This is a genomic window from Fodinicola feengrottensis (assembly GCF_039530045.1).
GTDB classification, from domain to species: Bacteria; Actinomycetota; Actinomycetes; order Mycobacteriales; family HKI-0501; genus Fodinicola; species Fodinicola feengrottensis.
Window position 1 is genome coordinate 57,672 of the sequence record NZ_BAAANY010000007.1, and the last position, 54,984, is coordinate 112,655.

67 protein-coding genes and 1 pseudogene (2 of these 68 running past the window's edge) are annotated in these 54,984 nt (G+C 67.8%); 59 read left to right on the forward strand and 9 right to left on the reverse strand.

The genetic code is table 11. The annotated features are described in order from the left end of the window. The 28 genes from rplV to ABD301_RS08650 form a co-directional block, all read left to right on the forward strand. Positions 1-257: the final stretch of a 50S ribosomal protein L22 gene (gene rplV / locus ABD301_RS08515; RefSeq protein ID WP_163567670.1), read on the forward strand. The gene continues 289 nt to the left of window position 1, outside the view; 257 of the gene's 546 nt are visible here — the last part of the coding sequence; its start codon lies off the left edge, out of view; it ends in the stop codon at positions 255-257. After that, entirely contained in the window at positions 257-1,207 is a 951-nt protein-coding gene (gene rpsC, locus ABD301_RS08520) for a 30S ribosomal protein S3 (protein ID WP_344308704.1), read from the forward strand. The genes rplV and rpsC overlap by 1 nt, the downstream gene beginning before the upstream one ends. A gap of 3 nt (positions 1,208-1,210) precedes the next feature. Then, complete coding sequence (gene rplP, locus ABD301_RS08525) at positions 1,211-1,630, forward strand: 50S ribosomal protein L16 (protein WP_344308706.1); 420 nt, start codon at positions 1,211-1,213, stop codon at positions 1,628-1,630. After that, positions 1,630-1,884, forward strand: a complete 255-nt coding sequence (rpmC, locus tag ABD301_RS08530) for a 50S ribosomal protein L29 (protein ID WP_163567672.1) — start codon at positions 1,630-1,632, stop codon at positions 1,882-1,884. The genes rplP and rpmC overlap by 1 nt, the downstream gene beginning before the upstream one ends. After that, the gene (gene rpsQ, locus ABD301_RS08535) at positions 1,881-2,189 is read left to right on the forward strand and encodes a 30S ribosomal protein S17 (protein WP_279579807.1); all 309 of its coding nucleotides are present in this window, start codon (positions 1,881-1,883) and stop codon (positions 2,187-2,189) included. The genes rpmC and rpsQ overlap by 4 nt, the downstream gene beginning before the upstream one ends. A gap of 57 nt (positions 2,190-2,246) precedes the next feature. After that, positions 2,247-2,615, forward strand: coding sequence for a 50S ribosomal protein L14 (gene rplN, locus ABD301_RS08540; protein WP_344308712.1), 369 nt, complete (start codon positions 2,247-2,249; stop codon positions 2,613-2,615). A gap of 11 nt (positions 2,616-2,626) precedes the next feature. Then, positions 2,627-2,941 (forward strand): 50S ribosomal protein L24, encoded by a 315-nt coding sequence (rplX, locus tag ABD301_RS08545; RefSeq protein WP_163567730.1) that lies wholly within the window; start codon positions 2,627-2,629, stop codon positions 2,939-2,941. Then, on the forward strand, positions 2,941-3,510 hold the full coding sequence (gene rplE / locus ABD301_RS08550; protein ID WP_344308714.1) for a 50S ribosomal protein L5: 570 nt from the start codon (positions 2,941-2,943) through the stop codon (positions 3,508-3,510). Before rplX ends, rplE begins: the two co-directional genes overlap by 1 nt. Before the next feature lie 2 nt (positions 3,511-3,512). Then, a complete protein-coding gene (locus ABD301_RS08555) occupies positions 3,513-3,698 on the forward strand; it encodes a type Z 30S ribosomal protein S14 (protein WP_163567675.1) in 186 nt (61 codons plus the stop codon). A 67-nt stretch (positions 3,699-3,765) separates the two neighbouring features. Then, complete coding sequence (rpsH, locus tag ABD301_RS08560) at positions 3,766-4,173, forward strand: 30S ribosomal protein S8 (RefSeq protein ID WP_344308717.1); 408 nt, start codon at positions 3,766-3,768, stop codon at positions 4,171-4,173. Positions 4,174-4,190: 17 nt separating this feature from the next. Continuing rightward, positions 4,191-4,730 (forward strand): 50S ribosomal protein L6, encoded by a 540-nt coding sequence (gene rplF, locus ABD301_RS08565; RefSeq protein ID WP_163567676.1) that lies wholly within the window; start codon positions 4,191-4,193, stop codon positions 4,728-4,730. Beyond that, entirely contained in the window at positions 4,730-5,125 is a 396-nt protein-coding gene (gene rplR / locus ABD301_RS08570) for a 50S ribosomal protein L18 (protein ID WP_344308720.1), read from the forward strand. The genes rplF and rplR overlap by 1 nt, the downstream gene beginning before the upstream one ends. Before the next feature lie 43 nt (positions 5,126-5,168). After that, positions 5,169-5,771, forward strand: a complete 603-nt coding sequence (gene rpsE, locus ABD301_RS08575) for a 30S ribosomal protein S5 (protein WP_344308722.1) — start codon at positions 5,169-5,171, stop codon at positions 5,769-5,771. Between the two features lies 1 nt (position 5,772). Then, positions 5,773-5,955 carry a 50S ribosomal protein L30 gene (rpmD, locus tag ABD301_RS08580; protein ID WP_163567678.1) on the forward strand — a complete coding sequence of 61 codons (183 nt, stop codon included), beginning with the start codon at positions 5,773-5,775 and terminating at the stop codon, positions 5,953-5,955. Between the two features lie 2 nt (positions 5,956-5,957). Continuing rightward, the gene (rplO, locus tag ABD301_RS08585; RefSeq protein WP_163567679.1) at positions 5,958-6,401 is read left to right on the forward strand and encodes a 50S ribosomal protein L15; all 444 of its coding nucleotides are present in this window, start codon (positions 5,958-5,960) and stop codon (positions 6,399-6,401) included. A 228-nt stretch (positions 6,402-6,629) separates the two neighbouring features. Continuing rightward, the gene (gene secY / locus ABD301_RS08590; protein WP_344308725.1) at positions 6,630-7,970 is read left to right on the forward strand and encodes a preprotein translocase subunit SecY; all 1,341 of its coding nucleotides are present in this window, start codon (positions 6,630-6,632) and stop codon (positions 7,968-7,970) included. Then, on the forward strand, positions 7,970-8,623 hold the full coding sequence (locus tag ABD301_RS08595) for an adenylate kinase (protein WP_163567680.1): 654 nt from the start codon (positions 7,970-7,972) through the stop codon (positions 8,621-8,623). Before secY ends, ABD301_RS08595 begins: the two co-directional genes overlap by 1 nt. Continuing rightward, the gene (gene map, locus ABD301_RS08600) at positions 8,620-9,441 is read left to right on the forward strand and encodes a type I methionyl aminopeptidase (protein WP_279579808.1); all 822 of its coding nucleotides are present in this window, start codon (positions 8,620-8,622) and stop codon (positions 9,439-9,441) included. The genes ABD301_RS08595 and map overlap by 4 nt, the downstream gene beginning before the upstream one ends. A 275-nt stretch (positions 9,442-9,716) precedes the next feature. Next, positions 9,717-9,929, forward strand: a complete 213-nt coding sequence (locus tag ABD301_RS08605) for an FmdB family zinc ribbon protein (protein WP_344308728.1) — start codon at positions 9,717-9,719, stop codon at positions 9,927-9,929. Continuing rightward, positions 9,926-10,378 (forward strand): NUDIX hydrolase, encoded by a 453-nt coding sequence (locus ABD301_RS08610; RefSeq protein ID WP_279579810.1) that lies wholly within the window; start codon positions 9,926-9,928, stop codon positions 10,376-10,378. Before ABD301_RS08605 ends, ABD301_RS08610 begins: the two co-directional genes overlap by 4 nt. 217 nt (positions 10,379-10,595) lie before the next feature. Continuing rightward, complete coding sequence (gene infA, locus ABD301_RS08615; RefSeq protein ID WP_163508549.1) at positions 10,596-10,817, forward strand: translation initiation factor IF-1; 222 nt, start codon at positions 10,596-10,598, stop codon at positions 10,815-10,817. Between the two features lie 66 nt (positions 10,818-10,883). Further along, a complete protein-coding gene (gene rpmJ / locus ABD301_RS08620) occupies positions 10,884-10,997 on the forward strand; it encodes a 50S ribosomal protein L36 (RefSeq protein ID WP_163508550.1) in 114 nt (37 codons plus the stop codon). A gap of 146 nt (positions 10,998-11,143) precedes the next feature. Further along, positions 11,144-11,524 carry a 30S ribosomal protein S13 gene (gene rpsM / locus ABD301_RS08625; RefSeq protein ID WP_344308731.1) on the forward strand — a complete coding sequence of 127 codons (381 nt, stop codon included), beginning with the start codon at positions 11,144-11,146 and terminating at the stop codon, positions 11,522-11,524. A 42-nt stretch (positions 11,525-11,566) separates the two neighbouring features. Next, positions 11,567-11,971, forward strand: a complete 405-nt coding sequence (rpsK, locus tag ABD301_RS08630; protein ID WP_163567682.1) for a 30S ribosomal protein S11 — start codon at positions 11,567-11,569, stop codon at positions 11,969-11,971. A 115-nt stretch (positions 11,972-12,086) separates the two neighbouring features. Then, positions 12,087-13,112, forward strand: a complete 1,026-nt coding sequence (locus tag ABD301_RS08635) for a DNA-directed RNA polymerase subunit alpha (RefSeq protein ID WP_163567683.1) — start codon at positions 12,087-12,089, stop codon at positions 13,110-13,112. 50 nt (positions 13,113-13,162) lie between these two features. After that, complete coding sequence (gene rplQ / locus ABD301_RS08640; RefSeq protein ID WP_344308734.1) at positions 13,163-13,912, forward strand: 50S ribosomal protein L17, sunset domain variant; 750 nt, start codon at positions 13,163-13,165, stop codon at positions 13,910-13,912. A gap of 5 nt (positions 13,913-13,917) precedes the next feature. Continuing rightward, positions 13,918-14,772, forward strand: a complete 855-nt coding sequence (gene truA / locus ABD301_RS08645; protein WP_344309100.1) for a tRNA pseudouridine(38-40) synthase TruA — start codon at positions 13,918-13,920, stop codon at positions 14,770-14,772. A gap of 35 nt (positions 14,773-14,807) precedes the next feature. Continuing rightward, complete coding sequence (locus ABD301_RS08650; protein WP_344308736.1) at positions 14,808-15,839, forward strand: hypothetical protein; 1,032 nt, start codon at positions 14,808-14,810, stop codon at positions 15,837-15,839. A 147-nt stretch (positions 15,840-15,986) separates the two neighbouring features. On the opposite strand, the gene ABD301_RS08655 is transcribed toward ABD301_RS08650, so the two are convergent. Beyond that, positions 15,987-17,228: a hypothetical protein gene (locus ABD301_RS08655; RefSeq protein ID WP_163567686.1), complete on the reverse strand. Its 1,242-nt coding sequence runs from the start codon at positions 17,226-17,228 to the stop codon at positions 15,987-15,989. Positions 17,229-17,404: 176 nt separating this feature from the next. Here ABD301_RS08655 and ABD301_RS08660 point away from each other — a divergent pair, with 176 nt between their 5' ends. The 8 genes and pseudogenes from ABD301_RS08660 to glmM all read left to right on the forward strand — a co-directional run bounded on the left by ABD301_RS08660 (position 17,405) and on the right by glmM (position 25,033). Further along, positions 17,405-19,060, forward strand: a complete 1,656-nt coding sequence (locus ABD301_RS08660) for an ABC-F family ATP-binding cassette domain-containing protein (RefSeq protein ID WP_344308738.1) — start codon at positions 17,405-17,407, stop codon at positions 19,058-19,060. A 465-nt stretch (positions 19,061-19,525) separates the two neighbouring features. Continuing rightward, positions 19,526-19,846 carry a PadR family transcriptional regulator gene (locus ABD301_RS08665; RefSeq protein WP_279579812.1) on the forward strand — a complete coding sequence of 107 codons (321 nt, stop codon included), beginning with the start codon at positions 19,526-19,528 and terminating at the stop codon, positions 19,844-19,846. Continuing rightward, a complete protein-coding gene (locus ABD301_RS08670; RefSeq protein WP_163567687.1) occupies positions 19,843-20,703 on the forward strand; it encodes a methyltransferase family protein in 861 nt (286 codons plus the stop codon). The genes ABD301_RS08665 and ABD301_RS08670 overlap by 4 nt, the downstream gene beginning before the upstream one ends. 36 nt (positions 20,704-20,739) lie before the next feature. Beyond that, a complete protein-coding gene (locus ABD301_RS08675; RefSeq protein WP_163567688.1) occupies positions 20,740-21,291 on the forward strand; it encodes a DUF1453 family protein in 552 nt (183 codons plus the stop codon). 126 nt (positions 21,292-21,417) lie between these two features. After that, positions 21,418-22,389, forward strand: coding sequence for a type I pantothenate kinase (gene coaA, locus ABD301_RS08680; RefSeq protein ID WP_344308741.1), 972 nt, complete (start codon positions 21,418-21,420; stop codon positions 22,387-22,389). Between the two features lie 196 nt (positions 22,390-22,585). Continuing rightward, complete coding sequence (rplM, locus tag ABD301_RS08685; protein WP_163567690.1) at positions 22,586-23,029, forward strand: 50S ribosomal protein L13; 444 nt, start codon at positions 22,586-22,588, stop codon at positions 23,027-23,029. A gap of 89 nt (positions 23,030-23,118) precedes the next feature. After that, a pseudogene (gene rpsI, locus ABD301_RS08690) lies at positions 23,119-23,499 on the forward strand (30S ribosomal protein S9); the annotation flags it as partial. 187 nt (positions 23,500-23,686) lie between these two features. After that, positions 23,687-25,033 (forward strand): phosphoglucosamine mutase, encoded by a 1,347-nt coding sequence (gene glmM, locus ABD301_RS08695; RefSeq protein ID WP_344308744.1) that lies wholly within the window; start codon positions 23,687-23,689, stop codon positions 25,031-25,033. Positions 25,034-25,803: 770 nt separating this feature from the next. Here the strand turns inward: glmM and ABD301_RS08700 are convergent. Then, complete coding sequence (locus ABD301_RS08700; RefSeq protein ID WP_344308745.1) at positions 25,804-26,373, reverse strand: TetR/AcrR family transcriptional regulator; 570 nt, start codon at positions 26,371-26,373, stop codon at positions 25,804-25,806. Between the two features lie 83 nt (positions 26,374-26,456). Here ABD301_RS08700 and ABD301_RS08705 point away from each other — a divergent pair, with 83 nt between their 5' ends. From ABD301_RS08705 to ABD301_RS08715, 3 genes are all read left to right on the forward strand, one after another. Further along, positions 26,457-27,317: an SAM-dependent methyltransferase gene (locus tag ABD301_RS08705; protein ID WP_344308746.1), complete on the forward strand. Its 861-nt coding sequence runs from the start codon at positions 26,457-26,459 to the stop codon at positions 27,315-27,317. A gap of 82 nt (positions 27,318-27,399) precedes the next feature. After that, the gene (locus tag ABD301_RS08710) at positions 27,400-28,173 is read left to right on the forward strand and encodes an ABC transporter ATP-binding protein (RefSeq protein WP_279579814.1); all 774 of its coding nucleotides are present in this window, start codon (positions 27,400-27,402) and stop codon (positions 28,171-28,173) included. Continuing rightward, positions 28,149-29,756: a hypothetical protein gene (locus ABD301_RS08715; protein ID WP_344308748.1), complete on the forward strand. Its 1,608-nt coding sequence runs from the start codon at positions 28,149-28,151 to the stop codon at positions 29,754-29,756. Before ABD301_RS08710 ends, ABD301_RS08715 begins: the two co-directional genes overlap by 25 nt. Positions 29,757-30,043: 287 nt before the next feature. On the opposite strand, the gene ABD301_RS08720 is transcribed toward ABD301_RS08715, so the two are convergent. Then, on the reverse strand, positions 30,044-30,805 hold the full coding sequence (locus ABD301_RS08720) for a DM13 domain-containing protein (protein WP_344308750.1): 762 nt from the start codon (positions 30,803-30,805) through the stop codon (positions 30,044-30,046). Between the two features lie 147 nt (positions 30,806-30,952). On the opposite strand from ABD301_RS08720, the gene glmS reads away from it, so the two are divergent. Continuing rightward, positions 30,953-32,848: a glutamine--fructose-6-phosphate transaminase (isomerizing) gene (gene glmS / locus ABD301_RS08725; RefSeq protein WP_344308752.1), complete on the forward strand. Its 1,896-nt coding sequence runs from the start codon at positions 30,953-30,955 to the stop codon at positions 32,846-32,848. 530 nt (positions 32,849-33,378) lie between these two features. After that, positions 33,379-33,639, forward strand: a complete 261-nt coding sequence (locus ABD301_RS08730) for a hypothetical protein (protein WP_163567702.1) — start codon at positions 33,379-33,381, stop codon at positions 33,637-33,639. Here the strand turns inward: ABD301_RS08730 and ABD301_RS08735 are convergent. Then, positions 33,626-34,534 (reverse strand): DNA-methyltransferase, encoded by a 909-nt coding sequence (locus ABD301_RS08735; RefSeq protein ID WP_344308755.1) that lies wholly within the window; start codon positions 34,532-34,534, stop codon positions 33,626-33,628. The genes ABD301_RS08730 and ABD301_RS08735 overlap by 14 nt on opposite strands. 233 nt (positions 34,535-34,767) lie before the next feature. On the opposite strand from ABD301_RS08735, the gene ABD301_RS08740 reads away from it, so the two are divergent. After that, positions 34,768-36,006: a PrsW family intramembrane metalloprotease gene (locus ABD301_RS08740; protein WP_344308757.1), complete on the forward strand. Its 1,239-nt coding sequence runs from the start codon at positions 34,768-34,770 to the stop codon at positions 36,004-36,006. Positions 36,007-36,106: 100 nt separating this feature from the next. Here the strand turns inward: ABD301_RS08740 and ABD301_RS08745 are convergent, their stop codons facing one another. Further along, entirely contained in the window at positions 36,107-36,889 is a 783-nt protein-coding gene (locus ABD301_RS08745; protein WP_344308759.1) for an SDR family oxidoreductase, read from the reverse strand. Between the two features lie 28 nt (positions 36,890-36,917). Here ABD301_RS08745 and ABD301_RS08750 point away from each other — a divergent pair, with 28 nt between their 5' ends. Beyond that, on the forward strand, positions 36,918-37,289 hold the full coding sequence (locus ABD301_RS08750; protein WP_163567735.1) for a holo-ACP synthase: 372 nt from the start codon (positions 36,918-36,920) through the stop codon (positions 37,287-37,289). 57 nt (positions 37,290-37,346) lie between these two features. Here ABD301_RS08750 and ABD301_RS08755 read toward each other — a convergent pair whose 3' ends face one another. After that, the gene (locus ABD301_RS08755) at positions 37,347-37,895 is read right to left on the reverse strand and encodes a PadR family transcriptional regulator (protein ID WP_344308762.1); all 549 of its coding nucleotides are present in this window, start codon (positions 37,893-37,895) and stop codon (positions 37,347-37,349) included. A 108-nt stretch (positions 37,896-38,003) separates the two neighbouring features. Between ABD301_RS08755 and ABD301_RS08760 the strand changes: the two genes are divergently transcribed. From ABD301_RS08760 to ABD301_RS08820, 13 genes are all read left to right on the forward strand, one after another. Further along, positions 38,004-39,380 carry a carotenoid oxygenase family protein gene (locus ABD301_RS08760; protein WP_344308764.1) on the forward strand — a complete coding sequence of 459 codons (1,377 nt, stop codon included), beginning with the start codon at positions 38,004-38,006 and terminating at the stop codon, positions 39,378-39,380. Positions 39,381-39,415: 35 nt separating this feature from the next. Further along, complete coding sequence (locus ABD301_RS08765; RefSeq protein ID WP_279579819.1) at positions 39,416-40,066, forward strand: VC0807 family protein; 651 nt, start codon at positions 39,416-39,418, stop codon at positions 40,064-40,066. Next, a complete protein-coding gene (locus tag ABD301_RS08770) occupies positions 40,063-40,668 on the forward strand; it encodes a GNAT family N-acetyltransferase (RefSeq protein WP_163567707.1) in 606 nt (201 codons plus the stop codon). The genes ABD301_RS08765 and ABD301_RS08770 overlap by 4 nt, the downstream gene beginning before the upstream one ends. A 322-nt stretch (positions 40,669-40,990) precedes the next feature. Then, positions 40,991-42,427: an NAD(P)H-hydrate dehydratase gene (locus tag ABD301_RS08775; protein WP_344308769.1), complete on the forward strand. Its 1,437-nt coding sequence runs from the start codon at positions 40,991-40,993 to the stop codon at positions 42,425-42,427. A gap of 20 nt (positions 42,428-42,447) precedes the next feature. Further along, positions 42,448-43,566, forward strand: coding sequence for an alanine racemase (gene alr, locus ABD301_RS08780; RefSeq protein WP_344308771.1), 1,119 nt, complete (start codon positions 42,448-42,450; stop codon positions 43,564-43,566). Next, on the forward strand, positions 43,563-44,774 hold the full coding sequence (locus ABD301_RS08785) for an alpha/beta fold hydrolase (protein ID WP_163567708.1): 1,212 nt from the start codon (positions 43,563-43,565) through the stop codon (positions 44,772-44,774). The genes alr and ABD301_RS08785 overlap by 4 nt, the downstream gene beginning before the upstream one ends. After that, on the forward strand, positions 44,771-45,232 hold the full coding sequence (tsaE, locus tag ABD301_RS08790) for a tRNA (adenosine(37)-N6)-threonylcarbamoyltransferase complex ATPase subunit type 1 TsaE (RefSeq protein WP_163567709.1): 462 nt from the start codon (positions 44,771-44,773) through the stop codon (positions 45,230-45,232). Before ABD301_RS08785 ends, tsaE begins: the two co-directional genes overlap by 4 nt. 75 nt (positions 45,233-45,307) lie before the next feature. Then, positions 45,308-45,970, forward strand: a complete 663-nt coding sequence (gene tsaB, locus ABD301_RS08795; protein WP_344308774.1) for a tRNA (adenosine(37)-N6)-threonylcarbamoyltransferase complex dimerization subunit type 1 TsaB — start codon at positions 45,308-45,310, stop codon at positions 45,968-45,970. Beyond that, positions 45,967-46,434, forward strand: a complete 468-nt coding sequence (gene rimI / locus ABD301_RS08800; protein WP_163567736.1) for a ribosomal protein S18-alanine N-acetyltransferase — start codon at positions 45,967-45,969, stop codon at positions 46,432-46,434. The genes tsaB and rimI overlap by 4 nt, the downstream gene beginning before the upstream one ends. Then, on the forward strand, positions 46,434-47,483 hold the full coding sequence (gene tsaD, locus ABD301_RS08805) for a tRNA (adenosine(37)-N6)-threonylcarbamoyltransferase complex transferase subunit TsaD (protein ID WP_163567737.1): 1,050 nt from the start codon (positions 46,434-46,436) through the stop codon (positions 47,481-47,483). Before rimI ends, tsaD begins: the two co-directional genes overlap by 1 nt. Positions 47,484-47,486: 3 nt before the next feature. Then, entirely contained in the window at positions 47,487-47,741 is a 255-nt protein-coding gene (locus ABD301_RS08810; RefSeq protein ID WP_279579821.1) for a hypothetical protein, read from the forward strand. Between the two features lie 64 nt (positions 47,742-47,805). Then, a complete protein-coding gene (locus ABD301_RS08815) occupies positions 47,806-48,267 on the forward strand; it encodes a hypothetical protein (RefSeq protein ID WP_163567711.1) in 462 nt (153 codons plus the stop codon). Continuing rightward, a complete protein-coding gene (locus ABD301_RS08820) occupies positions 48,264-48,578 on the forward strand; it encodes a transcriptional regulator (protein WP_344308779.1) in 315 nt (104 codons plus the stop codon). The genes ABD301_RS08815 and ABD301_RS08820 overlap by 4 nt, the downstream gene beginning before the upstream one ends. Positions 48,579-48,643: 65 nt before the next feature. Here ABD301_RS08820 and ABD301_RS08825 read toward each other — a convergent pair whose 3' ends face one another. Both ABD301_RS08825 and ABD301_RS08830 read right to left on the reverse strand, forming a co-directional pair. After that, positions 48,644-49,813, reverse strand: a complete 1,170-nt coding sequence (locus ABD301_RS08825) for a class I SAM-dependent methyltransferase (protein ID WP_344308781.1) — start codon at positions 49,811-49,813, stop codon at positions 48,644-48,646. A gap of 72 nt (positions 49,814-49,885) precedes the next feature. Next, positions 49,886-50,755 (reverse strand): hypothetical protein, encoded by an 870-nt coding sequence (locus ABD301_RS08830; RefSeq protein WP_344308783.1) that lies wholly within the window; start codon positions 50,753-50,755, stop codon positions 49,886-49,888. Positions 50,756-51,079: 324 nt separating this feature from the next. Here ABD301_RS08830 and groES point away from each other — a divergent pair, with 324 nt between their 5' ends. Continuing rightward, the gene (gene groES / locus ABD301_RS08835; protein ID WP_163567714.1) at positions 51,080-51,388 is read left to right on the forward strand and encodes a co-chaperone GroES; all 309 of its coding nucleotides are present in this window, start codon (positions 51,080-51,082) and stop codon (positions 51,386-51,388) included. A gap of 101 nt (positions 51,389-51,489) precedes the next feature. After that, entirely contained in the window at positions 51,490-53,112 is a 1,623-nt protein-coding gene (gene groL, locus ABD301_RS08840; RefSeq protein WP_344308786.1) for a chaperonin GroEL, read from the forward strand. 410 nt (positions 53,113-53,522) lie between these two features. Here the strand turns inward: groL and ABD301_RS08845 are convergent, their stop codons facing one another. Then, positions 53,523-53,825 carry a WhiB family transcriptional regulator gene (locus ABD301_RS08845; protein WP_163567715.1) on the reverse strand — a complete coding sequence of 101 codons (303 nt, stop codon included), beginning with the start codon at positions 53,823-53,825 and terminating at the stop codon, positions 53,523-53,525. Positions 53,826-54,148: 323 nt separating this feature from the next. Between ABD301_RS08845 and ABD301_RS08850 the strand changes: the two genes are divergently transcribed. Next, on the forward strand, positions 54,149-54,984 hold the 5' portion of the coding sequence (locus ABD301_RS08850; RefSeq protein ID WP_344308789.1) for a MerR family transcriptional regulator. It continues 151 nt past the right edge of the window; 836 of the gene's 987 nt are visible here — the first part of the coding sequence; the start codon lies at positions 54,149-54,151; its stop codon lies off the right edge, out of view.

Below are 54,984 nucleotides of genomic sequence, written 5' to 3' on the forward strand. Positions count from 1 at the left end.
ACGAGGGCCCGACGCTGAAGCGGTTCCGGCCGCGGGCGCACGGCCGGGCGTACCGGATCCGCAAGCGCTCCAGCCACATCACCGTGGTGGTGGAGAGCATCGTGACCGAGCGGCCGAGCCGGTCCGCCCGGCGGGCCCGCAAGGCCACCGACGCCGCGCAGGCCAAGCGTCCGACCAAGAGCACCAGCGCTAAGACGACCAAGGCGGCTGCCGCCCAAGAGTCGACGAGTTCGTCCGCGAAGGAGAGCACCGAGTAATGGGGCAGAAAGTAAACCCGCACGGCTTCCGGCTCGGGATCACCACCGACTGGAAGTCCCGGTGGTACGCGGACAAGGCCTACGCGGAGTATGTCGCGGAGGACGTGAAGATCCGCAAGCTGATGGGTAAGGGCATGGAGCGCGCCGGCATCTCCAAAGTGGAGATCGAGCGTACCCGTGACCGGGTCCGGGTGGACATTCACACCGCTCGTCCGGGCATCGTGATTGGCCGTCGTGGCGCCGAGGCCGACCGTATTCGCGGCGAGCTGGAGAAGCTCACCGGTAAGCAGGTGCAGCTGAACGTCCTGGAGGTCAAGAACCCCGAGGCGGACGCGCAGCTGGTCGCGCAGGGCGTGGCCGAGCAGCTGTCCAGCCGGGTGGCGTTCCGCCGCGCGATGCGCAAGGCGATCCAGGCCGCGATGAAGAGCCAGGGCGTCAAGGGCATCCGGGTGCAGTGCTCCGGACGCCTGGGCGGCGCCGAGATGAGCCGGTCGGAGTTCTACCGCGAGGGCCGGGTGCCGCTGCACACGCTGCGCGCGAACATCGACTACGGCCTGTACGAGGCGCGTACGACCTTCGGCCGGATTGGCGTGAAGGTCTGGATCTACAAGGGTGACGTGGTGCAGTCCCGCGCCGAGCGCGAGGCCGCCGAGGCAGCCCTGCGCCAGCAGCGCCGGGACCGTCCGGCCCGCCGGCCGCGGGCCGGCGAGGGCACTGGCGGTCGCGACGGTGGTGGCCGCGGCGCTCGTGGTGGCCGCGGTGGCGCGCCGAAGGGCGACGCCGCCAAGGCTGACGCTGCCAAGACCGACGCCCCGAAGGCCGACGCGACCGAAGCCGTCGCGAGCACCGTGCCGGCGAGTGTGGCTGCCGAGCCGACCGCCGCCGTGACCGCGCCTTCCAACGAGGCCGTCCCACCGCCCGCCAGCACCGAAGCACCCAAGGAGGGCTAGGAAATGCTGATCCCTCGCAGGGTCAAACACCGAAAGCAGCATCACCCGAACCGTCACGGCGCCGCCAAGGGCGGCACCCGGGTGGTCTTCGGCGAGTACGGCATCCAGGCGCTGGAGCCGGCGTACGTGACGAACCGGCAGATCGAGGCCGCTCGTATCGCCATCACTCGGCACATTCGCCGAGGCGGCAAGGTGTGGATCAACATCTACCCGGACCGTCCGCTGACGAAGAAGCCGGCCGAGACCCGGATGGGTTCCGGTAAGGGTTCGCCGGAGTGGTGGATCGCCAACGTCAAGCCGGGCCGGGTGCTGTTCGAGCTGGCGTACCCGAACGAGCAGATCGCGCAGGAAGCCATGCGTCGTGCGATCCACAAGCTCCCGATGAAGTGCCGGGTCGTTAAACGTGAAGTGGGTGAAAGCTGATGGCCGCGGGCACTGTCCCCAACGAGCTGCGCGAGCTGCTCGACGACGAGCTGGCCGGCAAGTTGACCGAGGCCAAGGAAGAGCTGTTCAACCTGCGCTTCCAGAACGCCACCGGTCAGCTGGACAACAACCGGCGACTGCGCACGGTGCGCCGCGAGATCGCCCGCATCTACACCGTGATGCGGGAGCGGGAGCTCGGCCTCGGCCGCGCCCCCGATGCGCCCGCTGACGCGGCGAATGAGGTGTCGGCATGAGCGAGAGCGAGACAGTGAGCGAGCAGCAGGACGCGCAGACCGAGTCCCAGACCCGGGAGCAGCACCGCAAGACCCGGCAGGGCCTGGTGGTCAGCGACAAGATGGACAAGACCGTTGTGGTCGCCGTCGAAGACCGGGTCAAGCACCGGCTGTACGGCAAGGTGCTGCGCCGGACCAGCAAGCTCAAGGCGCACGACGAGGGCAACGCCGCTGGTGTCGGTGACCGCGTACTGCTGATGGAAACCCGTCCGCTCTCCGCGACCAAGCGGTGGCGTGTCGTGGAGATTCTTGAAAAAGCCAAGTAATTATTCGTTCGGCCAGGCTCGGGTCACCGAGAACCGGCTCGACATACAGGAGTTGACGTGATCCAGCAGGAGTCGCGACTGCGCGTCGCCGACAACACCGGTGCGAAGGAAATTCTTTGCATCCGGGTGCTCGGCGGCTCCGGTCGCCGCTACGCCGGCATCGGCGACATCATCGTGGGCACCGTGAAGGACGCCATTCCCGGCGCCGGTGTCAAACGCGGTGACGTGGTCAAGGCCGTCGTGGTCCGCACCTTGAAAGAGAGGCGCCGCCCGGACGGCTCCTACATTCGCTTCGACGAGAACGCCGCGGTGCTCATCCGCGACGGCGGGGACCCGCGCGGCACCCGCATCTTCGGCCCGGTTGGCCGGGAACTGCGGGACAAGAAGTTCATGAAGATCATCTCGCTGGCACCGGAGGTGCTGTAACCATGCCGTCGTTGAAGGTAAAAAAGGGCGACACGGTGCTGGTCATCGCCGGTAAGGACAAGGGCACCAAGGGCAAGGTGATGGTGGCCTACCCGGAGACCGGCAAGGTTCTGGTCGAGGGCGTGAACCGGATCAAGAAGCACACCCGGGTGTCCACCACCCAGCGGGGCGCGAAGACCGGCGGCATCGTCACCCAGGAGGCGCCGATCAGCGCCAGCAACGTGATGGTGGTCGACTCCGACGGCAAGCCCACCCGGGTCGGCCGTCGCAAGGACGAAGAAGGCCGCACCGTACGGATTTCGCGGCGCTCCGGTAAGGACATCTAGTGACTGTCGCAACTGAAACCAGGACCAGGCCGCGCCTCAAGCAGCGGTATGCGGACGAGATCGCACCGGGACTGCGCGAGCAGTTCTCGTACGGCAACGTCATGCAGATCCCGCGGCTGGTCAAGATCGTGGTGAACAGCGGTGTCGGTGACGCCGCCCGGGACGCCAAGCTGATCGACGGCGCGATCCGCGACATGTCGCTGATCACCGGCCAGAAGCCGCAGGTTCGCCGGGCCACCAAGTCCATCGCCCAGTTCAAGCTGCGCGAGGGCCAGCCGATCGGCGTGAAGGTGACGCTGCGCGGCGACCGGATGTGGGAGTTCGCGGACCGGCTGCTGTCGATCGCGCTGCCGCGTATCCGTGACTTCCGTGGCCTGTCGGACAAGCAGTTCGACGGCACCGGCAACTACACGTTCGGGCTCAACGAGCAGTCGATGTTCCACGAGATCGACATCGACTCGATCGACCGTCCGCGCGGTATGGACATCACCTTGGTGACGACGGCGACGAACGACGAGGAAGGCCGCGCGCTGCTCAAGCGCCTCGGCTTCCCCTTCAAGGAGAACTGAGCATGGCGAAGAAGGCGCTTGTCGAGAAGGCCGCGCGCAAACCGAAGTTCAAGGTGCGCGGCTACACCCGCTGCCAGCGCTGTGGCCGCTCGCGCGCGGTGTTCCGCGTGTTCGGGCTGTGCCGCATCTGCGTACGCGAGATGGCCCACCGTGGCGAGCTTCCCGGCGTGACCAAGTCCTCGTGGTGAGTAGTTTCCACATTTCCCTTCGCCACAGGCCCATCGCGGGAACCAGGGCGAGAAAGGCAACAAGCCCATGACCATGACAGACCCCATCGCGGACATGTTGACCCGGCTGCGCAACGCCAACTCGGCGTACCACGACAGCGTTGACATGCCGTTCTCGAAGCTCAAGTCGCACATCGCCGAGATCCTCCAGCAGGAGGGCTACATCACCGGCTGGGTCGTCGCCGAGCCGACTGAGGGTGAGGTCGGCAAGAAGCTGACCATCGAGCTGAAGTACGGCCCGAACCGCGAGCGCAGCATTGCCGGTGTCCGCCGGATCTCCAAGCCAGGCCTGCGGGTCTACGCGAAGTCGACCAGCCTCCCCAAGGTGCTGGGCGGCCTCGGCGTCGCGATCATCTCCACCTCGTCCGGTCTGCTCACAGACCGGCAGGCAAACAAGCGTGGCGTGGGCGGGGAAGTCCTCGCCTTCGTCTGGTAAGGGAAGGAGCAGAGAAAATGTCACGCATCGGACGGCTGCCCATCCCGGTACCAAGCGGGGTGGATGTGGCCATCGAAGGACAGACGGTCAACGTCAAGGGACCTAAGGGCGAGCTGAGCCACACCGTGGTGCACCCGCTCACGGTCGAGCGCGGCGACGACGGCACAGTGCTGGTGAAGCGTCCGGACGACGAACCGTCGAACCGGGCCCTGCACGGCCTGTCACGGACGCTGGTCGCGAACCTGATCACCGGGGTCACCCAGGGGTACGCGAAGACCCTGGAGATCGTCGGCACCGGTTACCGGGTCACCGCCAAGGGCTCTGACCTGGAATTCGCTCTCGGCTTCAGCCACCCGGTGGTGGTGAAGGCGCCGCAGGGCATCACCTTCAAGGTCGAGCGGCCAACGATCTTCTCGATCGAAGGCATCGACAAGCAGCTGGTGGGCGAGACCGCGGCGAAGATCCGCAAGATCCGCCCGCCGGAGCCGTACAAGGGCAAGGGCGTGCGGTACCAGGGCGAGAACGTCCGCCGCAAGGCCGGAAAGGCTGGCAAGTAATGGCTGCGACTCTGCTGCGGCGGTCGGCTTCGGCCGGCTCCTCGCAGACCCGCCGGATCGGCAAGGCACGCCGGCACTTCCGGATCCGCAAGAAGGTGCACGGCACCCAGGAGCGTCCGCGCCTGGTGGTCAAGCGCTCCTCGCGGCACATGCACGTTCAGGTCATCGACGACCGCTCCGGCCGTACGCTGGTCAGCGCGTCGACGATGGACGCCACCATCCGTGGCGCCGAGGGCGACAAGACGGCGCTGGCCACCAAGGTCGGTGCGTTGATCGCCGAGCGGGCTACCGCGGCTGGCATCGAGGCCGTGGTGTTCGACCGGGCCGGCAACACGTACCACGGCCGGATTGCCGCGCTGGCCGACGCAGCCCGGGAAGGCGGCCTGAAGTTCTGATGATGAGCAGCAAAACTGGTAGCGAGACAGGAAGGGACGCCTGATGCCTGGTCAGCAGCGCCGAGGCGGCGGCGGAGGCGGCGAGCGCCGTGACGGCCGTGGCGGCGGGCGGGGCGGGTCGGCCCCGGAGAAGTCTCCGCACATCGAACGGCTGATCAAGGTCAACCGCGTCGCGAAGGTCGTGCAGGGCGGTCGTCGGTTCAGCTTCACCGCACTGATGGTCGTCGGCGACGGTGACGGCAACGTCGGCGTCGGTTACGGCAAGGCCAAGGAGGTGCCCTCGGCGATCGCCAAGGGTGTCGAGGAGGCCAAGAAGAACTTCTTCAAGGTGCCGCGGATCGGCGCCACCATCCCGCACCCGGTGCAGGGTGAGGCGGCGGCCGGTGTCGTACTGCTCAAGCCGGCCAGCCCCGGTACCGGTGTGATCGCCGGTGGTCCGGTGCGCGCCGTACTGGAGTGCGCGGGCATCCACGACGTACTGAGCAAGAGCCTCGGTTCGTCCAATCCGATCAACATCGTGCACGCGACCGTGCAGGCGTTGCGGGAGCTGAAGCGTCCGGAGGAGATCGCGGCTCGCCGTGGTCTGCCGCTGGAGGACGTGGCCCCGGCCGCCATGCTGCGGGCGCGGGCCGCCGCGGGGGGATGACATGGCACGCCTCAAGGTGACCCAGATCCGTTCCGGGATCGGGAACAAGCAGAACCAGCGCGACACCCTGCGCTCGCTGGGCCTTAAGCGGGTCCACGACGTGGTTGTCAAGGAAGACCGGCCCGAGATCCGCGGCATGGTACGCACCGTGACCCACCTGGTCCGGGTCGAGGAGGTCGAGTAACGATGGCACTCAAGGTCCACCACCTGCGGCCGGCGCCTGGCTCTCACACCGCGAAGACCCGTGTGGGTCGCGGTGAAGGTTCCAAGGGCAAGACGGCCGGCCGCGGCACCAAGGGCACCAAGGCCCGTTACCAGGTGAAAGCTGGCTTCGAGGGCGGGCAGATGCCGCTGCACATGCGGCTGCCCAAGCTCAAGGGCTTCAAGAACCGGTTCCGGGTCGAATACCAGGTCGTCAACCTGGACCGGCTGGCCGAGCTCTTCCCGGCCGGTGGCGAAGTCGGCCCCCAGGAGCTGGTCGAGGCCGGCGCGGTCCGCAAGGGCCAGCTGGTCAAGGTCCTGGGCAACGGCGACCTCGCCGGCGTCAAGCTGACCGTCAAGGCGAACGCATTCTCGGCTTCGGCCAAGGAGAAAATCGCCGCCGCCGGTGGCACCGCCGAACAGCTGTAGTCGCGAGCGGGGGTAGTTTTCCCACCGAATCCGTACGGATTCCGGTGGGATCGTGCCCCCGCTCACAGCTGGCTGTTAAAGTCCGACAGCGAAGCTTCGTAGCCTGGCACTGGTCGTGTCGGGACGTGAAGCAGCCTGACATACCATCAGTCGGTTGGCCGGGCAGCAGACCCGGAACCGGAGAACACTAGATGCGGATCGCCGGCCGATCCGCGCGCAGGAGGACATGTGCTCGCCGCCTTTGGGAGGGCTTTCCGTACGCCCGACCTGCGCAAGAAGATCCTCTTCACGCTTTTCATTCTGGCGATCTACCGCCTCGGGGCCACCCTGCCCTCGCCCGGCGTGTCGTATACGAACGTCCAGAAATGCATCGACACCGCCAGCACCGGTCAGAACCAGGACGTCTTCACGCTCCTGAACCTCTTCTCCGGTGGTGCGTTGCTGCACCTCTCGGTGTTCGCGCTGGGCATCATGCCGTACATCACGGCGAGCATCATCCTGCAGCTGCTCGTCGTGGTCATTCCGCGGCTTGAGCAGCTGAAAAAGGAAGGCCAGTCCGGCCAGACCAAGATCACCCAGTACACCCGGTATCTGACCATCGGCCTCGCGATCCTGCAGACCACCGGCTATATCGCGCTGGCGCGTTCGGGTCAGCTGTTCACCGGCTGCGACGTGAACGCGAACCCGATCATCCCGGTCAGCCCGCACATGCCGTACTGGATGACCCTGGGCACCCTGGTCGCCACCATGGTGGCGGGCACCGCGGTCATCATGTGGCTGGGCGAGCTGATCACCGACCGCGGCGTCGGCAACGGCATGTCGGTGCTGATCTTCACCAACATCGCGGCCCGGATCCCGTCCGAGGGCCAGAGCATCTACGCCAAGGGCATTCTGCCGTTCGTGATCGTCTGCGCGATCGGCGTGGTCATCATCACCGCGGTCGTCTTCATCGAGCAGGCCCAGCGCCGGGTGCCGGTGCAGTACGCGAAGCGGATGATCGGTCGCCGAATGTACGGCGGCACCTCGACGTACATTCCGCTGAAGGTCAACCAGGCCGGTGTTATCCCGGTGATCTTCGCGTCCTCGCTGCTCTACCTGCCGCAGCTGATCGTCCAGCTGGTGAGCGACAAGAACAACCCCGGCCCGGTGGTGAACTTCATCAACAAGTGGGTCGCCGACCCGAGCCAGTGGACGTACGTGGTCATCTACTTCGCGCTGATCATCTTCTTCACGTACTTCTACGTGGCGATCACGTTCAACCCGACCGATGTCGCGGACAACATGCGCAAGTACGGCGGGTTCGTGCCCGGCATCAGGCCCGGCAAGCCGACCGCCGAATACCTGGACTTCATCCTGTCCCGGATCACCCTGCCCGGCTCGCTCTACCTGGGCATCATCGCGATCCTGCCGAACCTGTTCATCACGTTGCTCGGGACCAGCGTCAACAACACCCAGAACTTCCCGTTCGGTGGCACCGCCGTACTGATCATGGTCGGCGTGGGTCTGGAGACCGTGAAACAGATCGACAGCCAGCTGATGCAGCGGAACTACGAAGGCTTCCTCCGGTAGTGCGGCTGGTACTCGTCGGTCCCCCGGGCGCGGGCAAGGGGACACAGGCCGAATTCATCGCCGCTCACCTCTCCGTGCCCAAGATCTCCACCGGCGACATCTTCCGTGCGAACGTCGGCCAGAAGACCCCGCTGGGGATCGAGGCCAGGTCGTACATGGACGCCGGCAAGCTGGTGCCCGACGAGGTGACCATCAAGATGGTCCGGAGCCGGCTGGACGAGCCGGACTCGACGGACGGGTTCCTGCTGGACGGTTTCCCGCGGACCATCGCGCAGGCGGAGAACCTGGACGAGCTGCTCGACAAGGCCGGCACTCCGCTGGACGTGGTGCTGGAGCTGGTGGTGGACGACGACGAGGTGGTCCGGCGGCTGTCCGGCCGGCGGACCTGCCGCGGCTGCGGCCGAATCTGGCACGTCGAGTTCGACCCGACCAAGGTCGACGGCGTCTGCGACCGCTGTGGCGGCGAGCTTTACCAGCGCGACGACGACAAACCCGAGACGGTCACCGAACGGCTCCGGGTCTACGCCGAGCAGACCGCGCCGCTGGTCGACTACTACGGCGCCCAGGGCAAGCTGGTCGGCATCGACGCGACGGGTCCGGTCGAGGACATCACGACCCGGGCGATCGACGCCCTCGAACCCTTTAACAAGTGAGCGCCTTCCGACGCCCCAGCATCCAGGTCAAGAGCACCGCGCAGATCGACTTGATGCGCGCCGCCGGCCTGGTCGTACGGCGTGCGCTCGCGGCCGCGACCGCCGCTGTCGAGGTCGGCATCAGTACGGCGGAACTGGACGCGATCGCGGAGAAGTCGATCCGAGACGACGGCGCCGTACCGTCCTTCAAGGGCTACCACGGCTTCCCGGCGTCCATCTGCGCGTCGGTCAACCAGCAGGTCGTACACGGCATCCCCAGCGCCTCCCAGGTGCTCGCTGACGGTGACCTGATCTCGATCGACTGCGGCGCGATCCTGGCCGGCTGGCACGGCGACTCCGCGGTCACCGTCGGCGTCGGTACGGTCAAGCCGGAATACCTGCGGATGGCCGAGGTCTGCGATCGCGCCATGTGGGCCGGCATTGCCGCCGCCCGGGTCGGCGGCCGCCTCTCGGACATCAGCCACGCCGTACAGACCGTCGTCGAGGCCGAGGGCTCGTACGGGATCGTCACCGGTTACGGCGGCCACGGCATCGGCACCGAGATGCATCAGGACCCGCACATCCTGAACTACGGAAAGGCCGGCAAGGGCCCCAAACTCGTCGCCGGGATGGCGCTGGCGATCGAGCCGATGATCACTTTCGGGTCACCTGACGTGGACGAGCTGGACGATGGCTGGACCGTGGTGACGCTCGACGCGTCGGTGTCCGCTCACACCGAGCACTCGATCGCGCTTACCGAGGATGGGCCCTGGGTGCTGACCGCTTTGGACGGCGGCGCGGCCGCACTCGGCTCGGCCGTTTCTTCGCGCGCCCGCTGATTCTTCCTTCGTACGGCCGATTTTGGCCCCATGAGGCTCTTTCTTGCGTTGAGCGGCTGAAGGTCAAGACCGCCCTCCGGGCGGGGCCTCAAGGAAGAACGAGGTCGGGTCGACCGGTGCGTACGAGGCGGTTGGTCTGTTCGTTCTCCCCGTCGGCGGGCCCGGAGGGCAGGTCTTCACCCCGAGCGCGGCCCAGGGCCCGGTCTGAGCAGGGTCTTGCCCGAGCGGGACCAGCCGGGCTTGGCGGGTGGGAGGGGAGCGGTCAGAATGGGGGCATGCCCACGTACGCGTACCGATGTCGGGAGTGTGCGACCGAGTTCGAGCGCGCCCGGCCGATGAGTGAGTCCTCGTCCGCGACGCCGTGCCCGGACGGCCACGCCGACACGGTGAAGCTGTTGACCACTGTCGCGCTGACCGGCCGGGCCGGCGGTGGAGCGTCGGCGCCGGCAGCAGGGGGCGGATGTTGCGGCGGAGGTTGCTGCGGTTGACCGCAAACGTCGATGCAGGGCCATTCGCTTTGCCCACCACTCGACCCGCGACTGGCCGCATCGACGCGCTCGGTTGGGTGCTCGTACGCGACCGCCGACTGCTGTCGGTGCGTACGAAGGGCAAGGAGAAGTTCTACTTGCCTGGCGGCAAGCGCGAGCCTGGCGAGAGTGACGTCGTGGCGTTGTGCAGAGAAGTACGCGAAGAACTCGGCGTCGAGCTGGACCCGCTGACCTTCAGCTTCTTCGCGGTCCTGGACGTGCAGGCGGACGGGTTCGCCGCCGGCCACCTGGTCCACCAGGTGTCGTACACAGCCGACTTCGCCGGCGAGCTCGCCCCGGGTGCCGAGATCGCCGAACTCGACTGGCTGACCTCGGTGGACGCGGATCGATGCCCGCCGGCGGGGCGACGTATACTTGAGGTTCTCCGCGAGGCTGACACTGTCGACTAAACGCTGTCGATTGACGCTTCACCGACAAAACGGCATATAACGCCGACCGCTTTGTCATGTCAAGGGTGTCCAGCGGGGGCGATTGGATAACACCACTGAGTGCGGCGTACACTTCTTGGTTGGCGCTCGACGTCCGTTATGGAGTCGTGTCGCACTCCGGGGACCAGCCTAACCGGCGGGTCCCGACAAGTTTTGGTACGACACGATTGCGGAGGACATGCCGAAGAAGGACGGCGCCATCGAGATCGAGGGTCGGGTGGTCGAACCGCTGCCGAACGCGATGTTTCGCGTGGAGCTGCAGAACGGTCACAAGGTCCTTGCCCACATCAGCGGGAAGATGCGGCAGAACTACATTCGTATCCTGCCTGAGGACAGGGTCGTCGTGGAGCTCTCTCCTTACGACCTCACGCGTGGGCGCATCGTCTACCGCTACAAGTAACAACCCCACTTCATTAGGTTCCCGCTGGTCACGCGGCTGGCTGGGCGCAAGAGGAGAAACGCGGCCGTGAAGGTTCAGCCGAGCGTGAAGAAGATCTGCGACAAGTGCAAGGTGATCCGCCGGCACGGTCGCGTGATGGTGATCTGCAGCAACCTGCGGCACAAGCAGCGGCAGGGCTGATCCCAGCTCATCAGTACGTCCAGATATTCGCGTCACTCCCGATCAAGCCGATCGGGACACCTTCGGTCGGAGGCCGAAGCCCCGCGGGACTCCCGGGGACAGTGACGTGACAGACCTCCGTGCAGCTGTTAGGAGCAAGTCCGAGCATGGCTCGTATCTCCGGCGTTGACCTCCCCCGCGAGAAGCGGCTCGAGGTGGCGCTGACCTACATCTTCGGAGTGGGTCGCACCCGGTCCCTGCAGACCATCAAGGCGACCGGGACCAACCCCGACGCCCGCGTAAGGGACCTCTCCGACGACGAGCTGGTCCGGCTCCGCGACCACATCGAGGGCAACTTCAAGGTCGAGGGTGACCTCCGCCGCGAGGTGGCGGCGGACATTCGCCGCAAGATCGAGATCGGTTGCTACCAGGGCATCCGGCACCGCCGCGGACTCCCGGTCCACGGGCAGCGCACGCACACCAACGCGCGCACCCGCAAGGGACCGAAGAAGACCGTGGCCGGCAAGAAGAAGACCGGCAAGAAGTAACCCTGCTCTTCCGATTCCCTCGATTCTTGGAGTTACAAGCAAATGCCCCCGAAGGCACGTACCGCCGGCGCCAAAAAGGTTCGCCGCAAAGAGAAGAAGAACATCGCGCACGGTCACGCGCACATCCGCAGCACGTTCAACAACACGATCGTGTCGATCACCGACCCGACCGGTGCGGTGATCGCGTGGGCCTCCGCCGGCCACGTCGGCTTCAAGGGTTCGCGTAAGTCGACCCCGTTCGCCGCCCAGCTGGCCGCCGAGTCCGCCGCCCGCAAGGCGCAGGAGCACGGCATGCGCAAGGTCGACGTGTTCGTGAAGGGCCCGGGTTCGGGCCGCGAGACCGCGATCCGTTCGCTGCAGGCCACCGGCCTGGAGGTGGGCACCATCCAGGACGTCACCCCGATGCCGCACAACGGCTGCCGGCCGCCCAAGCGCCGCCGGGTCTGACCCACGACTTCGCCCGGTCGTACGAGACTGGGCCCGCCGGGGGCGAGAACCGAGACTCGCCCCCGCACCCCTCGAGGCGTCATATGGCGGACGCCCGAGACCGTAGGAGGAAACAGTGCTGATCACTCAGCGCCCCACCCTGACCGAGGAATCGGTCGACGAGTTCCGCTCCCGGTTCATCATCGAGCCGCTGGAGCCGGGCTTCGGCTACACCCTGGGCAACTCGATGCGGCGTACGCTGCTGTCGTCGATCCCGGGTGCGTCGGTCACCAGCATCAAGATCGACGGCGTGCTGCACGAGTTCACCACCGTGCCGGGCGTCAAGGAAGACGTGACCGAGCTGATCCTGAACCTGAAGGGTCTGGTCGTCAGCTCCGAGGTCGACGAGCCGGTCACCATGTATCTGCGCAAGCAGGGCCCCGGTGACGTGACCGCCGCGGACATCGCGCCGCCGGCCGGTGTCACCGTGCACAACCCCGAGCTGCACATCGCGAGCATCAACGCCAAGGGCCGGCTCGAAATCGAGCTGACCGTCGAGCGTGGCCGCGGGTATGTCTCGGCCGTGCAGAACAAGCAGCCCGGCCAGGAGATCGGCCGGATCCCGATCGACTCGATCTACTCGCCGGTGCTCAAGGTCACGTACAAGGTCGAGGCCACCCGAGTCGAGCAGCGGACCGACTTCGACAAGCTGATCGTCGACGTCGAGACGAAGAAGTCGATCACCCCGCGGACCGCGCTGGCCTCCGCCGGCTCCACCCTGGTGGAGCTGTTCGGCCTCGCCCGCGAGCTGGACGAGACCGCTGAGGGCATCGACATCGGCCCGTCGCCGACGGACGCGGCACTGGCCGCGGACCTGGCGCTGCCGATCGAGGAGCTGGACCTGACGGTCCGCTCGTACAACTGCCTCAAGCGCGAAGGCATCCACACGGTCGGTGAGCTGGTCACTCGCAGCGAGGCCGATTTGCTGGATATAAGGAATTTCGGCGCCAAGTCCATCGACGAGGTCAAGGTCAAGCTCTCCGGCCTCGGCCTGGCGCTGAAGGACTCGCCACCCGGGTTCGACCCGGCCAACGTCGTCGACACGTTCTCCGACGCGGGGTACGACGACGGCGCCGACTATGCCGAAACCGAGCAGCTGTAAGGCTGTAGCTGCCCGGGCGTGCCGCCCGGGTTTCTGACGAGGAGCAAGAAATGCCCACCCCCACCAAGGGACCCCGCTTCGGCGGCAGCCCGGCGCACGAGCGGCTGATCCTGGCCAACCTGGCCACCTCGCTGTTCGACCACGGGCGGATCACCACCACCGAGGCCAAGGCCAAGCGGCTGCGGCCGTTGGCGGAACGGCTGATCACCTTCGCCAAGCGCGGCGACCTGCACGCCCGGCGCCGGGTGCTGACGGTGGTACGCGACCGCGATGTGGTGCACAAGCTGTTCGCCGACATCGGCCCGCAGTTCGCTGAGCGCCCGGGCGGCTACACCCGCATCGTCAAGGTCGGTAACCGCAAGGGCGACAACGCCCCGATGGCGGTCATCGAGCTGGTCGAGGGCCAGACCATCGCCCAGACGGCGGTCGGCGAGGCCGAGCGGGCCCGTGGCACCCGGTTCGCCCGGCGTGGCAAGGCCGACGCGGTCGAGGCGCTCGCCGGCGACACCGACGAGGCCGTCGAGACCACCGAGGAACAGCCGGCGGTTGACGCCACCGCGTCCGACCTCGAGGTCAGCGAGGACCCGAGCGCGGCCGGCCCGTACGGCGACGGCTCGGCCGAGCCGAAGGCTGACGGCTCCGCGCCGGAAGGCTTCCCGGTCAAGGGCAACAAGGACTCGATGAAGTTCCACACCGAGGACAGCCCGTATTACGACCGTACGGTCGCCGAGGTCTACTTCGCCTCCGCTGAGGCCGCCGAAGCCGCTGGCTTCGAGGCCACCGCGGCGGAGAAGGACTGAGAAACATCAGCGACGAGCCCGTTCTCCCCGTTGGGGAGGGCGGGCTCGTCCGTTTACGTCTGGACATCTCGTACGACGGCACCGGCTTCTCCGGCTGGGCGGTCCAGCCTGGCCTTCGGACGGTCGCCGGTGAGCTGATCGAGGCGCTGGGCAAGCTGCTGCCCGGCGCTGAGCGGCCAGTGGTGGCTGGCCGTACGGACGCCGGCGTGCACGCGAGCGGCCAGGTGGCGCATGTCGACGTGCCGGTGCCCGCGTACGAGGCGCGGGCGCAGAAGCTGGTCCGGCGCTTTGCGGGCGTATTGCCGCCCGACGTACGGGTGCGTGCCGTGCGAGTGGCGCCGGCGGACTTCGATGCCCGGTTTTCGGCGCTGCGCCGGCACTATCGCTACCGGATCACGGATGCGGACTGGGGCGCCGACCCGTTGCACCGGCATGGGATCGCCCGCTGGCCGCGGGCGTTGGACGTCCCGTTGATGGCCGAGGCAGCGGCCGGGCTGCTTGGATTGCACGACTTCGCCGCGTACTGCCGGCGCCGGGAAGGTGCCACCACGGTCCGCGAGCTGCAGCGACTGGAGGTCGTACGAACAACGCAAGACGGGACCATCGAGATCGCCGCGTCCGCGGACGCCTTCTGCCATTCGATGGTGCGCAGCCTCGTCGGTGCCCTGTTGGCGGTCGGTGACGGCCGGCACGAGGCGCCCTGGCCGGGCAGCCTGCTGACCCGGCGGGAGCGTGCTGGCGCGGTCGTGGTGGCGCCGGCGGCCGGGCTGACGTTGCTGTGCGTCGACTACCCGGATGACGCCGAACTCGCCGCTCGCGCGATCCTCACTCGGCGCGTACGGGAAGCCCCGCAAACGTGACCTGATGTCAGGGGGAAGCCGGTTACGCTGCATCGGTGACCTCCTCGGACGAGTCCCGGCCGCCGGAGCCCGGTGCGGCGGAGCCGTCCGGCGAGGACGTCACCAGGTCGGTGGACTGGTCGAAGGCGTGGGCGCTGCCGCCTCCGGTGCCGGCTCAGCAACCGCACCAGCAAACGCAGCCGTCGGCGTACGGGCCGCCGTCCGAGCCAGGCGCCGAATGGCTGCGGCCGGCCGGTTCGCCGTGGCAGCCGCCGGCCCAGCTGCCGCCACGGCCGGCCCCGCCACCAGCGCAGCCGGCTCAGCAGGCCCCGCCGCCATGGGACCGTCGGCCGGCGCCGAAGCCGCCGAAGAAGCCGCGGACCGGTCCGAGCCCCGCGGTGGTCCGAGGGCTGGTCGGGCTCGCGGTCGCCGTCGTGCTGATCGGCGGTGCCACCGGCGCGGTCGTCTTCGCTCGATCGCGTACGGGCCCCGGGCCGACTCCCACCGCGCCCCCGACAGCCGCGTCGGCCAAGCCGTCGGCGAGCCCGGCCGGCCGGATCGACATCGCCACCCGGGCCGGTGATCCGCGGCCGTTCAGCACCGCTGAGCTGTTCCCGAACGCCACCGAGACGGTCAGCGGCCGCGGCTACCGCCTGCTGGCCAGCCAACCCGTCCAGGACTGCCGGCAGGCGGCCGCCGGCACCGCCGCGACCATGCTGGGCCAGCTGGGCTGCAATCAGGTCGTACGCGGCACGTGGGCGGACTCCGCCGGCCGGTACGTCATCACCGTCGGACTCGCGAACCTGCCGACCACCGCGGCCGCCCAGCAGGTGATCGCGGTCCTGCGCGACCCCGCCAAAGGGTCCTTCCTGCCGTACCCAGTGGCCGGAACGTCGGCCGCCGGCTTCGACGGCCACAGCCCGACCGTCGTCGGTTGGCAGGCCCAGGGCCACTACCTGGTCTTCTCGGTCGCCGCGCTGGCCGGCGGCCAACCCGCCACCGTCTCGGACCCCGACCTTCGCCAGGCCACCGCCGATCTGCGGTCGCTGGTCGGCAACGCCCTGCTGCACCGCGCCATCACTGGGTAGGTCTTTGTCCGTCGACAAGCCCAACCGCTGTGGCCGTTGTTCAGTCAGGCCAGACCAAATGACCCCCCGCCCAACGGAACATCCTTGCCTCGTACCAAAAAAGGCCCCCGCGAAATCTCGCGAGGGCCTTTCAGGTCTGACCGCGAACTACTGCCGCAGGTTCAAAATCAGCGTGATGTTGGCCAACAGCGCCTGTCCCATCGCGCTCGCGGTCGGGTCGGTGGTGTTGGTCGTCGCGCCGTCAGCGCGGGCGACGATGCTCCACCCGATGTAGTGACCGCGGTTGCGGTTGGAACAGATGACCACGCTGGCCGCGGTGTTGTTGAAGTTGGCGGCGGGGCCACCGGCGACCTTCAGCGGGGTCCAGAAGCCCTTGTTCGGGTCGGCGAAAATCGCCTGGCCGACCGAGGAGGCGCTGGCTTCGTCGAGCATGTTGGCGATGCCGACGGTCGCCACGTATTTGCGCGTGCTGTCGGTGTAGGTGGCCCGCAGGACCTGGCTGCAGTTGCTCTTCGCCATGGCGATCGTCGCGGTGCCGCTGGTCGCGAAGGTGCAGGTGGGAGACGCTTCGGCGCCGAGCTTGGTGTAGCTGCGGCCTTCCTGGACGACAGTGTCCATGCCGAAGAGCTCGCTGACCGTCACCGGCCGTGGGTCCTCGGCCCGGGTGGAGATGCCGTGGGTGGCGGCCGCCGACGGGCTCGGGCTGCTGCCCTGGCTCGGGCCAGGCCCGCCGCTGGCGGTCGGGTTCGGCTTCGGGCTCGCGGTGGTCGACTTGTAGATCAGGAATCCGCCGCCGCCGCAAAGCAGCAGCAAGAGGACCACGCCGACGACGCTGAGGGTGATGATCAGGCCGCCGCGGCTCTTGGGCGGTGGCGGCGGGGCGCCATACCCGGGCTGCCCGTACGGAGGCGCGGATGCCTGCCCGTACGGAGGCGACGAGGCCTGTCCGTAGGGCACCCCGGAGGGCTGTCCGTATGCGGACGCCGCCGGCTGCCCATAAGGATCCTGCTGCCCGTACGGAGGGGCAGACTGCTGACCATAGGGATCCTGCTGGCCGTAGGTGGTCGGCTGCCCGTACGGTTCCGCCGCCGGCTGCTGGCCGTACTGGTCCTGCGGTGGCTGCGACTGCCCGTACGGATCGGACTGCGGCGGCTGCTGTGGCTGCCCGTACGGATCGGCCTGCGGCGGCTGCTGCGGCTGCCCATAAGGGTCCGCGGCCGGGGTGCCGTAACCGGGAGCGCCCGACGTCGGATCCTGGCCAGGTTGGGGTTGGCCGGAATTCCAGCTCGTGGTGGGCGGCGTTGGCTGCTGTCCACCGTACGGGTCCTTGTTGTACGGATCGCTCCCGTACGGCTGACCCTGCCCGCTGGCATTCGGGTCATACGTCATTCTGGTGCTCCTCGGTCCGAGACACGTGCGACATCGCGTCGCAAGTGAGGGTAGCGCCCCGGTGCACGAGATCGTGACCAGATGGTTGTGTCCACAGACCGCGAACGACGCTCCCAGAAGCTGGCCGCGAAAACTCAGCTGTGCAAACGGCCGAAGTCGGTCACACTCCCTATCCTGTGGGACATATTGAGGTTTCCGGACTTGGACTGACGCTGCCGGACGGCCGGGTGCTGTTCGACGGCGTCTCGTTCCGGGTCGGTGACGGCGCGAAGGTGGCGCTGGTCGGCGCGAACGGAACGGGCAAGACAACGCTGCTGCGGATCATCGCCGGCGACCTGCCGGCCGCCGCCGGCGCGGTGGTGAGCAGCGGCGGCCTGGGCGTGATGCGGCAGTTCATCGGGTCGATCCGGGACGAGCTGACCGTCGGCGAGTTGCTCGCCTCACTGGCCCCGCCGGGCATCCGGGGCGCCGCCGAACGAGTCGAGGCGGCCGAGGTGCGGATGGTCACCCAGGACGACGAGCCGTCTCAAGTGGCGTACGCGAACGCCTTGGCCGCGTGGGGCGACGCAGGTGGGTACGACGCGGAGGTGCTGTGGGACACCGTCACGGTGGCCGCGCTGGGGATCCCGTACGACCGGTGCCGGTATCGCAGGATGGCGACGCTGTCCGGCGGCGAGCAGAAGCGGCTGGCCGCCGAGGCGCTGTTGCGCGGCCCGGACGAGGTGCTGTTGCTGGACGAGCCGGACAACTATCTGGACGTACCAGGGAAAAGGTGGCTCGAAGAGCAGTTGGTGGCCTCGCCCAAGACCGTTCTTTATGTGAGCCACGACCGGGAGTTGCTGGCCCGTACGGCCACTCGGGTGATCACCGTCGAGGGCGGCACCGGGTGGACGCATCCGGGTGGTTTCGGCACGTACCACGACGCCCGGCAGGCCCGGCACGACTCGCTGGACGAGCAGCGCCGGCGCTGGGACGAGGACCACGCCAAGCTGAAGGCGTTGGTGCTGATGTACCGGCAGAAAGCCAAATACAACTCCGACATGGCGTCCCGGCTGCAGTCCGCCAAGACCCGGCTGGACAAGTTCGAGGAGGCCGGCCCGCCAGAAGCCAAGCCGCGTGCGCAGAACGTCCAGATGCGGCTGCGCGGTGGGCGTACGGGCAAACGCGCGTTGGTCTGCGAGCAGCTCGAGCTGACCGGGTTGATGAAACCGTTCAACCTGGAGGTTTTCTTCGGCGAACGGGTCGCCGTGCTCGGCTCGAACGGCTCCGGCAAGTCCCATTTCCTGCGGCTGTTGGCCGGCGGTGGCACTCACCGGGAGGGGGCGCTGGAGGAGATCGCGGCCGTCCCACACACCGGCCTGGCCCGGCTCGGCGCCCGCGTACTCCCCGGACTTTTCGCGCAGACACACGATCATCCGGAGCTCGTCGACCGTACGTTGGTGGACATCCTGTGGCGCGGCGACGACCACCGCAACGGAATGGACCGGCATGGCGCGATGCGGTCGCTGTCCCGCTATGAGCTGGACCATCAGGGCGACCAGCTTTTCGGTACGTTGTCAGGTGGCCAGCAGGCACGTTTCCAGATTTTGTTGCTGGAGCTGGCAGGTGCCACCATGTTGTTGCTGGACGAGCCGACCGACAACCTCGACCTGCATTCCGCGCAAGCCCTGCAGGACGGCCTGGAATCGTTTGAGGGCACCGTTTTAGCGGTCACCCACGACCGCTGGTTCGCCCGTACTTTCGACCGATACCTGGTTTTCGGCTCGGATGGCCGGGTTTATGAGTCCGACGACCCAGTGTGGGACGAAGGCCGCGTCGACCGGGCCCGGTGAGTCTATGGCCGCTGAGCTGTTGGCCGCTGAGCTGTTGGCCGCAGTGCCTGCGGCGGCGCATCCGGTTCACGTCGCCGGGCGCCCAAAGGGCGGGCACCCCACCGCCGTGAACCGGGCCGGCCTTCGGCCGGCGCGCGGGGGTGGCGGGGTGGGTGGGCGGCCCAGTTGTTGGCTGCTCAGGTGTTGGGCGCAGTGGCTGCGGTGGCGCGGGGTGGCTGGCCGCGTCAGCGTGCGACGAGAACCAGGTAGCAGGTCCGGCGGCGGGGCGGGTGTGACCATGTCCACCTGCGCAGCGGGTGTGCTGCGGCGGCTGGCGTGCGGTGATCGCGGTGCGAACGTAGTTGTTCGTACCGGCGACTGGATCCAGCGCCTGTCCACCTGCTGGGAATCGGGGCCCGATTTCCCGGATCCTGACCGCGCGCTCTTACACTTTGCGTAGTAGCTGGCCGGTCGAGGAGGGTACGGGTGACGAGGGATTCCATTCGCGGGTCGTCCGATCGCGGCATTCTCATCTTGACCAGCTTGATGCAGGCACCCAAGCATGGTTACGCGCTGATCAAGGACATCGAGGACTTCGCCGGCGTCCGGTTGGGGCCGGGGACGCTGTATGGCGCGTTGGCGAAGCTGGAGGCAGCGGGGCTGGTGGAGTCGTTGCCGGCCGGCGACCGGCGGCGGCCATACCGGATCACGGCGGCCGGTCAGGAGCAGTTGCGTGAGCGGCTGACCGAGGCGGCGCGGATCGCCGAGGTCGGGCTGGCGCGCATCGCGGCGGCCGGCGCGTCGTGATCGAGCGGCTGCTGCGGTGCTATCCGCCCAGGTGGCGGGACCGGTACGGACGCGAAGTCGGTTGGCTGGTCACCGATCTCATCGAGGCGGGCGAGCTGACGCCGGTACGCGCCGGGCTGGACCTCGTCGTTGCCGCGGCCGCGGCGTGGTGGCAGGTCATCGCCGATCGAGCGGTCCTTCTGCGGCTGTGCGCGGTGTTGGTGATCGGCGGCGGACTCGCGCTGCTACTGGCCTGGCTCGCTCCGGCGGGGCCGATCGGGACGTACGTGGGCGCCCATCCAGGTGGACTGCTCGTGCTGCTCATCCAGGTCGGGTGGCTGGTGACCGAGGCCGCCGAGTTCCGACGCGGCCGGCGGTCGCGGCATTGGCGCGAAGGTCCGCGTCCGAACCGAAGCACGTACTGGTGTGCGTTGTCCGCCTGCGTACTGGCTGGAACGGCGGTGATCAATCTGGCGCCGGTCGCCATCCAGGTCGCCGCGATCCGCCCCGGCATGCCCGTACAGGTCGCCGGAGCCGCGCTGATCCTGGCCGGGACCGCGCTGCGGGAACGGGCGTTCCGCGCATTGGGTGGCCGGTATTGCAGCTTTGCCGTCAAGGTCACCGCCGATCAACCGATCGTGTCGACCGGCCCATACCGGCTGCTGCGCCATCCCGGACACGCCGGCATGCTGCTGGCCTGCGCCGGCGTCGGTGCCCTCACCGCCAACTGGGTCGCAATCGTCACGCAGGTGCTGCTGTCGCTCACCTTCGTCGTGTGGTGCGCCCGTGTCGAAGAAAACGCGATGCTGGCGGCGCTCGGCGACCGCTACCGCGACTATGCCGCGTCCCGCAAACGGCTCGTGCCGCTGCTCTGGTGACCGCGACTATTACACTTTCCGATATAGTTTGCCGCGATGAACACGTACGAGGTCGCCGCGGCGACACACGCCACCAGCCCGTCCCTGATTTCGGCAGCGTTGACGCTGGCCATCCTCGTGTTGGTCGTGGTGACGCGGATCCGCGGCCGACAGCTGCGACCGGAGCGGATGCTGATCCTGCCGCTCGTACTGATGGCTCTGGGCTTGGCCGCGACCATCCCGCCAGCTCTGAACTCGCACCTGCAGACAATCGACTACGCCGTCATCGCCGGTGACGTGTTGCTGTCGATCGTTCTGGGCGGCATCCGCGGATACACCGTCGTGCTCTATCGCCACCAGGACACGACCTGGTATCGCTACGGGCCGCTAACCGTGGTCCTGTGGGTGCTGTCGATTGTGCTGCGCATTGTCCTGGCGGCGGCGGGCAGTGTGCTGGGCGCCACCTCGATCATCACCGGCAACAGCCTGCTGTTCTGGCTCGGCATCACCCTCCTGACGCAGAACATCCTCCTGCTCATCCGGTCGTCTCCATCGAGCGCATCGCTGCAACCTTCGCCAACCGAACCGATGATCAAGAAAGTGCGTTAGCAGCTCGGGAACGCCCCATTCCGCACCCTGCGGGCCGCGTACCAGGTCCGCTGGCCGTCCGGGTTGTGACCATGTCCACCTGCGCAGCGGGTGTGCTGGGGCGGCTGGCGTGAGTCAATGGTTGTCATGGGTCTTTCCGTGCCGCCCGCTGCGGTTACCCGGGAGTTCACCTCGCTCTATGTCGAGCACGACCGGGACGAATGGCGGGCCCTGGCCGAGGCGGAGCCGCTGCCGCTCACGCTGACCGAGATCGAGCGGCTGCGCGGCCTCGGCGACCATCTTGACCTGGACGAGGTCGGCACGGTCTACCTGCCGCTGTCCAGGTTGCTCAGCATGTACGTGGCGAACACCCAGCGGCTCTGGGACGCGCAGCGGCGCTTCTTGGGCTCGGCCGAGCCCAAGGTGCCGTTCGTGATCGCGGTGGCCGGCTCGGTGGCGGTCGGCAAGTCGACCACCGCCCGGCTGCTGCAGGCGCTGCTGTCCCGCTGGCCGGACCATCCGCGAGTGGAGTTGGTCACCACCGACGGCTTCCTGCACCCCAACTCCACCCTGATCGCGCGCAACCTGCTGCACCGGAAGGGCTTCCCGGAGGCGTACGACCGGCGTGCCCTGGTCCGCTTCCTGGCCGAGGTGAAGGCCGGCCGGGCCGAGGTGCACGCGCCGGTCTACTCACATCTGGTGTACGACATCGTGCCGGGCCAGGTGCAGACCGTCCGGCAGCCGGACATCCTGATCCTGGAAGGCCTGAACGTGCTGCAGCACGGCACCGATGGTACGGGCCGGCTTCCCAAGGTCTTTTTGAGCGATTTCTTCGATTTCTCGGTCTACGTGGACGCACTCGAAGCGGACGTGAAGTCCTGGTACATGCACCGGTTCCTGAAACTGCGGGAGACCGCTTTCCGTGATCCGACGTCGTACTTCCGCCGCTACGCCGAGCTCAGCCACGATCAGGCGATGGCCACCGCGGAGTCGTTGTGGGAGCAGATCAACGGGCCGAACCTGCGGGAGAACATCGCGCCGACCCGTTCCCGGGCCCGCCTGGTGCTGACGAAAGGCGTCGACCACACGGTGCGTAGAATCAGGCTCCGACGGCTCTAGGCCTACCTGTTTTGACCCTCGCGGAGACGGCCAGGTATTGTTAATGGTCGTTGCGTGATGAGCCGCTTTAGCGTGCCCGGGCTGGCAGCAGCCGATGGGCCACCGGTCGATCGCGCGGAAGATGACCACTAGCAGAAAGACTCCTCTGGCAGCCGCCGGCGGATTCCCTGTCACGAGACGAGAGCAAGGTAGGCCTGTGCGTACGTACAGCCCGAAGCCGGGTGACGTTCAGCGTCAGTGGCTCGTAATCGACGCCAACGACGTGGTTCTGGGTCGGCTCGCCACCCAGGTTGCCCGGTTGCTGCGCGGCAAGCACAAGGCGACGTTCGCGCCGCACGTCGACGGCGGTGATTTCGTCGTCGTGGTGAACGCCAGCAAGATCGCGCTGACCGGCCAGAAGCGGGAGCAGAAGGTCGCGTACCGGCACTCCGGCTACCCGGGTGGCCTGCGCAAGGTGGCCTACAGCGACCTGCTGGCGCAGCGCCCGGAGCGGGCCGTCGAGCTGGCGGTCAAGGGCATGCTGCCCAAGAACACCCTCGGCCGGCAGATGCTGCGCAAGCTCAAGGTCTACGGCGGTCCCGACCACCCGCACCAGGCACAGCAGCCCACCGAGTTCCAGCTCACCCAGGTCGCGCAGTAGACCTGTCCACCAGCGTCGAGAAGGAAAGTGGCAGCGTGACTGCTCCATCTGTTAGCCCCACCGTTACACCGGCCGTCGCCTCCGGCGCGCCCGTACAGACCGTCGGCCGGCGCAAGGAAGCGATCGTTCGCGTCCGCCTGTTGCCCGGCACCGGAAAGTTCACGCTCAATGGCAAGACGCTTGAGCAGTACTTCCCGAACAAGGTCCACCAGCAGCTCATCAGTGAGCCGTTCGTCACCCTTGAGCGAGTCGAGCAGTTCGACGTGATCGCCAGGCTGCACGGCGGCGGCGTCTCCGGCCAGGCCGGCGCGCTGCGCCTGGGCATCGCCCGCGCGCTCATCGAGCTGGACCCGGACGACCGCCCGGCGCTGAAGAAGGCCGGCTTCCTCACTCGTGACCCGCGGGTCAAGGAGCGGAAGAAGTACGGTCTGAAGAAGGCACGTAAGGCGCCGCAGTACTCCAAGCGGTAGGAAAGTGGGCCGTGGCGGTACGGAGCCGGCATTTGCGGTCGGCTCAGGCACCAGGAGGTAGGGCTTTAGGCCCACCGCCTGGTGCCGTCAGGCCGATCTGGCATCGCCGGATCCGGTAGACGTCCGCCAACAGCGGTCCACTCTCCCCAGACGACCTGCAACGATGCTGGGCGAGGCGGGAGATCTGATGGCGCGACTATTTGGCACCGACGGCTTGCGTGGGCTGGCGAACGGTGACCTGACGCCCGAGTTGGCGACAGCTGTTTCGGTGGCGACCGCACACGTACTGGCCGGCGGCGCCGCCGGCCCGCGGCCGGTCGCGGTGGTGGGCCGCGATCCGCGGGCCTCCAGCGAGATGCTGGAAGCCGCGGTCTGCGCGGGGATCAGCGCGGCGGGTACGGACGTGGTGCGGGTCGGCGTGCTGCCGACCCCGGCGATCGCGCACCTGGTGGCCGACACCGGTGCGGATTTCGGCATCGTGGTGTCAGCGAGCCACAACCCGATGCCCGACAACGGCATCAAGGTGTTCGCCCGTGGCGGCGCGAAGCTCCCGGACGACATCGAGGACGAGATCGAGTCGGCGCTCGTCGAGAACGCCTCTCGCGAATGGACCCGGCCAGTTGGCCGTGCCATTGGCCGGATCCGTGACCTGCCGGACGGCCGCGACCGTTACCTGGCGGCGTTGAGGGCGGCGGTACCGAACCGCTTGGACGGACTGCGCGTCGTGGTGGACTGCGCGCACGGCGCCGCGGCCGGCATCGCGCCGCAGTTCTACGCCAAAGCCGGCGCCGAGGTCATCGCGATCGGCAACGACCCGGACGGCGAGAACATCAACGACGGGGTGGGCGCGACCCACCTCGGGCCGCTGTGTGCCGCGGTCGTCGAGCACGGCGCCGACCTGGGCATCGCCCACGACGGCGACGCCGACCGCTGCCTCGCGGTGGCCGCCGACGGCAGCCCGGTGGACGGCGACGCGATTATGGCGGTCCTCGCGCTCGGCATGAAGGAAGCCGGCACCCTCGCCGCCGACACCCTGGTCGTCACGGTGATGAGCAACCTGGGCCTGCACCTGGCGATGCGCGAGCACGGCATCGACGTACTCACCACAGCCGTCGGCGACCGGTACGTGCTGGAGGCGCTCCGCGACAAGGGCCTGTCCCTGGGCGGCGAGCAGAGCGGTCACGTCGTCATGCCGGCGTACGCGACCACCGGCGACGGCCTCCTCACCGGCGTCATGCTGATGGCCCGAGTGGCCGCCACCGGCACCCCGCTCGGCGAGCTGGCGAAGGTGATGACCCGGCTGCCGCAGGAACTCATCAACGTCGCTGTCAAGGACAAAGCCGCCGCCGCCGCGTCCACCGACGTAGCCGCCGCCGTACAAGCCGCCGAAGACGAACTCTCCGGCCGCGGCCGCGTCCTCCTACGCCCCTCCGGCACCGAACGCCTCATCCGCGTCATGGTCGAAGCCGCCACCGCCGGCCAAGCCAGAACCCTCGCCGAACGCATCGCCACGGTCGTCAAGTCCGCTTCCTAGACGTGCGGCGAGGTTTGTCCCGTATCTTTACCTTCGCCGATGCTCGAGTGGTCAGGAGTTACTCGAGTCGCAGGGGCAACGGTTGAGCCCGGAGTGTGAGACTCTAATCCCGACATGTGGGAATTAGTCCGGTCAGCACATCCCGCTGTTCTTATTGGGACTGGTGGGATCAACTTTCACCACCAGTAACCGGATTCTGCAAATACCGCCGCCACCTATGTCCGATTGTAACGATGTTGCCCATCCAGAGCCCCAAAATCGGCAACAGCGTTCCAATCGGACATACCCCCACCCAGTACCGGGTCACCCACAGTCAAAAGCCGCACCCACACAGGCCTTGAACCACCCCACGAACGTGACGCTGGTTCGTCCTCCCCGCTGACGGGGAGAACGAACCTCGCCACCCCGTACCCCACCCGTCGATCCCGTTCTTCCTTGAGGCTCCGCCCGAAGGGCACCACACCACCCCATCGCACGCCCAGCTGCACAATCGGAATCCGATTGTGCAGCTCTACATAGGGTGCGGCGCGAAACTGTCGTACCCACCCCCAAAAATCACCCCCACCCAGTGACGGGTGGGGGGCGGGTTCGAGGACCAATGTTCAACTAAAAATTAAGGTCTACCTCTCGACCCACCCCCCGCCCGTTCAAAGGGAGGGGGAAAGAAAAACAGACACCTACGACAATTTCGCGCCGCACCCACCCGCAGCGGGCCACGGAAATGTCACAAAAGATGAGCGTCGGTGGGGTTCCCGGTGTCATGGACAAAATCAGGGCTGCGGTGGAAGGCCTCGTAAAAGTACGTCCAGGAGCAGCTCAAAGGCGGGCAGTCGGGTCGCGCTGGCTGGTTGTACGTATCGCGCCTGGCCTTGTTCTGCAGCTATCCAGCCCAGGACGGTGACGCCGAAGATATACCAGGTTTGGTGGGCCTGCTCGGGGGTCAGGCCGGCGCCGGCGAGGGCGGTGATGGCGCGGCTGTGCAGGCGGTCGTGGGCGGCGTCGCGGTGGGCTTGGGTGACGGCCAGTCGGCTGGCGTGGCCGGGGGCGCTCATCAGCTCGGCATGCATGCGTACGGCGACGGTGGTGAGCCAGCCGCGCCAGTCGCCGTCGACGGGATCCCCCTCGGGCAGCGTCTTGTCGACGGTCACGGCGCTGATCAGGTCCAGCAGCTCCTCGCGGCTCGACACCCAGCCATAAAGCGTCGAGTGAGTCACTCCGAGCCGTTCGGCCAGCCCGCGCATGGTCAGTGACTCCAGGTCGAACTCCAGTGCGGCCGCCACGATCCGCTCGCGGCTAAGGCGCGGCGGGCGGCCGCGGCTGGGGCGTCCGACTGGATCCATCCCAGCACTGTAGCCAAAGATTTAACGACCACTGGTCGGAAAGTCTGATACCGTGCTTTTGAACCAAAACTTGGGAGGCTTTGATGACTCGCAGTGCCCCGGTCGGAGTTGGTCTGACCGCGCTTGCCATGGCCCAGGAACGCCGGATCGAAAGCCGCCGGGCGGATCGGCTGTTCGAGGATCCGCTGGCCGAGGCGTTCGTCCTCGCCGCGGCCGGTACGGGCGACGACTCCGGTGTGCCCGGTCTTGGCGGCGACCTGGGGGTGGGAGACCTGGTGCCGGAGATGTGCGGATTCGTGCCGCTGAGAACCAGGTATTTCGATGATCAACTACGGGATGCCGTACGAGCGGACCTCCGTCAGATCGTGATCCTCGCGGCCGGCCTGGACGGCCGGGCATACCGGCTGGACTTGCCGCCGGACGTCAGCGTTTTCGAGCTCGACACGCCTGACCTGATGGCGTTCAAGGCGCCGGTGGTCGAGGCCGCCGGTGTACGGCCCAATGGCCCGCACTCGGTGATCGGAGTGGACCTGCGGGAGGACTTCGGGCCGGCCTTGCTGTCGGCTGGGTTTGAGCCGGCGGAGCGTACGTTGTGGCTGGTCGAAGGCCTGCTGCCGTATTTGCGCCTGGCGGATATCGACCTGCTGATGGCCCGTGTCGGCGGGCTCAGCCGCGCCGGCAGCCGGATGGTCACAGACGAGATGACGACCGGCATCGACGCGATGATCGGCGGTCGCGCCGAGGTCGCCGCGCTGACCCGGGTGGGTGCCAGCTGGCTGTCTCGGATAGACGACCCGGTCGGCTGGTTTGCCAGTCACGGCTGGAAAGCGCGAGTCGCGGACATGGACGCCTTCGCGGCCGGGCTGGGCCGGGACCGGCCACCGATGCTGGACGCGCGGGACGCGATGGCGGCGGTCTGGGTGGCGGCCGCGGAGCTGGGCTGAGCACGCCTCCTCCCTGCGGAGGAGACCTGACCGTTCCGGCGAAGCGCGCGGGCAGCGGTGTCCTGCTGCCATGATCTCGTACGTGACAAGCGAACTAGCGATCGAGATTCGCGGCCTGACCAAGCGTTTCGGGTCGACGTACGCGGTCGCCGGCATCGACCTGGACGTGCCGGCCGGCAGCTTCTTCGGCCTGGTCGGTCCCAACGGTGCCGGCAAGACCACCACCCTGTCGATGGCGACCGGGTTGCTGGTGCCCGATGCCGGCACCGTACGGATCGGCGGTGCCGACATGTGGGCCGACCCGGTGGCGGCCAAGCGGCGGATCGGCGTACTTCCCGAAGGCCTGCGGCTGTTCGAGCGGCTGACCGGCGCGGAGATGCTCTCTTACACCGGACGGTTGCGGGGGCTGCCCGGTGCCGAGGTGGACACCCGGGCCACCGAGCTGCTGAAGGTGCTGGACCTCGCTGGCGCGGCCGGCAAGCTGGTCGCCGACTACTCGACCGGCATGCGGAAGAAGATCACCCTCGCGGCGGCGATGCTGCACAGCCCGCGGGTGTTGCTGCTGGACGAGCCCATGGAAGCCGTTGACCCGGTGTCTGCCCGGGTGATTTCCGACGTGCTGCGCCGATACACGGCGGGCGGCGGCACGGTCGTGCTGTCCAGTCACGTGATGGCGCTGGTGGAGCAGCTCTGCGACACCGTGGCCGTGATGGCCGGCGGCCGGATCGCGGCGGCTGGGGCGGTCGCGGACGTACGCGGCGAGCACGCCCACCTGGAAGACGCGTTCCTGCACCTGGTCGGCGCGCCGGCCGCGGACGAGGGGGAGCTGGCGTGGTTGCGCTCTTCGTCCGACTGAAACTTTCGTTGCTGCGTAACAGGTTCCGTCAAGGACCGGCGGCGATCGGACAGCTGATCGGGAGTTCGATCACGGTCGCCTTCCTGGCCGCGATGATCGTGTTGGTGCTGTTCGCGGCCCGATTCGCCGGCTCGCCCGCGGTGGCCACCGATGTCCTCAGCATCCTGCAGATCTTCCAACTGCTGGGGTGGGCAGTGAGTCCGCTGCTCGCTTTCGGCGTGGACGAGACCCTGGACCCGCGCCGGTTCGCGCTGTTGCCGCTGACCCACGGCACGCTCGTACGCGGCCTGTTCGCGGCGGCTCTGATCGGTGTTTTCCCGATCGGCAATGCGATCGTGCTGGCGGGCGGAGCGGTCGCGGTCGCCAACCCGTGGTGGACGCTGGTGCTCTCGGTGCCGGCCGCGGCGATTCAGCTGCTGATGTGTGTTGGCCTGTCGCGTGCGATGGCGGCGACCATGGCGGGGCTGCTGCGCAGCCGCCGCGGCCGGGACCTCGCGGTGGTGCTCGGCATCCTCGTGGTGTTGCTTCCGCAGGGCCTCAACATCCTGGTGAGCGGCGCAGCGGGTGGTCGAGTCGATCCGGTGAACCTGCTGACCGGGGCGGCGAACTCGCTGCGGTGGTTGCCGCCGGGGGCGCTCGCCCATGTCGCTTCGGACGCCGGTGCCGGGCGCTGGGGTCTGGTCGCGTTGGACCTGCTCGTCGGCCTGGTGGCAGTGGTGCTGCTTGCGCTCTGGTGGCGCAGTGCGCTGGCGCGGTCGCTGGTACGTCCGGATGCCTCCACCACGGTGCGGTCGAACCGTCGGGGCGCGCTGTCCGGGTTGGCTGAGCGGCTGGTCCCCGGTCCGGTGGGCCTGATCGCCGGTCGCGACCTGCGCCTCGCCGGCCGCGACCCGATCCGGCGGATGTCGTGGGCGACCTCGGTGGTGATCGGCATCGTCGTACCGCTGGTGCCGCTCTTCTCCGGCCACAGCTCGATCGGGGGACCGTACAGCGGCTGGATGATCGCCCTGCTGGTCGGATTCCAGGCCACCAACCAGTTCGGCTTCGACGGCTCCGGCCTGTGGCAGCACCTGGTGATTTTCGGCGGCCGCGCGCACGCCCGCGCGGAGGTGCTCGGCCACGCGGTCGCTGTTCTGCTGCCCGGCATCCCGCTCGTACTCGCCGCGTCAGTGGCCTACCCGCTGATCCTCGGTCAGCCCGGCCAGATCCCGGCCGCGATCGGCCTGCTCGGCGCGATCTTCGGCGGCGCGATCGCCGGCGCGTGCGTCAGCAGCGTGTGGGCCCCGTACGGGATGCCGCAGTCGCGATCGAGCGCCTTCGCCTCCAGCGCCCCCGGCCAGGGCGGCCGAGCCTTCCTCACGCTGTTGATCTCCCTGTCCATAGCCGTGGTCACCGCGCTGCCGGCCGGGATCTTGCTGGCTCTGGGCCTGACCGTCCTGCCGGCCCTGCTCTGGGCCGTACTGGTCGTCGGCGTGCTGTGCGGGATCGGCGCGATCGCGCTCGGCGTACGAGTGGCCGGCGACGCCTATGCCGTACGAGGCCCGGCGATTCTCGCCATCGTGGCGTCCGGCGACCGCTCTTGAGCGACGCTTTCCGAGCGAGGTGATCTGCACAATCGGATTCCGATTGTGCAGATCGCTACATAGGGTGCGGCGCGAAATTGTCGTAGGTGTCTGTTTTTCTTTCCCCCTCCCTTTGAACGGGCGGGGGGTGGGTCGAGAGGTGGACCTTAATTTTTAGTTGAACATCGGTCCTCAAACCCGCCCCCCACCCGTCACTGGGTGGGGGCAAATTTGCCGGAGGGGTACGACAGTTTCGCGCCGCACCCGGCGCGAAAGGTGCGTCCAACTGGTCGAGGTCGGGACAGGCCTCAGCGGATGGTGGCCTGGGCGACGGGGACCTGGAAGGCGCGGCACCAGATCAGGATGGTGGTGGGCGCCGACACCGCGGTGCCGGCGGGGACGGGGTAGTTCTGGTTGCCGCTGCTGGCTTTGAGGCCGCCGAGGTCGGGGGTTTTGCCGGGGTTGCGGGCACCGGCGCCGGGGACCAGGTGGATGCGGAAGTCCGGGCCCTGTTCGATCTTGAAGTTCTCGAAACGTACGACATAGGTGCCGTCGGCGGTACGGATCAGCCGCGCGGTGCCGCTGGCCTTGTGGCCGATGCCCGTCAACGCGGCCTGTCCGACATCCCCAGCGACAGGGGCGGGAGAAGCCGAGGCGCCAGCCGAGGACGGCGGTGCGAGAGCGGCCGGAGGAGCCTTCTCGTCGACGGACGTGACGATGAAAGCGGGCGCTACCCCGTACGCGGTGGCCACCACGACCGGCAGCCAGAAGCCGCTGAAGGCCAGCCACCCGGGACCGCGCAGCAGCCGTACGAGCAGCCCGACGACCACTCCGACGACCAGCGCGCCGCCGATGAAGGCCCAGACCAGTGGGTTACCGACGGCACCCAGGACGACCTGCGGTTTGACCAGCGTGACGACGCCCATGACGACGCTGATGACAACGCCGGGAACGACCAGGCCGAGCAGAAAGGCGCGCAGCCAGCGAGGCCGTCGGGCCGGCGGAGGCGGCGGGGTGCCAAACGGACCGGACGGACCAAACGGGGCAGACGACTGCGGTGGGTACGACATGCACCCAGTCTCCCGGCCAAGGGCAGCTGACGGAAAGCTGACAGTCCTTATGGATTGGTGAAGCTGAACCGTTACGGCCAGGGCGCATGTCACTTCCGCCGGCCCGGCGGCCGGCGGCCCGCCGTGGGGTGGTTACCCTCGGTCGGCATGTGCGGCATTGTGGGGTACGTCGGTCATCAGCGCTCGTTGGATGTTGTCCTGGAGGGCCTGCGCAGGCTCGAGTACCGGGGATATGACTCGGCCGGGATCGCCGTGGTCGCCGATGGCCGGTTGGCGACCGAGAAGAAGGCCGGCAAGCTGGCCAACCTGACCGAGGCGGTCAGCGCCCACACCGCGGACAACGGCATCGCCCTCGGGCGTACGGGCATCGGCCACACCCGCTGGGCGACGCACGGCGCTCCCAACGACCGCAACGCCCATCCGCACACGTCGATGGACGGCAAGATCGCGGTCATCCATAACGGCATCATCGAGAACTTCGCGCACCTGCGTGCCGAGCTGGAGGCGGCCGGCATCGAGCTCGCCTCGGACACCGACACCGAGTGCGCCGCGCACCTGTTGGCGCAGGCGTACGCGACCCTTGACCACCTGCCGGTCCAGAGCACGCCGGACAGCGCCGGCCGGCTGGCCGAGGCGATGCGGCTGGTGTGTCGGCGTCTGGAAGGCGCGTTCACGCTGCTCGCGGTGCATGCGGACGCTCCCGACGTGGTGGTCGGCGCGCGCCGTAACTCGCCGCTGGTGGCCGGTCGCGGCGACGGTGAGAACTTCCTCGCCTCCGACGTGTCCGCGTTCATCGAGCACACCCGGGAAGCCGTCGAACTCGGCCAGGACCAGGTCGTGGAGATCACTCCGACCGACATCCTGGTCACCGACTTCTTCGGGGTGGCGGTGACGCCCAAGGAGTTCCACGTCGACTGGGACGCCTCGGCCGCCGAAAAGGGCGGCTACGACTACTTCATGCTCAAGGAGATCGCCGAGCAGCCGCAGGCGGTCGCCGACACGCTGCGCGGCCGGCTCACCGACAGCGGTGACCTGACCCTGGACGAGGTCCGGCTGACCGACCAGGACCTGCGGGACATCGACAAGATCTTCGTGATCGCCTGCGGCACGTCGTACCACGCCGCGCTGGTCGCCAAATACGCCATCGAGCACTGGACGCGGATCTCGGTCGAGGTGGAGCTGGCCAGCGAGTTCCGCTATCGCGACCCGGTGCTGGACCGATCCACGCTGGTCATCGTGATCTCGCAGTCCGGCGAGACGATGGACACGCTGATGGCCCTGCGGCACGCCAAGGAGCAGAAAGCGCGCGTCCTCGCGATCAGCAACACCAACGGCTCCACCATCCCGCGCGAGTCCGACGCGGTGCTCTACACACACGCTGGTCCGGAGGTCGCGGTCGCGTCGACCAAGGCGTTTCTGACGCAGGTCGTCGCGGTCTATCTGGTCGGACTGCTGTTGGCGCAGGTACGGGGCATCAAGTATGCGGACGAGGTGGCAGCGGTCGTGCAGCAGCTGCAGAAGATGCCGGAGAAGATCTCCGCGGTGCTGGCCACCATGGAGCCCGTACGCGAGCTGGCCCGGGACCTGGCGTCCGCGCAGCAGGTGTTGTTCCTCGGCCGGCACGTCGGATACCCGGTGGCCCTGGAAGGCGCGCTGAAGCTCAAGGAACTGGCGTACATGCACGCGGAGGGCTTCGCTGCCGGCGAGCTCAAGCACGGCCCCATCTCGCTGATAGAGGCCGGTACGCCGGTCGTCATCACCGTCCCGTCGCCGCGCGGCCGGGCGATCCTGCACGACAAGATCGTCTCGAACATCCAGGAGGTGCGGGCCCGGGGCGCTCGTACGATCGTGATCGCCGAGGAGGGCGACGAGGCGGTCGCGCCGTACGCGGACCACATGATCCGGGTGCCGCACACGCCGACGCTGCTCGCGCCGCTGGTCACCACGGTGCCGCTGCAGGTGCTGGCGTGCGAGATCGCGGCCGCCCGCGGCCACGACGTGGACCAGCCCCGCAACCTCGCCAAGTCCGTCACCGTCGAATAGCGACGCCCGCGGCCGGGATCGATGCCGGCTGCGAGATTTCCTTGCAACGATGCAAAACGTGTGTGAGGATCTTCTGGTCAGTATGCATGGCGGCCGCATTTCGAGGTGAAGTCTTGACCGTTCTCCTAGCTTTGGCATTGTCGGCGTCCTTGGCGCGGTCAGTGGGTGAACCGGGCCAACGAGAGCGGCTGCTCGCCTGGGCCGAGTCGCAGCACTTCACATATTGGTCAACTCCTCGGGATGATCTCAGGACCCGTTTCCCAGGGCCGCCTTTCGCGGCCAGCCAACGGCAGTCTGACGGGCGGGGCGGCTGGCTGAGCGCCGAACGAATCCACCACGTGGTGACGGGAAGTCGTGGTGGCCGAGAATTTGTTATCTTTCAGTACAGCCAAAGTTTCGTTCGGCCATATCTGCGTCCGGACAATCCAAACCGCACGTACGACGGTTATCACGCGATCGCCGTCATGTCGGCAGGGCGAAAACTTCCCGCATTGTGTGTGCAGGGGCGGCCCGGTCGCGGACTACCGACAGTGGAACCCGCCACCACGCTCGCCGGGCGGTTCGCCGAGGACTTTCAAGTGACCACTGGTGATCCGGACGCGGCCAGGACGGCCCTCAGCCCGGAGTTGATGCGATGGTTGCTGCACATGCCGTGGCAGCCGTTGAATTTCCGGTTTCTCGGCAGCGATGTGATTTGCTGGGCCGACGCTCATGTGTTCGGTCAGTGGGGACAGGGTGCGCTGGACCAGCTGTCCAGGACCGTGGATTTGCTGGAATCTAACAAGCGGTGAGTTGTGGGATGGCTGTACGAGCCACGTCGACATAAGTCTCGTCGATCTCCACGCCGATGCTGTCATACCCGACCACGTTGGCGGCCGCCAACGTCGATCCCGATCCAGCGAAGGGATCCAGCACCACGCCCTCGCCCAGCGGCAGGACGGCGCGTACGACCTGCCGCATGAAATCCTGTGGCTTCAAGGAGGGGTGCCGGGCGATTTTCCGTTCCAGCGCACGAGTCGGCGCGGATTTGATCACGTCCCCGAACGGCTGGTCGGCGGAAATCCGCCGCAGTCCACCGGTTTTCCATTTCCGCAGATTGGCCGCGACCGTACCGTCGACGGGTTTGCGGCACACCACCCACGGCTCCCACATCGAGCGCGCCATCACCGAAACGTCCGGGAATTCGTCGTGGGCGTTCTTCGGCCGGTCCCCGCCGCGCATGGTGGTCACCAGCCGGACGATCTCGCCGCGCCTTTCCAGGCCGGCGTCCGACAACGCGGCCGAGACGAGGTAGGACACCAGCGGATTGGCGGCCACGATGACATGCGCTCCCGGTGCCAGCACCGGCAGCACGGCCTTGCCGAAATTTCGGAAGAAATGCGCGATGTAGGCGAGGTCGTCCTCGGTCAGCGTGGTGAAACGCGGCAGCGGCGACCGCGGCCGGCCGTCGTACGACGGCGGGATCCGCCAGACCCCGCCCCGGCCGGCGCGCAGTTTTCGTTGCTGCGCGGGGGTGTATTCGACGAGTCCGTACGGCGGATCGGTGACTACGCCGTGGACGCTGTTCGCCGGTTGCTCGCGCAGCCAGGCCAGCGCGTCGGCGTGAAAGAGCTGGGCTCGCCCGTACTGAAAGGCCGGCTGCTGGGCGGCCGGTACGGACTCGGACGGGTGGGGGTGCTCAGTCAACCGCCCACCTCGTCATCCTCGACCGAATTGCCACGTCCGCAACGCGAAACTACACGTTGTCGCCGGCCGTCCCAAGCGGCCACGCCCGTCTCGGCGGGTGGTCAGACGCGCTCTTAGCCAACCGGCACTGGATTCGGGCATTTGTGGTAGCCCGGTTATCGTGTCTCTTGTGCTGCGGGTTTGTCGGGCACGAGTGATGATTGTCATCAAAGGGGAGCGGGAGAAGACCAGCGATGAACGCAGCGGTTCCGGGGGCGTACGGCGCGCCGGCAGGTCCGTACCCGTACCAGCGGCTGGCCCGTCCGATGCACCGCACCAGCGTCGGGAAATGGCTCATCGGAGCGGCCGCGGCCGGATTTGTGGGACTCGCCGGCCTGGTCGTGGTGGTCCTGCTGGGACTGCACTACGGCCCGCTTCTGCTGCTGTTGTTCGGATTGTTCGCGATGTTCCCGGTGCCGATCCTGATCGGCTGCGCGGTCTGGCTGTCCCGGTTCCAGCCGCAGCCGTGGGGCGCCCGCCTTTTCGCGCTGGGCTGGGGCGCCACCATCTCGGTCCTCATCGCCGGTTATGCCAACGATTTCCTGCAGAGCATGTTGTTTGGCGGGGATCGTACGCTGGCCGCGGTGTTCGCCGCGCCGCTGGACGAGGAAAGCCTGAAGGGGCTGGCGCTGCTGCTGATTTTCGCACTCAGCCGGACCAAACGCATCCTGCCCAATGCCGGGCGGTATTTCACCGGCCCGCTGGACGGGGTGGCATATGCGCTCTTTGTCGGCGCCGGCTTCGCTTTCGTCGAAAACATCACGTACCTGGCGTCGGCTTTCATGAACGGCCAAATGCAGCGTGGGATGGCCTCGGACGGTTTTTTCAGCCTGCTTCTGCTTTTCTTCGTACGCTGCGTCCTGACACCTTTCGGGCATCCGCTTTTCACGTCGGCCACTGGCATCGCCCTGGGGTTCGCGGCCCGAAGCAACATCAACATCGTGATCCGGGTGATCGCGCCGGTTGGCGGCTGGATGGTCGCGATGATGCTGCACGGTTTCTTCAACGGCTCGCAGGCCTTCGTGCCGTCGGGCCTGGCCGGTTTGGTCATCGAATTCACCGTGGTGCTCCCGCCGGTGTTCCTGGTGTGGGTCGCGGTGGTGCTTTTCCTGCGATACAACCAGTTCCGAATAGTCCGGCGGGGGCTGGACGGCTACGTCCGCTCCGGCTGGTTCTCACCCGCGGACGTCGACCAGTTAGCCTCTCTCAAAGGGCGTGGGGTGGCTATCCGATGGGCCAAGAATGCCGGTGGTTCGGAGGCCGGCGCAGCCATGCGTGAGCTGCAGTCCGCGTCCACCCAGCTCGCGATCGCCCGGGACGCGGTGAACCACGGCTACCACCGGAACACCTTCGCCGCCGATGAGTCGCGGCTGCTGGGCATCATCGGGTGGCAACAACAATTCCTGCGACGTTATCGCCGCGTGCCGGTTTAGGCCCTGTCTGGTTCGGCCGCCGAGCCCAGGCCCACCATCAGCCAGTGCCCGGATAATCGCCCAACATGCGCCTAATTCGGTACGTGCAATGAGCTGTCCGTCAGCCGAGGTTGAACCCGCCTTCGGAGCTGATCACCTGGCCGGTGACCCAGCCACCGTCCGGGCCGACCAGGAAGGACACCAGTGCGGCCGCGTCGTCCGGCGTGCCCCAGCGGCCCAGCCGCAGCCGGGTCAGTGCCGCCGCGGTGATGTCCGGCGTCGCCCAGCCGGTGTCGGTGGGGCCCGGATTCACGCAGTTCACCATGATCCGCTGGCTAATCACCGCGGCGGCGAGGCTTGGTGTCATTCCAGCCAGCGCCGCTTTGCTTGCCGCATAGGGGATTTCGTCGGCCATCGGGCCGTTGTGCTGACCGGAGGTGAAAAGCACGATCCGGCCATCGCTGCCCTTGAAATGGCCGGCGAATTCCTTGACCAGCAGGAAAGTGGATCGACTGTTGATCGCGTACGACGCGTCGATCTCGGCCGCGGTGATTTCCGCGAGAGAACTGCGAGGAGTGGTGCGGGCATGGTTGGCGACCAGGATGTCGAGATGTCCGAAGGCGTCGATGCCGGCTTGGACCACCTCGGCCGGTGCCAGTGGATCGCTGAAGTCGGCGCTGACGTACTCAACCCGACGCCCCGCCTCGCGCAACTCGTCGACAATCGACGCCGGCGCACCCGTACCCATCTCGTTGTGACGCTCCGCGTCATGCCGCTCCCAGCCTTGAAGCAGCAGGTCAGCGCCCTGCGCGGCGAGCCGGCGAGCGATCGCGACGCCGATTCCGGCCTGCCGGCTCACTCCGGTCACGACCGCGGTGCGACCGGCGAGGGCGTTGTCGAACATGTTGGCGGTCCTTTCGTACGCTGACGTGGTGATTGTCAGTGTGGGGATGGACGTCGTGCTAGTCGAACGATTTGCGGCCGCGCTCACGCGTACGCCGCCGCTCGCCGACCGCCTGTTCACCGAGGCCGAGCGCACCACGTCCTCGGGTAATCCGCGGTCGCCGGAGTCGCTCGCGGCCCGGTTCGCGGCCAAAGAGGCGGTCGCCAAGGCGCTGGGCGCGCCGGTCGGGCTGAGCTGGCACGACTGTGAGGTTGTCACGGATGCGGACGGCCGTCCGTGGCTGACAGTCTGCGGCACGGTCGCCGACGCGGCCGCCGCCGCCGGCATCGCCCGCTGGCACCTGTCGCTGTCCCACGACGGTGGCATCGCCTCCGCGATGGTCGTCGCCGAAGGCGCCTAAAACCTTCGCGAACTCGACGTTTCCGCTGTCACTTTCGGGGTTTCTCAAACGAAAACGTCAGGTTCGCGGGTGGTCTTGTTCCCACGCTTGGAGTTGGTCTTGGGCCCAGGTGGACCAGGCCAGTTGTGCCGCGTACGTACGGCGGCCGTACTCGGCGGCGAGGCGACCGAACCAGGGTTGGTTGTCCGAGTCGGGCTGGAGATCGAACCGCTCGATGATGTTCTCGATGTCCGCGCCGGCCTCGCTCGCCTCCCGCTGATAGCCGCGCAACAGGACCTTGCGGTCGGCCGTGTCCAGGGTGTTCAGCAGGAAGAGCCGGAGGACCGATTCGTTCCGTACGAGCGGCGCGGTCGGCGGATGGATCAGCCATTCCCGCAGCTCGGTGCGGCCACTGTCGGTGATCGCGTACGTCCGGCGGCCGCGTGCGCCCTCGTCGACAACGTCGATCAGGCCCTCGTCGGCGAGCTTGTTCAGCTCCGGATAGATCTGGCTGTGTCGGGCGTGCCATGCCCACCGCTGCAGCGAGATCTCGAACGTCCTGGCCAGGTCATAGCCGCTGGCCGGCTCGTCCGCGAGCAGGCCCAGCAGGGCGTATCGCAACGACATCGGTCCACACCTCCGTCCTGCACTCTAGTGCAAAGATCTACAGATTGAGATTGACATGTCGAAATCGATAGGTCATTCTCTTCATGTCGCATCCGACAGGAGGATCTCATGACCGCCACACAGAGTGATAAGAACACCGATCAGCTCCAACCGGAGCGCTACTTCGCGCCGGTCCCGGACGAGACCGAGGCGTACGACCTGCCGGTCACCGGCACGTTGCCTACGGAGCTGGCGGGCCGCTATTTCCGGAACGGACCGAACCCGCTGCCCGGTGACCCGTCCGGGCACTGGTTCACCGGTATCGGCATGCTGCATGGCGTACGCATCGCCGGCGGTAAGGCGGAGTGGTACCGGAACCGCTGGGTCAAGACCGCTCGGCTGGCCGGGGAGCGATTTATGGACGAGAACGGCCGCCGTAATCTCGCCGTCAATTCCGCGAACACGCACATCATCGAACATGGCGGCAAGCTGCTGGCGCTGTGCGAGGTGGGTTTTCCTTACCAGGTCACGCCAGAACTCGACACGGTTGGTCCGGTGGACTTCGGGGGCCGGTTGACCACCGCGATGACCGCTCATCCCAAGCAGGACCCGGTGACCGGCGAGCTGCATTTCTTCGGCTACGGGTTCCGGCCGCCTTTCCTTACGTACCACCGCCTTTCGGCCAGTGGAGAGCTGGTCCACAGTGCCGAGATCGACGTACCGGCATCCACCATGATGCACGATTTCGCGATTACCGAGAACTACGTGATCTGGCTGGATCTGCCCCTTGTCTTCGATCACACCCTGTTGGAACGGGGAATGCCGTACGAATGGCGGGACGCGTATGGTGCCCGGCTCGGCGTGATGCGCAAAGACAGCACCAAAGTTCAGTGGTTCGACGTGGACCCCTGCTACATTCTCCACGTTGGTAACGCGTTCGAGGACTCCCAGGGCCGGATCGTGGTGGACGCTGTCCGCTACAGCAGACGATCGTGGGACGCGCTTTGGGGCCAGATCGGTGGTGCGGTCGAAGTCGGAAACCACCTCGTCGACGCGGCGACGTCGCTGGGCGTCAGCGCGATGCACCGCTGGACGCTCGACCCTGCCAGCGGGACCGTCAGCGAGCAGCTCGTCGACGATCGTGGCGTCGAATTCCCCACTATCAACGAAAGCCGGACCGGCTTGCCCAACCGGTACGTCTACACCGTAGGCAACGGCCACGTCGGCGCGATTGTCAAGTATGACACCGAGACCGGCCGCAGCTGGGCGAACGAGCTGGGCGACCGGGTAGCCGGCGAGGCAGTCTTCATCCCGGCCGACGGCGGCACCAACGAGGACGATGGCTGGCTGATGTCGATCCTGAGCGAGCGCAGCGGCAAGGGATCGCAACTGGTCGTACTGGACGCCGGTGATGTGGCCGCCGGACCGGTCGCTACGGTCGAGCTGCCGCGCCGCGTACCAGCCGGATTCCACGGTTCCTGGTTCGCTGACGGGGTCACTGACTGACAATGTCCACGACACTTCCACGGGGAGGGAACCCGATGACGGAGACTGCCGAGACCGCGCCGCGAGTGCCACAGATGCGAACGATGATGTTGTCGTTGCTGTGGGACGTGGGCCTGGCGCTGATCGCGTACTACGGACTGCGTGCATTGGGGCAGTCTCCGTTCGTCTCGCTGCTGGCGGGCACGATCGTGTCGGGCCTGCGAGTGGCCTGGGTGGCTATCAAGGCGCGTCGTGTCGACGTCTTCGCCGGCTTCCTGCTGGCGGTGTTCGGGGTCGGGCTGGTGCTGTCGTTCGTCACCGGCAGCGCCCGATTCCTGCTGTTGAAGGACTCCGTCGGCACCGGCGTGGCTGGTTTGCTCTTCGCCGGCAGCTGTTTCGTCGGCCGGCCGCTGATTTTCTACGCGGCCAAACGAATGCAGGGCGACGGTGGAGCGCGCTTCGAGGACCTGTGGGCGACCGCCGAGCCCTTCCGGAAGATGTTCCGGCTGATGTCGATGGTGTGGGGTCTCGGCCTGCTTTTCGAGGCTCTGGTCCGCATCCCGCTGGTGTTCCTGCTGCCGATCGACGTGATGACCGGCCTGTCGTCGATCATGTTCATCGCCGCGATGGTGCTGCTCACCGTCTGGACCTTCGGGTATGTCCGGCGGAAACTGCGCGACCGACCGGTGCCGGCCGCCGCGGAATGACGGTCACTGCGGGTAGGGTCGGGAAGGCCGATGTCACTGCGGTGTCGGCCGTCCTGACCCGTGCTTTTATGGATGACCCGGTGATGTCCTGGATGATGCCGGACGACGCCGAGCGCGACCGCCGGCTGCCGCTGTTCTTCCAAGCCGTCATCCGGCATGAACATCTCCGGCACCACACCGTCGACGCCGCCGTCGCGGACGGCGCGGTCCGCGGCGCGGCACTGTGGAAGCCACCCGGCGGCTGGCAGGTCGGGTGGCTGCGGGCGCTGCTGTCGATGCCGGCCTACCTCCGCGCTTTCGGCCCGTACGTGAAAAACGCCGGCCAGGTCCAGGAGGTCATGGCCAAGACCCACCCACACGAACCACACTGGTATCTGTCCGTCATCGGCACCGACCCGACCGCCCAAGGCACCGGCGTCGGCACCGGCCTGATCACCTCCCGGCTGGCCGCCTGCGACCGCGATCACCTGCCGGCGTACCTGGAATCCAGCAAGGAGTCGAACGTGCCGTATTACGCCCGTTTCGGCTTCGAGGTGACGCGCGAGATTCAGCTCCCGTCAGCCGGCCCCACCCTGTGGGCGATGTGGCGCCAGCCCCGCTGAATCCGCACAGTCGGATTCCGATGGGACAGCCCTCGTACGTAGGGTGCGGCGCGAAACTGTCGTACCCCTCCGGCAGATTTGCCCCCACCCAGTGACGGGTGGGGGGCGGGTTCGAGGACCGATGTTCAACTAAAAATCAAGGTCCACCTCTCAACCCACCCCCCGCCCGTTCAAAGGGAGGGGGAAAGAAAAACAGACACCTACGACAATTTCGCGCCGCACCCTCCCGGTGAGCCGATGGGAAATAGGACCGGCACCGAAGAGTGATCAAAGCGGGAGACCGCTTTGGCGGCTGGGCGGCGCGTCGGGCAACCTTGGTCGCATGCGACTGGCGTACGGGGTGGATCAGGTACGGGCGGCCGAAGCGGCTCTTATGGCGAAGTTGCCGGACGGCGCGCTCATGCGGCGGGCGGCGGCTGGGCTGGCGCGGAGGGTGGCGATTCTGCTCAAGGACGGCCGCGGCGGCGTGTACGGGGCGAAGGTCGCGTTGATGGTCGGCGTCGGCGACAACGGGGGTGACGCACTCTATGCGGGAGCCAGGCTGGCTGGTCGTGGAGCCCTCGTCGAGGCCGTGCTGCTGAAGCCGGAGCGCGCGCATAGCGACGGTCTTAAGGCGCTCAAAGCGGCCGGTGGGCGGGTGGTGAGCAGCATCCCCGCGGATGCGGACGTGATCCTCGACGGGTTGGTCGGCATCGGTGCCAGCGGGGGATTGCGGCCTGATGCGGCTGAGCTTGCCGCCGCGGCGGCGCTGACGGGGGCGCCGATCGTCGCGGTGGACACCCCGAGCGGCATCGACCCGACCACCGGAGCGGTGCCTGGCGAGGCCGTACGAGCCGATGTCACGGTGACGTTCGGCTGCCTGAAAGCGGGCCTGGTGGTGGGGCCAGGGGCGGCTCGCAGTGGGCTGGTGGAGCTGGTCGATATAGGCATCGGGCCCCACCTTGGCGCGCCGGCCGCGCTGATCCCGGATGAGGCCGACATCGCCGACTGGTGGCCGCGGCCCGGCCCGACCGATGACAAATACACCCGTGGTGTGCTGGGCATCGCGGCCGGCTCGGACATCTATCCGGGGGCCGCGGTGCTCGCGGTGGGCGCGGCGCTGGCCGGGCCGGCGGGGATGGTCCGGTACGCCGGCACCGCGCTCGAGCCGGTACGAGCCGCCTACCCGGAAGTGGTCGCCAGCGCCAATCTGCGCGACGCCGGCCGCGTACAGGCATGGGCGATCGGCTCCGGGCTCGGCACCGGCGAGCCGGCTACCGGGATGCTCTGGCAGGTGCTGCAGTCCGACCTTCCGGTGGTGATCGACGCCGACGGGCTGACGGTGCTGGCCGGGCACCAGGAATGGGTACGCGACCGGAAGGCGCCGACCCTGCTCACCCCGCACGACCGCGAGTTCGCCCGGATTTTCGGGCCGATCGGCGAAGACCGGCTGGCGGCGGCCCGCCGAGCCGCCGCCAGGTTGCGGTGCACGGTGTTGCTCAAGGGCGACCGGACGATCGTCGCGGACCGGGACGGCACCGCGTACGTGAACCCGACCGGCACGCCGGTGCTGGCCACCGCCGGCAGCGGAGATGTCCTGTCCGGCATCGCCGGGGCGCTGCTCGCCGCCGGTGTTCCCGCTGGTAAGGCCGGCGCGGCTGCCGCGTACGTGCATGGCCTCGCCGGTCGACTGGCGGCCGAGAACGGGCCGGTCAGCGCCGCTGTGGTCCGGGACACGATGCGGGCCGCGGTGCGCGGCCTGTGGCCGGCCGCTGGCTGAAACCTGGGAGACTGGACGACATGTCGTTGCAGTCCGAGGCGAGGATCGACCTGGCCGCCATCCGCGCCAACGTGCGCGAGCTGCGTGGGCGGACCAACGCCGAGGTGATGGCGGTGGTCAAGGCGGACGGGTACGGGCACGGGATCGTGCCGGCGGCCCGGGCCGCGCTCGCTGGCGGCGCCACCTGGCTCGGCGTGGCGACCCTCGACGAGGCGCTGACCGTACGGGCGGCCGGCATCAGCGCGCCGCTGTTGGCCTGGCTGATCGCCCCTGACCAGCCACTGCGGGCGGCCGTGGAGGCCGATGTCGAGCTGTCCGTGGCGACCGGCTGGCTGCTGGAGGATGTGGTCGCCGCCGCCGAGGCGTCCGGTCGTACGGCCCGGATCCAGCTCAAGATCGACACCGGGCTCGGCCGCGGCGGGGTCGGCCCGGCCGAGTGGCCCGCGTTGGTCGACGCGGCCGCCAAACACGCGGCCGCCGGGACCGTCGAGATCACCGGCATCTGGAGCCATTTCGCCCGAGCCGACGAGCCGGGCGATCCGAGCATCGCCGCACAGCAGAAGACTTTCGCTGAGGCGCTGGAAGTGGCCGCGGGGCTGGGTGTTGACCCGCCGCTGCGGCACCTTGCCAATTCCGCGGCCGCGCTCAGCCTGCCGAACGCGCATTTCGATCTGGTCCGAGCGGGGATCGCGATTTACGGTTATTCGCCTGTCCCAGGGGAATTTGGCCTCCGGCCGGCGATGACCATGCGCGGCTCGGTAGCCGTGGTGAAAAGGCTGCCGGCCGGCCATGGCATTTCGTACGGGCATATTTACACCACCCAAACCGAAACCACGGTCGCCCTGGTGCCGCTCGGCTATGGCGACGGAATTCCGCGCCACGCCAGCAATATCGCCCCACTGTGGGTGGCCGGGCGGCGGCATCGGATCGCCGGCCGGGTGTGCATGGACCAGTTCGTGGTCGATGTGGGCGACGATCCGGTCGAGGTTGGGCAGGACGCGATTCTGTTCGGACCGGGCGACCACGGCGAGCCCACCGCGGACGACTGGGCGGCCGCTTTGGACACCATCAGCTACGAAATCGTGACCCGCGTCGGCGCGCGGGTGCCACGGACGTACGTCGGCGAGGAGACTGCGTGAGCCGCATCAAGAATGCCGGTCTGATTGGTGGACTGGTCGGCGTCGCCGCGGCCGGGGTGGCCGCCGGCCTCGCGGTGGAGCGTTTCGCGGTCGGCCGGGTCCGCAAAGCCGGCGACGACGACCCGTACGCGACCGAGCCTTTTGGTCTGCTGCCAGCGGATCAGGAGCGGATCGTGACCGGCCCGGACGGCGTCGAGCTCTACACCGAAATCGTGGAGCCGGACCGGGATCGGGCCGCGCCCGAGCTGACCGTGGTGTTCGTACACGGATTCTGCCTGGACATGGGCACCTGGCATTTCCAGCGCCGCGGCCTTTCCAGGGTTTCGGATCCGCGGTTCCGGATGGTTTTCTACGACCAGCCGGGGCATGGCCGGAGCAGCCGCAAACCCTCCGGCGACTATTCCATCGACGAGCTCGGCGGTGACCTGGCCGCACTTATCGCCCAGGTGGCGCCAAAAGGCCCGCTGGTGCTGATCGGCCATTCGATGGGCGGCATGACGATCATGGCGCTGGCCGAGCAGGATCCGGAGCTGTTCGCTGACCGGGTGGTCGGCGTCGGGCTGATCGCCACCTCGGCCGGCGACCTCGACTCGGTCGCGCTGGGAATGCCCGCACCGCTGGCGAAAAGCCGTAAGCCGCTGACGCCGGCACTAACCGCTGCGCTGAAAGTCTCGCCCGGCATCGTGGATGGCATTCGGCGGCTCGGTTCGGACGTGGCCTGGCTGCTCACCCGCCGCTATGCCTTCGCCGATTTCGCCGCATCGCCCTCGTTGGTGTCCTATGTGGAGCGGATGATTTCGTCCACGTCCAGTGACATTATCGCCGGCTATTTGCGTACGCTGTCAGAGCATCACCGCTATGCCGCGCTGGAAGTGGTGGACGGCATCGAAACCCTGGTGGTGGCGGCCGACGACGACCTGCTGACGCCGGTGCAGCACAGCGAGGAAATGGTCCGGTTGCTGCCCGGCGCGGAATTCGTGGAACTGGAGTCCGGCGGGCATCTCGCACTGATGGCCCAGGCGGACATCGTGAACGCGAATATCGCCGCTTTCCTGCAACGCGCCCTGCGATCGGCTGGCGCCCCGCGCACTGTCCCCGAATCCCGCATCAAGCAAGCCCGCTCCGAGCGGGCCAAAAAGGCCAAGGAAGCCGGCTCCAGTGAGCGCCGCCGCTTTCTTCGGGTCCGGCGTAAGGAAAAGTCGGCATGATCCAGCAGTTGCCCACCCCGGCCGATACCAAAGCGTACGGGCACAAACTCGCCAAGCTGCTCAAACCCGGCGACCTGCTGGTGCTGACCGGGCCGCTGGGCGCTGGGAAAACCGCGCTGACCCAGGGCATCGCGGCCGGTCTCGGCGTACGCTCGCCGGTCACCAGCCCGACTTTCATCATGGCCCGCGTACACACCGACGGCCGCGTTCCGCTGGTCCACGTCGACGCGTACCGACTGGGCGACTCGCCCGACCTGGCCGGTGAGATCGACGCGCTGGACCTCGACGTGACCGCCGAGGACGCCGTCACTGTCGTGGAATGGGGCAGCGCGGTGGCCCACCGGCTGGCCGAGGACTACCTGGAGGTCCGGATCGCTCGCCGCGACGACTCCGAGGAACGCCAGGCCGAGCTGGTCGCGCACGGCACCACCTGGCCAGCCCGGCTTTCGTCGAGCTGAGCTCGCGGCGGGTGGGGCGGGGAATCAACACACGGCGTGAGCATCGGACATCGCCGGTAGGTAGGCTCCGTATCCGTGTTCGCGCTTGTACTCGACACCGCCACTCCGGCCGTCAGCGTCGGCATCGCCGAGGTCACCACCGACGGCTTGACAATGGTCGCCGAAGACCAGGTGGTGGACGGCCGGCGGCACGGCGAGGCGCTCGCCGTGCTGATTGCGGGCTGCCTGGACAAGGCCGGCATTCGGATCGACCTGCTCGACGCGGTGGTCGCGGGCGTCGGTCCTGGTCCGTTCACGGGCCTGCGGGTGGGGCTGGTCACCGCCGCCGCGATCGCCGACGCACGGCAGATCCCGGCGTACGGCGTGTGCTCGCTCGACGCCATCGCGGCGGGGCTCGGCGGGCCGCTGCTGGTGGCGACGGATGCGCGGCGCAAGGAGATCTACTGGGCCACCTACGACGCGGCCGGCGCGCGAGTCAACGGACCGTCCGTCGACAAGCCCGCGGCCGTACGGGAAAACATGGACGCTGTCGAGCGCGCGGCCGGAGCGGGCGCGGCCCAATACGCCGAGATATTGGGACTGCCCGTCACCGGCCCGGAATATCCGTCCATGCCGGCGATGGCGAGGCTGGCAGCCGACCGGGTCCGGGCCGGCGCGCCGACCGAGCCGTTGACCCCGCTCTACCTGCGCCGGCCGGACGCGACCGAGCCGGGAGAGCGCAAAAAGGTCAACCGATGAGCATCCAGGCGGATGCGCCGACGGTCATCATCGACCGGATGCGCTGGTGGCATATCGATCCGATCCTGGTGATCGAGGACGACCTTTTCGGGGCCGAGCGGTGGACGGCCGGAATGTTCTGGTCCGAGCTCGCCGGCGCCGACCGCTACTACCGGGTCGCGGTGGAAGGTCTGGACGAGGTCGTCGGCTACGCGGGCCTCGCGCATGGGCCGGATTCGGCCTGGGTGCACAACATCGCGGTCCGCCGCGACCGACAGGGCCGCGGCCTCGGTGCCCGGCTGCTGGACGACCTGCTGGCCGAGGCGGTACGCCAGGAAGCGCCGCAGGTCGCCCTGGAAGTGGCCGCCAGCAATGCGATCGCTCAGCGGCTTTATGCCATCCGAGGCTTCGAACCTGTCGGCGTACGCAAGGCTTATTACCAACCAAGCGGCGAGGACGCCGTAGTGATGGTACGGGAGATGTGATGGCGCAGTCCGAGCCTTTGGTGCTGGGGATCGAGACTTCCTGCGACGAGACCGGCGTCGGCATCGTGCGGGGCCAAACTCTGCTGGCCGACGCCATTGCGTCCAGTGTGGACAGTCATGCCCGTTTTGGCGGAGTGGTGCCAGAAGTGGCGAGCCGGGCGCACCTGGAAGCGATGGTGCCGACCATTCATCGCGCGCTGGACACCGCTGGCGTACGACTGTCCGATGTGGACGCCATCGCGGTCACCGCCGGCCCAGGCCTGGCCGGCGCGTTGTTGGTCGGTGTGGCGGCGGCAAAGGCGTATTCGCTGGCCGCCGGAAAACCGCTCTACGGCGTTAATCACCTGGCCGCGCATGTCGCCGTCGACACCCTCGAACACGGCCCGCTGCCGGAACCGGCGATGGCCCTGCTGGTCTCCGGCGGGCATTCGTCGTTGCTGCGAGTCGACGATCTGACTGGGGACGTACGCACCCTCGGGTCCACAATGGACGATGCTGCCGGCGAGGCCTTCGACAAGGTCGCGAGGCTGCTCGGACTGCCGTTCCCCGGCGGCCCGCATATCGACCGGCGGGCCCGCGACGGCAACCCGGAGGCGATCACCTTTCCGCGCGGTCTCACCGGCCCTCGTGACCTGATCGACCATCCGTACGATTTTTCCTTCTCTGGCCTTAAAACCGCGGTCGCCCGGTGGGTCGAGGCGAAGGAACGGGCCGGCGAGCCGGTGCCGATCGCCGATGTGGCCGCGTCCTTCCAGGAAGCCGTCACCGATGTGCTGACCCGCAAGGCGATCGCGGCTTGTACGGCCGCGGGCATCGAAACTCTGGTGATTGGCGGCGGGGTGGCGGCGAACTCGCGACTGCGCCAGCTCGCCGAGCAGCGCGCTACCAAGGCCGGCATCCGGCTGCGGGTGCCGCGGCCGGGCCTGTGTACGGACAACGGCGCGATGGTGGCCGCGCTGGGCAGTCATCTGGTGGCCGCCGGCCTGCCGCCGTCCGACCTCGCCATCGCGGCCAACTCGTCGATGCCGGTCGAGCTGGTCAGGGTCTGACCGGTGATCGTCCGGATGTGGGAGGTGATGACCTTCCCCGAGGCGTACGCCGAGGTGCTGTCCTGGATGTGTGAGGTGGCCGCGGTCGAGTTGGAACGCCATCCTGGTTGCTTCGGCTGCGAAATCCTGTCGTCCACCGACCGCCGGATCGTCGCGATCAGCCATTGGCGCGAGGAGCCGGCCGACCCGCCCGCGCCGCCCAGTCACTTGATCTCGTCCGGCCCGAACACGTACGACTTCTTCTCCGTCGAGCGTTGACTTGCCTATCGGGAAAGTCAGTGTTAACTTTCCTGGTAGGCAAGTCAACGCGAGAGGTGTGGACATGATGGACATAGAAGAAGCCCGTTCGAGTATGCGTACGGTCGACGAAAGCCAGGAAAAAGTCCGGTCGTCGACGGGAAAACTGCCGATCTGGTATTCCGGCGGGATCGCGGTGGCGCTGTTCGTGGTGTTCGCGGTGGGTGATGTCCACCTGCCGCCGATCGCCGTGTTGGGCCTGGTCGCGGTGTATTTCGTCGTTATCACGGCACTTCTTGTGGCGCTGAAACGGTCGCGGGTACGCCCGCACCGGACCGACTACCAGCCGGCCAGGCTGGTGGGTGGCGCCATCCTGCTCGGCGCGGTGCTGGCGATCGTGGTCGCGGTCTCGGAGCCGCTGCTGCGATCGGCCGGTGTCGCGTTGGCTGGCACGATGACAGGCCTGCTGACGGCACTGGTCTTCATGCTGCTGGTGTTCCTGGTGCTGCCGCGTTTGGACCGGTGGGCCCGGCGCGACCAGGCATGAGTGCTCCCGACGGATTCGACGAGCTGATCCACCCGACCACCCGGCTGTCGCTGGTGGCGCTGCTGGCGGCCACCGAATGGGCCGAGTTCTCCTTCGCGAAGGAATCGCTGAGACTGAGCGACTCGGCACTGTCCAAGCAGGTGTCCACTTTGGAGGACGCCGGCTATGTGGAAGTGCGCAAGGAAGGCGCCGGCCGGCGCAGGCGTACGAAACTTCGCCTTACCCAGCGGGGAAGATCGGCTTTCGAAGGTCATGTCGCGGCATTGCGGCGGATTATCGAAGCCTCCGTGGTGCCCGAACAAAGCGCCTGAACAATGTGCCTAAACACAGCGCCTGAACAAAGCGCCTAACACAGCGCCTGAACAAAGCGCCTGAATCACTGGCCTGGACCGCAGATCAGCGCGATCGGGCGGCTGCCGATCCGAGTCAGTGCCAACGAACCCTCGGCCGAGCCGGTCAGCCGCAAGTCGCGGCGCAACTGCTCCACATCGACCGCCGATCCGCGCTTGAGGATCGTCAGCCGGCCAATATCGCGGGCCCGCAACGCCGACCGCAGTTTTTTCAGCGAGAACGGGGCAACTTCCTCGATCGGGTACGCCCGAGCGAAAGCCGTTTCGACGAACGGACCGGTCAGGTAGGCGATATGTGGATCCATCAGCCGCGCACCTAACAAGGCGGCCAGTTCGGCGACCAAATGTGCTCGTACGACCGCGGAATCCGGGTCGTAGAGCCAATCGCCGATCTCGCCGACCGGCGCCACCTGGGCACCGTCTCCGGTCAGGGTGGCGCCGGCTGGCAGCACGGTGGCCCGCCGGGTCGCGGTCGCCAAACCCTGCGAATAAAGCGCAAGCTCGACCAGCACCCCGCGATCGGAGACCCATTCCGCCTCGACTTGGGTCGGGATCAACGCATGATCCAGCCCCGGCGCGAGTTTTGCTCCCGCGTAAGACATCTTGCGGAGAAGGTCGAGGACGAACGAGTACGGCGGCGCGTACGACTCCGGGTCCGGGGTCCGCCGGCCTCCGGACCGCCGGGCCGGATCGCAGAAAACGCCGGCGAAAGTGGCTAATTCGACGGCGGTGGCGTCGTCGCAGCGTACGGTCACCCAGTCGTCGAGGCCCAGCGCCTGGGCGTTGGCGGCCGCGATGGCGGCGGTCAGCGGGTCGGCGTCGATCGCTTCGACGGCGATGCCGGCGGCGGCGAAGGCGAGCATGTCACCGCCGACCCCGCAGCAGAGGTCCGCGACCGGCGAGATGCCGGCATAACGGGTCGCTCGGTGGGCGGCCACCGCCGGCCGGGTGATCTGCTCGGCGCCGTCCGGAGTGAAGAACATCCGGTGCGCCGGCTCGCCGAGCCGAACCGCGGCCCGCTGCCGCAGCCGTACGGTCGTCAGGGCAGCTGCCACCAACTCAGGATCCTGCCCGGTGGCTCGCAGGGCCGCGGTCGTACGCACCAGGTCGTCGCCGGCTCGCGCGGTGGCTTCGGCCAACAGCGTGGCGCCTGCGCTCGTACGCAGCTGGGCGAGCGTCGCCACGGTCAGACTCACCGGGTGATCCTCCCCGACACACATCGAGGCCGGCGCCCAGGGGACGCCGGCCTCGGTATCGGGGAAGTCAGATCAGGCCCGGTGGTAGCTCTGCAGATCCACCCGCGGGAAGTCGCCGCCCGGGACCTGGTTGTCGCCGTGCAGCACGATCGTCGCGCCCTGCTTGCTCTTCAGGGTGCAGTAGATGTTGCCGGCGCCGACATCGCAGCTGGGGTTGCCCCAGGTCTGTTCACCGGGCAGCGGCTGCGCCAGCAGCGCCTTGAAACCGGCCTGGCTGGTCACGTGCGCCAGCAGGTCGTAGTTCTGGTCACTGAAAGCGGTCGCGGCGGCCTTTGCGTACGCCGGGACACTCCGCGCTGGCAGTGTGGCGTGCCCGCCGGCGGTGTAGGCCGCGCCGACGATCCCGTGCGCGGTCGACGGCCCGTTGGGCAGGTGCACCACGACCGTGTCGCCGGTCGGGTACGCCGCGAAGGTGCAGTAGATCTGGCCGGCGCCGGCGTCACAGCTGCTGAAATACCAGACCCGGCCGCTGGTCTGTCGGGGGATGCTCTGGAACTGCTTGTAGGACGCCGCGGTGGTCAGCTGCCGAAGCCGGGCCGTCTGCTGCGTACGCCAGGCCTCGAAGGCCTCTTTCGCGTACGCCTGCGGGGTGGTCGGGATGCTGGTCGCGCTGACCGGGATCCCGTTGGCCACCGGCGTACCAGTGTTGCCGGCGGCGTTCTGCCCGGCTGCCGGTGCTGGATCGCCGCCGGTAGCGGTGTTCGTATTCGTGTTCGTACCGGCCCCGCCGAGCTGGGTAGCCGACCTGGCTGCCACCGGCTGGGAAGGGTGGAAGTATGTGGACGCCGCGTACGCGGTGCCGACGCCGAGCCCGCCGGCGACCAGCACGCCGGCGGTCACGCCGACCACCAGGATGCGCCGTTTCGACTGCGTAGTAGTCATTTTCGCTCTCCTCTATGAGACCGCCGCCCCCGTACCGACGACTTGCCCCTGAGACGCGGCAGCCGGTGCGAAGGTTGGGTGACCCGGCCCACAGTGGGCGTCAACCTGGACGACTGGTCCGTACAGACCCTCTCCTTATGGACGTGATTGACTGTCCTTGGACTGGCACTCGGGTTGACGGAGTGCCAGCCTCGGAATAACCTTCGGCATTAGCACTCTCCCCGTGAGGGTGCTAACCCCGCGCTTCGATCCGGCACCCGCGACGACGGATCGACGGTGGGCCGACTTGCATACAAGACGATCAAGCCCCAGGAGGGTCAGCACGTGACCACCGCGACAAAGGTGACGATCAAGCCGCTTGAGGACCGCATCGTGGTGCAGGCCAACGAGGCCGAGACCACGACCGCATCCGGCATCGTCATTCCAGACACCGCCAAGGAGAAGCCGCAGGAGGGCACCGTAGTTGCGGTGGGTCCCGGCCGCTTCGACGACAACGGAAACCGTGTGCCGCTGGATGTCGCCGCCGGCGACGTCGTTATCTACTCGAAGTACGGCGGCACCGAGGTCAAGTACGGCGGCGAGGAGTACCTCGTCCTTTCCGCCCGCGACGTCCTCGCGGTCATCGAGAAGTAGCTTCCGCAGCGCCGCCGCCCCGGAGCCGCCAGATTCCTGGTGCGCCACCCGGGGCGTTCGGCGTGTGGGGCTGGGACGTCCGAAGGGACCACTGACACTTAATGTCCAAGATCCTGCGTTATTCCGATGACGCTCGCAAACGCCTTGAACGTGGCGTCAATACGCTCGCCAGCACTGTGCAGGTGACGCTCGGCCCCAGGGGCCGCAACGTCGTGCTGGAGAAGAAGTTCGGTGCCCCGACCATCGTGAACGATGGCGTCACCATCGCCCGCGAGGTCGACCTGACCGACCCGTACCAGAACCTTGGCGCCCAGCTGGCCAAGGAGGTCGCCACCAAGACCAACGACGTGGCCGGCGACGGCACCACCACCGCCACGGTGTTGGCGAACGCGTTCGTACACGCCGGCCTGCAGAACGTGACCGCCGGTGCGAACCCGATCTCGCTCAAGCGTGGCATCGACCTGGCCGCCAAGAAGGTCTCCGAGCTGCTGCTCGAGCGGGCCGTCGAGGTCTCCGGGAACGCGTCGGTCGCGCACGTGGCGACCATTTCCTCCGGTGACCAGACGATTGGCGAGCTGGTCGCGAAGGCGTTCGAGGTGGTTGGCAAGGACGGTGTGATCACCGTCGAGGAGTCGAACACCATGGTCACCGAGCTTGAGGTGACCGAGGGCATGCAGTTCGACAAGGGCTTCATCTCGCCGCACTTCATCACCAACGTCGAGGACGGCGAGGCGGTCCTCACGGACACGTACGTCCTGCTCGTCTCCGGCAAGGTGTCCGCGATCGCCGACCTGCTCCCGATCCTGGAGAAGGTCGCCGAGGCCAAGAAGACCCTGCTGATCATCGCGGAGGACGTGGAGGGCGAGGCGCTTTCCACGCTCACCGTGAACGCGATCCGCAAGACGCTGGTCACGGTCGCCGTCAAGGCGCCCGCGTTCGGCGACCGCCGCAAGGCGATGCTGCAGGACATCGCGATCCTGACCGGTGCGCAGGTGGTCAGTGAGGACGTCGGCCTGAAGCTGTCCGACGTCGGCATCGAGGTGCTGGGTACGGCCCGGCGCGTCACCGTCACCAAGGACGCCACCACGGTCGTCGACGGCGGCGGCTCCGCGCAGGACGTGGCGGACCGGGTCGCGCAGATCCGGGCCGAGGTCGAGAACTCCGACTCCGACTGGGACCGAGAGAAGCTCCAGGAGCGGCTGGCCAAGCTGGTCGGCGGCGTCGCGGTGGTCAAGGTCGGCGCGGCCACCGAGGTCGAGCTCGGCGAGCGCAAGCACCGTATCGAGGACGCGGTCTCCGCGACCCGTGCGGCGCTTGAGGAGGGCATCGTGCCCGGCGGCGGTTCCGCGCTGGTTCACGTCGCCGCCGAGCTCGCCGACGGCCTGGGCCTGACCGGCGACGAGGCCACCGGTGTCTCAGTGGTCCGCAAGGGCCTCACCGCGCCGCTCCGGGTCATCGCCGAGAACGCCGGCCTCAATGGCGGCGTCGTGATCAACAAGGTCGCCGACCTGCCGATCGGCGAGGGTTTGAACGCCGAGACGGGTGAGTACGTCGACCTGATCTCCGACGGCGTCGTCGACCCGGTGAAGGTGACCCGCAACGCGGTCCTCAACGCCGCGTCCATCGCCGGCCTGCTGCTCACCACCGAAACCCTCGTGGTGGAAAAGCCAGAGGCGCCGGTCGGTGACGACGGCCAGGGCCACGGCCATGGTCACGGCCACTAGCTAGACGCTCTTCGCAGGGCCCGCGGTCTTCCCGACCGCGGGCCTTGTTCTTTGTTGCGCCTGCTTCTCCGGCCACGCGCGCCAAGTCCCCGGTCACGCGCGAATGTAACGGTACGGCTAGGGTGCGGCGCGAAACTGTCGTACCCGACCCGAAAAATCGCCCCACCCAGTGACGGGTGGGGGGTGGGTTCGAGGACCAATGTTCAACTAAAAATCAAGGTCCACCTCTCGACCCACCCCCCGCCCGTTCAAAGGGAGGGGGAAAGAAAAACAGACACGTACGACAGTTTCGCGCCGCACCCCATGGAGAAAACAGAACAATCGGGCCCGACGGAGCGCCAGTTGCCCATTCGGAATGGGCAACCGGAGCTCCAGCGGACACCGATTGTCTGGGTTGGCAGGCCGCGCGGTTACCCCAGTTGCGCGGACAGCGCCGGTCGCCCGGTGCCGATCACCTGTTCCCGCTCGGACTCTGACAGGCCACCCCAGACGCCGTACGGCTCCCGGACCTTCAGTGCGTGCTCGCGGCACGACTCAAGGACTGGGCACGAGGCGCAGATGACCTTGGCTTCGTTTTCCCGGCGTGCCCTGGATGGGCCGCGCTCCCCCTCTGGATGAAAGAACAGAGCGCTGTCGACCCCTCGACAAGCGCCCTTGAGTTGCCAGTCCCACAGATCGGCAGTGGGACCTGGCAGCCGACGTACATCGGCCATCACTGCCTCCTCGCTGAAACACCGGCGACAGCAAGCACTACCGCCCCCAAAAGTCGGACCATCGGCCCGACCCATAACGGCGACCGTACAACCGCGCCATAGGTTGTTCAAGAGGTTCGTTGCAAACATTGTTCGACGTTTGTCATCACCGTCGAATCATCGCTTTCTGTAACTTCTTGCCAAACGGGCTTTTCACCGCAAAATATGACTTACCGGAAGCGCCCTGCCAGGGCCACCAGTTCGGCCCGAAATCCGCCCCGATGTGGACGAGGAAAACCAAAACTCGACTTGCCGTCCGCAAATCCCGTGCGATCCTGACACCTGTGTCGGTCCAGCTAAGCACGCACCAACCCGAGCCCGACGGCGCCGGTCAAACCGGCGACGGCGGGGCCGCAGAGGTCGAGCTAGTGCTGACGGTAGCGGCGGTGGCCCGCCGGCTCGGGGTGGCTCCAGCGACGTTGCGGACGTGGGCGCGGCGGTACGGCCTGGGGCCGTCTGGGCACGAGAGTGGCACCCACCGGCGTTACACCGAGCGAGACTTGGGCCGGCTGCAGGCAATGCGCAGGCTCACCTTGGCTGGCATGCCGGCGGCCGACGCGGCCCGTTCGGTGCTGTCCACCGACGCGCGCGCTGGCAGCGTCTCCCGCGCCCCGTCGCAGCGCACCTCGACCGCGGTCAACGTGGTCGCGCCGCCGGCGGGGACACCCGTCCAGCGCGATCTCGTACGCGCCGCCAACAGCATGTCCGCGGCCGCGGTGAGCGATCTTGTCCGCCGCTCGATCGCCGCCCACGGAGCACTGCTGACCTGGCGTGACCTGGTTGAGCCAGTGCTCGACGCGGCGTCCCGCCGGTGGCCGAACGCGGCGGACTGTACGGCCGTGGAGCGGCTCGTCGGCTATGCCGCCGACACCGCCTTCCGCGACTACGCGGCCCGGCTCGCCGAGCCGGTCGGGCGCCGCCCGCTGTTGTTCGGCTGTGCGCCGGGGGAGCACCACCAGCTGCCGCTTTCGGTGCTCGCGGCGGTGCTCGCCGACCGTCACATAGCGGTCCGCAACCTGGGTCCTTCGGTGCCGGCCGACGCGCTCGCCGCATCGGTCCGCAAGACCGGCGCGGCCGCGCTGCTGCTGTGGGCGGAGTCCATGACGACCGCGGATCCTGC

Coding starts and splice junctions, on each gene's coding strand:
- rpsC (WP_344308704.1), top strand. CDS start 257: ATGGGGCAGAAAGTAAACCCGCACGGCTTCCGGCTCGGGATCACCACC.
- rplP (WP_344308706.1), top strand. CDS start 1,211: ATGCTGATCCCTCGCAGGGTCAAACACCGAAAGCAGCATCACCCGAAC.
- rpmC (WP_163567672.1), top strand. CDS start 1,630: ATGGCCGCGGGCACTGTCCCCAACGAGCTGCGCGAGCTGCTCGACGAC.
- rpsQ (WP_279579807.1), top strand. CDS start 1,881: ATGAGCGAGAGCGAGACAGTGAGCGAGCAGCAGGACGCGCAGACCGAG.
- ABD301_RS08555 (WP_163567675.1), top strand. CDS start 3,513: ATGGCGAAGAAGGCGCTTGTCGAGAAGGCCGCGCGCAAACCGAAGTTC.
- rpsH (WP_344308717.1), top strand. CDS start 3,766: ATGACCATGACAGACCCCATCGCGGACATGTTGACCCGGCTGCGCAAC.
- rplF (WP_163567676.1), top strand. CDS start 4,191: ATGTCACGCATCGGACGGCTGCCCATCCCGGTACCAAGCGGGGTGGAT.
- rplR (WP_344308720.1), top strand. CDS start 4,730: ATGGCTGCGACTCTGCTGCGGCGGTCGGCTTCGGCCGGCTCCTCGCAG.
- rpsE (WP_344308722.1), top strand. CDS start 5,169: ATGCCTGGTCAGCAGCGCCGAGGCGGCGGCGGAGGCGGCGAGCGCCGT.
- rpmD (WP_163567678.1), top strand. CDS start 5,773: ATGGCACGCCTCAAGGTGACCCAGATCCGTTCCGGGATCGGGAACAAG.
- rplO (WP_163567679.1), top strand. CDS start 5,958: ATGGCACTCAAGGTCCACCACCTGCGGCCGGCGCCTGGCTCTCACACC.
- ABD301_RS08605 (WP_344308728.1), top strand. CDS start 9,717: ATGCCCACGTACGCGTACCGATGTCGGGAGTGTGCGACCGAGTTCGAG.
- infA (WP_163508549.1), top strand. CDS start 10,596: ATGCCGAAGAAGGACGGCGCCATCGAGATCGAGGGTCGGGTGGTCGAA.
- rpsM (WP_344308731.1), top strand. CDS start 11,144: ATGGCTCGTATCTCCGGCGTTGACCTCCCCCGCGAGAAGCGGCTCGAG.
- rpsK (WP_163567682.1), top strand. CDS start 11,567: ATGCCCCCGAAGGCACGTACCGCCGGCGCCAAAAAGGTTCGCCGCAAA.
- rplQ (WP_344308734.1), top strand. CDS start 13,163: ATGCCCACCCCCACCAAGGGACCCCGCTTCGGCGGCAGCCCGGCGCAC.
- ABD301_RS08655 (WP_163567686.1), bottom strand. CDS start 17,228: ATGACGTATGACCCGAATGCCAGCGGGCAGGGTCAGCCGTACGGGAGC.
- ABD301_RS08675 (WP_163567688.1), top strand. CDS start 20,740: ATGAACACGTACGAGGTCGCCGCGGCGACACACGCCACCAGCCCGTCC.
- coaA (WP_344308741.1), top strand. CDS start 21,418: ATGGGTCTTTCCGTGCCGCCCGCTGCGGTTACCCGGGAGTTCACCTCG.
- glmM (WP_344308744.1), top strand. CDS start 23,687: ATGGCGCGACTATTTGGCACCGACGGCTTGCGTGGGCTGGCGAACGGT.
- ABD301_RS08700 (WP_344308745.1), bottom strand. CDS start 26,373: ATGGATCCAGTCGGACGCCCCAGCCGCGGCCGCCCGCCGCGCCTTAGC.
- ABD301_RS08705 (WP_344308746.1), top strand. CDS start 26,457: ATGACTCGCAGTGCCCCGGTCGGAGTTGGTCTGACCGCGCTTGCCATG.
- ABD301_RS08720 (WP_344308750.1), bottom strand. CDS start 30,805: ATGTCGTACCCACCGCAGTCGTCTGCCCCGTTTGGTCCGTCCGGTCCG.
- glmS (WP_344308752.1), top strand. CDS start 30,953: ATGTGCGGCATTGTGGGGTACGTCGGTCATCAGCGCTCGTTGGATGTT.
- ABD301_RS08740 (WP_344308757.1), top strand. CDS start 34,768: ATGAACGCAGCGGTTCCGGGGGCGTACGGCGCGCCGGCAGGTCCGTAC.
- ABD301_RS08745 (WP_344308759.1), bottom strand. CDS start 36,889: ATGTTCGACAACGCCCTCGCCGGTCGCACCGCGGTCGTGACCGGAGTG.
- ABD301_RS08755 (WP_344308762.1), bottom strand. CDS start 37,895: ATGTCGTTGCGATACGCCCTGCTGGGCCTGCTCGCGGACGAGCCGGCC.
- ABD301_RS08760 (WP_344308764.1), top strand. CDS start 38,004: ATGACCGCCACACAGAGTGATAAGAACACCGATCAGCTCCAACCGGAG.
- ABD301_RS08765 (WP_279579819.1), top strand. CDS start 39,416: ATGACGGAGACTGCCGAGACCGCGCCGCGAGTGCCACAGATGCGAACG.
- ABD301_RS08770 (WP_163567707.1), top strand. CDS start 40,063: ATGACGGTCACTGCGGGTAGGGTCGGGAAGGCCGATGTCACTGCGGTG.
- ABD301_RS08775 (WP_344308769.1), top strand. CDS start 40,991: ATGCGACTGGCGTACGGGGTGGATCAGGTACGGGCGGCCGAAGCGGCT.
- alr (WP_344308771.1), top strand. CDS start 42,448: ATGTCGTTGCAGTCCGAGGCGAGGATCGACCTGGCCGCCATCCGCGCC.
- tsaE (WP_163567709.1), top strand. CDS start 44,771: ATGATCCAGCAGTTGCCCACCCCGGCCGATACCAAAGCGTACGGGCAC.
- rimI (WP_163567736.1), top strand. CDS start 45,967: ATGAGCATCCAGGCGGATGCGCCGACGGTCATCATCGACCGGATGCGC.
- tsaD (WP_163567737.1), top strand. CDS start 46,434: ATGGCGCAGTCCGAGCCTTTGGTGCTGGGGATCGAGACTTCCTGCGAC.
- ABD301_RS08815 (WP_163567711.1), top strand. CDS start 47,806: ATGATGGACATAGAAGAAGCCCGTTCGAGTATGCGTACGGTCGACGAA.
- ABD301_RS08820 (WP_344308779.1), top strand. CDS start 48,264: ATGAGTGCTCCCGACGGATTCGACGAGCTGATCCACCCGACCACCCGG.
- ABD301_RS08830 (WP_344308783.1), bottom strand. CDS start 50,755: ATGACTACTACGCAGTCGAAACGGCGCATCCTGGTGGTCGGCGTGACC.
- groL (WP_344308786.1), top strand. CDS start 51,490: ATGTCCAAGATCCTGCGTTATTCCGATGACGCTCGCAAACGCCTTGAA.
- ABD301_RS08845 (WP_163567715.1), bottom strand. CDS start 53,825: ATGGCCGATGTACGTCGGCTGCCAGGTCCCACTGCCGATCTGTGGGAC.